The following is a 56117-nucleotide window of genomic DNA, read 5'->3' as shown; positions in this document are numbered from 1 at the left end:
ATTACAGCAAGACGGAAGTCACTAAAGTGCAGGCACCGCCATCGTTGAAAGGCTATGAAGACGTGTTGCTGTCGGAACGCGAACGCCTGTTTATCGAGCAGGGTGGTCCACGGATGAAAGCCACGCTGACGTTTGATTACGATCAGGGCCCATGGTCTGGCGAGTTCAAGATCATTCATTATGGTCCGCAGACTCTGGGTACGTTCTCCGGTACCGCCGCTGGCGTGCCAAATGCTTATTACGCGCCAAAAACGTCGGCCGATACCGCACTCACTTACGCGTTTAATGACAGCACGAAACTGACGTTGGGCGTCAATAATCTGTTTGATGTGAAGCCTAGCCGCCAGGATCCGAATGAAACCGATAACGGCTTTTACTACGACAGCGTACAGTTTGGTCTGGGCGGACGTTCGTATTTTGCCAAGTTGTGGAAAAAATTCTGATCTGAGCCATCAGCGCGCCTGAACAGCGCCTTTGTCGTCCAGCAACGCAGATACGAAATGATCCGTCGCCATATCAATGCATCAAGCATCAATGCATGAATATATCGACAAATCAACAAGTACCTGAGTTGTTGGCGGCGGGGAAATAATCCAGTTTCATGCTTCATCCATTCCAGTATCTATTGCTGGAATGGATGATTTTTTTTTGCGTCAGTTTTTTTGCATCAGTTGCTTGATAGCCGCCACATGTTTACTTTTATCAGTCAAAAAACGGGCTGAAGTGGCAACCAGAGCGGGTGTTTATATCGCTGTGAGGGGCTTCTGAGGCAGTACCTGATACGGGTCTGCATGTTCCCATGTTGCTTGCATTGCATAGGTAGCAGAGGGGATAGGCGTATCTGCGCATCTGACGAATTATCGGTTGGTCAGCGACACGCCCGCAATGACCAGCAGACCGCCGACCACCATCGACAGCAATACCGGTTCCCCAAGTATCAGCGCACCCAGACTGATACCAAAGACAGGCACCAGATTGTTAAACACCGCAGTGCGTGCCGGACCTATCGTTTTTACGCCTTCGTAATACCAGATGAAACCAATCACCGTGCCGAAGGCGCCCAGATAGCTGATGGCACCCAGTACCGGCCAGGTCAGGTGGCTGACATCCAGTTGCGGTAATTCTGTTATCGCGCCACATGCCAGTAATAACAGACCCCACAATGAGGCGTAGGTCGTGGCGGCAATCGGTGATAAGCCCTTCAGGGCATGTCTGCCGATAATCGTGTAGGCAGCCCAGCCGCTGATTGCCAGCAACATCAGCAATTCGCCTTTGCTCAGAGAGGCCGATAAATCACGTGCCGCACCCAGCAGATCGCCGCGTGTAATCACAACCGCAGCACCAACAAAGGCAAGTGCAATTCCCAGCCAGCGACGTGTTCCCAGGCGCTCACCGAACAACGCTGCCAGCGCCAGCGCAGTCACGATAGGATTGAGCGCCACAAACAGCGCCGTGCGCCCTGCAGGCATGATCGACAGTGCCGAAAAAAAACAGATGTTGTACAGGAAAATACCGGTCGCTCCCAGCGCGAAGGTCGCGTGCAGTTGCTGACGGTTGAGTTTTGGCAATCCGCCTTCAAGCTTCCAGGCCAGCGGCAGCAGCAAACTGCAGGCAACGGTAAAGCGCAAGGTGGCGGCGATCATGTGCGGAATTTCTTTCGCCACCAGACGTCCGGCGATAAACGTACCGCCCCAGAACAAGGCGACGGCAACCAGTTTCAGATACGTGGTGACAGGTGTTTTATGCATGCGGCACCATGTCCGCGTACTTGCATTGCCCTTGAAAGGAAGAGGAGGGTGTGAATAAAAAGTGGAGCAAGTGGATGCCTGTGATCATAAGCTTGTTGAAAGTGAGTTTGCTGACGGGAGTGATGCAATACCGTTCCAGCGGCGTGACGGCTCCTTATAGTACGCGCCGCATACCGCTCGTGCCAGCGCGTATTGCTCTCGTCGCCGGTGCAAGGCATGGTGCGTACGGCTGCGTACTCGCAAGATGCCTGTCACCCGTTGGGAAACGTGTCGCTGTTCTTCCATTTTTCTAAAAAAAGGGGGGTATATGCTATTTTCAAGCTATCGTCCATATAAAATAAGGTGGATTTTTATATACACCCCTCAGTATATTTTGAGCTTATGTACCGCTCAGGCAGCCGCCACGGTACTGAAGCGGAAAACGCCATCGCTGCCGAGTTCACGTCGCAGTACGCCGCTGAACCACAGTTGATGCAAATGTGCCAGCGCTTCACCGATGGCGAAGGTCAGCTGATGTGCATCCAGCGGGCGGCGAAACATGATCGGTACGATATCGCAGGCGGATTGCGGCGTGCTGCACACTGCCACGACTTCTGCCAGACGTTCGGCATGATGTTCCTTGAGCTGTGTGATACGGGTATGAATCCCGCGAAACGGTTTTCCATGCGATGGCAGAATCAGCACATCGTCTGGCAGAGCGTGGTATTTGTCGAGCGATTCCAGATATTGCTGCACCGGATTGGCTTCTGGCTCAATCGCAAACACCGACACATTGGTAGAAATGCGCGGCAGCAGCATATCGCCGGAAATCAGCAGATTTTTTTCGGCGCAATACAACGAGGCATGTTCCGGCGAATGACCAAAACCGGTGATGACCTGCCAGCGCTGACCGTTGATCTGCAGATCCACGCCTTCCTGTATCCGGCGATACGCCGTTGGCACCGTTGGCACCAGCCGGGTGTAATGCGATTTGCGTTCCTGCATCTGCTCCTGCATCGCCGGATCGGTCAGACCGTGGCGGCGGAAATGCGGGAACATCGCCGTACCATCAGCACCCGGTAATCCGGCCGACATCATGCGGGCAAACGCATATTCGCCCGCCGTCATCCAGAGCGGTGCATTCCACAACGTGCACAGCCAGTCCGCCAGTCCGATATGGTCGGGATGACAGTGCGTGGCAATCACGCGTACCACCGGCAAGCCGCGCAGATGGTTGCTGAGGTCGCCAAACAGCACTTCCCAGGCGTCGCGCGTGGCATCGCTGGCAATACCGCAATCGACTACCGTCCAGCCACGCAGCCGTCCCTGCGCTGTCTCGACTTCGTCTTCCAGCAGCCACAGATTGATATGGTTCAGGGCAAATGGCAGTCCCATCCTCACCCAGAGCACGCCGGGGGCGATTTCCATCGTTTTACCGCTGTCTGGCAAAGTCTCGCCAAAAGGATAGTCTAGTTGCTGTTCAAGAAGATTCATGGTGGTCTCAGTTTTTTTGGGTGAACGCGATGCGCGGAATAGCCTACAATGCGATCTCAGGCTATGTGACGTTAACGTCAATTCGTCAATTGCAAATTGTAATCAGAAAATCGTTTTTGTGTTTTTTTAAACTTATGGCCACTTATACCATCACCGAACTGGCGCGCGAATTCGACATCACTCCCCGCGCGATCCGTTTTTACGAAGATCAGGGTTTGCTGAGCCCTTCCCGTGAAGGCCCCGGCGGACGCAACCGCGTCTATACGCCGCGTGAACGCACGCACCTGAAACTGACCTTGCGTGGTAAACGTCTGGGACTGAGCCTGTCGGATATCAAGAGCCTGGTCGATATGTATCGTTCGCCCAAAGACACCGACGCGCAGTTGCAAAGCTTCCTCGTTGTGCTGGCGCGACACCGTGCTTCGCTCGAGCAGCAGCGCGAAGATATCGAAGTCATGTTGGCAGAAATCAGCGCACACGAAGAAGAAAGCCGCCGCTTGCTGAACCTGAAAGAAGAGTCGCAGGAAGCAGTTCGCGATGTTACTCAAGATCTTGCTCAGGACGTCACTCAGGACGTTATTCAGGATGCAGCTCATGATGCGCCGCAGGCAAGGTGAGCAACATGGCGGTGCTGTATTGGCAACATTGCAGAGTCAATGTTGTATCGATGATGCATCACTGGCGACAAAACTGGCTGAATCTCTTAAAAACTCGTGAGATGGCCGCTAATTGACGTTTACGTAAACGTCAATTAGACGTATTATTTTCATCTGCAATCGCTTTCCTCACTGACGGAGGTATTTATGAGCAATCAAACCAACCCATCTGATACTGCCAAGGCGGCAGAATCCCGCACTGCTGCACAGGCAGCGCTGGATCATAAGCTCGCCTTGACGTTGCTCGAAAGTTTTAATGCTCAGGGCGCATTGATGGCATGGGATGCCCGTCTCACCAGCATCACTCCCGGTGCTTGCGAGATCAGCCTGCCGTTCAGCGCTGTCGTCAGCCAGCAACATGGTTATTTTCATGGTGGTGTGATCGGCACGATTGCGGATGCAGCCGGAGGCTATGCCGCGAATACGTTATTGATGCCAGTCAGTGAGTGCTTAACTGCGGAATACAAAATCAACATCGTCGCACCCGGCATCGGCGATACGCTGATTGCGCGAGGGAAAGTATTAAAGACAGGAAAAACGCTGGTCGTTTCCAGCGCAGAAGTATTTGCGGTACAACATGGCAAGGAAAAACTCTGCGCCATCATGCAACAAACCTTATTTGTCATCGATAAAAAATAAACTATCCATCAGATAGTCATTCTGCAAACACCAGGCCATTTACTAATTCAGTGAGGACGACATGCTGCATCTCCCAGGTTTAACTTTCGATCATGGCGACGATATCGCCGCTTTGCGTGAAGCCGTTCAACAATTTGCCGCCGCCGAAATCGCGCCACGTGCGGCGGAAATCGACCGCAGCGACCAGTTCCCGATGGACCTGTGGCGCAAAATGGGCGATCTCGGCATTCTGGGCGTGACCGTCAGCGAAGAATACGGCGGCGCCAACATGGGCTATCTCGCCCACATCATCGCGATGGAAGAAATCTCGCGCGCCTCGGCATCGGTTGGTCTGTCCTACGGCGCCCACTCGAATCTGTGCGTGAACCAGATCAAACGCAACGGCACCGAAGAGCAAAAGCAAAAATACTTGCCGAAACTGATTTCCGGCGAACACATCGGTGCGCTCGCCATGTCCGAGCCGAATGCCGGTTCCGACGTCGTCAGTATGAAGCTGCGCGCTGATTTCAAAGGCGACCGCTGGGTGCTGAACGGCACCAAAATGTGGATCACTAACGGCCCTGATGCCGATGTGCTGGTGGTCTACGCGAAAAACGATCTGGAAGCTGGCCCACGTGGCATGACCGCTTTCCTGATCGAAAAGAATTTCAAAGGCTTCAGTATTGCGCAAAAACTCGACAAACTCGGTATGCGCGGTTCGCATACCGGCGAGCTGGTGTTTGAAGATTGCGAAGTACCTGCAGAAAACGTGCTTGGTGGCCTCGGCAAGGGCGTGAACGTGCTGATGTCCGGCCTCGATTTTGAGCGCACCGTCTTGTCCGGCGGCCCGCTCGGCATCATGCAAGCGTGTATGGATGCCGTTGTGCCTTACGTGCATGACCGTAAACAATTCGGTCAGCCGATTGGCGAATTCCAGCTGATGCAAGGCAAGCTGGCGGATATGTATTCCACCATGATGGCCTGCAAAGCATATGTTTACGCCGTCGGTCAGGCTTGCGACCGTGCTACCAATCCGGAACAAATCCGCGCCTTACGCAAAGATGCTGCTGGCGCTATTTTGTATTCAGCAGAAAAAGCCACCTGGATGGCAGGCGAAGCGATTCAGACGCTGGGCGGCAATGGTTATATCAACGAATACCCGGTCGGCCGTCTGTGGCGCGACGCCAAGCTGTACGAAATCGGCGCCGGCACCAGCGAAATCCGTCGCATGCTGATAGGCCGCGAGCTGTTTGCGGAAACCCGCTAATTCCGACAGCGGCTTGTCTGCACATCCGCTGATAGAAATCATCATGAACAATGGGGACCACAAGTCAAACTTCGCGTCCCCGCTGCCTGAAACTTTGTCTGCCTGCCCATGAACCGATTGCACATCACGACGCCATTACTCCAACATCGCGGACTTTCCGCCATGTTGCATCAGCAAGTCTGGCTGAAGATGGAGAATATGCAGCCATCAGGTTCATTCAAGCTGCGCGGCATTGGCCTGATGTGTCAGCGTGCGGCCGCACAAGGAGCGACGCACTTGATCTGCCCTTCAGGTGGCAATGCGGGTTTTGCTGCCGCAGTCGCCGGTGTTGCATTGGGTATTCCCACAACTATTCTTGTGCCGCAGACCACGCACGAGAGCGTTCGCGCGGCTATTCGTGCCATCGGTGCGACGGTGCTGGTGGAAGGCAATGTCTGGGATGAAACCAATCAGGTAGCGCTGCAACTGTGTGATCAACCGGGCGCTGTTTATATTCCACCATTCGATCATGCCGATATCTGGGATGGAAATGCCACACTGATCGACGAAGTGGTGGGCGTGTTCGATATGGATGTGGTGGTGTGTTCTGTCGGTGGTGGCGGATTGTTGAGCGGCATCGTTCAGGGGTTGCAGCGTAACGGACTGGGGCATATTCCTGTGATTGCCTGCGAAACTCAGGGCGCTGCATCGTTACAGGCATCGGTACAGGCCGGGGAACTGGTCAGTCTGCCAGCGATTACTTCCATCGCCAGTACGCTGGGCGCCAGGCGCGTTGCGCAGCACGCATTTGATCTGACACGCCAGCATGACATTCGCTGCGTGACGGTGAGTGATGCACAGGCCGTGGCAGCTTGTCTGGCCTTAGCTAATGACATGCGGGTCGTGGCAGAACCGGCATGTGGTGCCGCTTTGGCTGTTGCGTATCAGCAATTGCCTGAGCTGGCGCAATTTAAACGGCCTTTGATCATTGTTTGTGGGGGAATCGGCGCAGATTTGGATAAACTAGAGAGCTGGAAAATCCAGTTTAACCTGCCCTGAGTCCCTACTATGCCCCATATCACCTTCCCTAAGCTGCTGTCGTCCCAGATTGCTTTTGATATCGCCCGTACGATACTGGACGGTTTTGACAAACATTACCGCTTGTTCCGCGCCAGCAGTCAGGCTGCAAAAAAGTATTTTGAAACCGGCGACTGGAAAACAGCCCAGATCGCCGCGCGTGAGCGTATTGCCTATTACGATATCCGTGTCAGAGAATGTGTACAGACGCTGGAAGACGAATATGCGCAGGAAGATCTGACCGATGAAGTCTGGCGTGAAGTCAAGCTGCATTACATGGGTTTGCTGATTGATCATTTGCGCCCGGAGCTGGCAGAAACTTTTTTTAATACGGTCTGTACCAAATTGCTGCACAGAAATTATTTTCACAATGATTTCATTTTTGTGCGCCCCGCGACGTCAACTGAATATCTGGAAAACGAAGATACGCCGCCCAGTTATCGTGTGTATTACCCGGCGACTGACAGTTTTACCTTTTCCATCAAACGCATCATCACCAATTTTCAGTTAAACGCCCGGTTTGCCGATTTGAACCGCGATGTTGCATTGGTAGAAGAACGTCTGCGCGAGACTTTTGGCTACCAGCGTTTGGAGCCGAATTACCAGATCCAGGTTCTTGCCAGTTTGTTTTACCGGAATAAATCAGCCTACATCATCGGCAAGGGCATTAACGGCAGCGATGAATATCCGTTCGTGATCCCGATTACGCATAATCGCAAAGGCGAGCTGGTGATTGATACTGTCCTGCTTGATACCATGCAGATCACAGTGCTGTTCTCGTTCACGCGTGCCTACTTTCTGGTGGATATGGAAGTGCCGTCGACGTACGTTCAGTTCATTCGCAGCATCTTGCCCAAAAAGCCGCGCAGCGAAATTTACACCATGATTGGTTTGCAAAAACATGGCAAAAATCTGTTCTATCGTGATTTCTTAAACCATCTGCGTTATTCGTCAGACCGCATCGAAGCGGCACCGGGGATTCGCGGATTAGTGATGCTGGTATTTGCGCTGCCGTCTTTTCCGTATGTGTTCAAACTGATCAAAGACAGCTTCCCGCCGCCAAAAGAAACCACGAAGGCATTGATTAAAGAAAAATATCTGCTGGTCAAAAACCATGATCGCGTTGGTCGCATGGCTGATACGCTGGAATACTCCGATGTAGCCTTTCCACGTTCACGTTTTTCTGAAGAATTGCTGGCAGAGATTCAGCAATATGCGCCGTCCTTGCTTGAAGTGAATGACGAAGAAGTCGTCATCAAGCATTTGTATATCGAGCGTCGCATGACGCCACTCAATATCTGGCTGACGGAAGCCGAGCAACGTGGCGACGACGAAGCGATGGAGCATGGCGTGGTCGAATACGGTAATGCGATTAAAGACCTGGTAGGCGCGAATATTTTTCCGGGTGACATGCTGTATAAAAACTTCGGCGTCACCCGTCACGGGCGCGTGGTGTTTTACGACTACGACGAAATCGAATACATCTCTGATTGCAACTTCCGCAAGATACCAACGCCGCGCAATGAAGAGGATGAAATGTCTGCCGAGCCTTGGTATCCGATTGCCAAGAACGATGTCTTTCCAGAGCAGTTCGGGACATTCTTGCTCGGCAATGACAAAGTCAGAAAATATTTTATGCAACATCATGCCGATTTACTGACGCCAGAATATTGGCAGTTGCGCAAACAGCGGATTGTGGATGGCAAGGTTGACGATGTTTTCCCGTATCCGCAGGAAATCCGTTTTTGCAATCAGCCTAAGTCCAATACTTCCACCATTCCCAACACTCCCGCCACGCTGGCAGAAGGGCCGCATGAGTGAGTGCAGATACCGATTCGTTACCTGCCCTGAAGGGCAAACATTAACGTTGCTTTCATCAACCCAAGCAATCCATTCAACTTATTATTGATCAACATACTGATCCACACATCGGAGAAAAACATGACAGATCCTATCGTAATCGTTGGCGCAGCCCGTACCCCTATGGGTGCATTTCAGAGTGATTTCGCTTCCCTGACGGCGAGTCAGCTCGGCGCAGTGGCGATCAAGGCAGCGGTTGAGCGTGCCGGTGTGGCACCTGAACTGATCGAAGAAGTATTGTTCGGTAACTGCCTGATGGCAGGCCAGGGTCAGGCGCCTGCGCGTCAGGCCTTGCTGGCAGCGGGTTTGCCGACATCCACCGGTGCAGTGACTTTGTCCAAGATGTGCGGCTCCGCAATGAAGGCAACGATGATGGCATTCGATTCCATCAGCGCAGGCAGCAATGAAGTGATGGTGACCGGCGGTATGGAATCCATGACCAACGCGCCCTACATTATTCCAAAAGCACGCGGCGGCTATCGTATCGGCCACGGCATGATTTACGATCACATGATGCTCGACGGGCTGGAAGATGCCTATGACAAAGGCCGCTCCATGGGCACTTTTGCTGAAGATTGTTCTGCCAAATATCAGTTCAGCCGCGAAGATCAGGACGCATTTGCGATTGCTTCCGTCAAGCGCGCCCAAGCAGCGACAGCAGACGGCTCGTTCGCATGGGAAATCGCACCGGTTACCGTTTCCGGTCGTGGTGGTGACGTCGTGATCGATAAAGACGAAGGCCCTCTGAAAGCCAAGCTCGACAAAATCCCGGCTCTGAAACCAGCCTTCAAAAAAGACGGCACAATCACTGCCGCATCTTCTTCCTCCATCAACGATGGCGCTGCAGCGCTGGTGCTGATGCGCGAGTCCAAAGCCAAAGAACTCGGCCTGACACCGATCGCAAAAATCGTCGCTCACGCATCGCATGCACAGGAACCAGGTTGGTTCACGACAGCGCCGATCGGCGCGATAGAAAAGCTGTACAAAAAAACCGGCTGGACAACGGCCGATGTTGATCTGTTTGAAATCAACGAAGCATTCGCCGCTGTGCCGATGGCCGCGATGAAAGACCTTGGCATTTCACACGACAAGATCAACGTCCACGGCGGCGCCTGTGCACTCGGTCATCCTATCGGCGCTTCCGGTGCACGTATCATCATCACGTTGATCGGTGCGTTGAAAAAACAAGGTAAGAAACGCGGTGTGGCATCGTTGTGTATCGGTGGTGGTGAAGGCACAGCGATGGCCATCGAATTGTTTTAAATAGTGTGCGCTGCGTTCATCCAATATCTGGGCGCATAGCGGCGTTGCAAAGCCTCGCAATACCGACGTATTGCTGCGTTTTGCGCCTTGCTCTGCATCCCGGATATTGAATGAACTTGCGCACTTGAGCTGCAGACGTAGGGTGCGCTGCGCGCACCGTTATTCTCGGTAACGTGTCGATACAGATTTCAGTTACATCGTCGACATGCGATTGGAAACATAAAAAGGAAGCAAGATGCCCACAGCATTGATTATCGGCGCGTCACGCGGTATCGGTCACGAACTGGCCTTGCAATATAAGGCGGCTGGCTGGCGTGTGATTGCCACGGCGCGTAAGGCGGTTGATCTGACCACTCTGCAAGAGCAGGGTTGCGAGGCCTTGCCTTTGGATGTGACGAATATCAATGACTGCGGTGGACTTGGCTGGCGGCTGGATGATGAAAAAATCGATGTCGCAATTCTGAATGCCGGTGTGTATGGCCCGCGCACGACAGGGCTGCAAACGCCGCATGACACACAGTTTGATGAAGTGATGCACACCAATGTGTTAGCCGCGATGCGGATTCTTCCTATCGTGTTGCCGCTGGTCGAAAATGCCGGTGGTCGGCTTGCCGTCATTTCATCGATGATGGGCTCCATCAGTGAGCGTAACGGCAGTCATGGCTGGCTGTATCGCGCCAGTAAGGCGGCGTTGAATTCTGTACTCAAGGATGTCTCTTTGCAGACGCACCAGGCAATCTGCGTGGCGCTGCATCCGGGCTGGGTTAAAACAGAAATGGGCGGCGTCGGTGCTGAACTTCCGGTGGAGGACAGTGCACACGGCATACGCAAAACACTGGCTGGCCTGCGCGCTGACGACAACGGCCAGTTTTTTAATTACAACGGTACCAGCCTGAACTGGTGAACAGACAAAATCAAGACGAGACCAAGTATGTTACTCACAGCAGAACACGAAATGATCCGCGACGCGATCCGCGCATTTGCACAGGAAAAACTGGTGCCGAATGCGGCGCGCTGGGACAAGGAACACCATTTTCCGGCAGCAGAATTAAAAGAACTGGCGCAGATGGGCGCATATGGCGTTGCGGTGCCGGAAGAGCTCGGCGGCGCTGGAATGGATTACCTGTCGCTGGCGCTGGTGCTGGAAGAAATTGCGGCTGGTGATGGCGGCACCTCAACGGTTGTGTCCGTGAACAACTGCCCGGTCTGCAGTATCGCGATGATGTACGCGAATGACGCGCAGAAACAGCAATGGCTGCGCCCGCTCGCACAAGGTGAGATGCTCGGTGCATTCTGTCTGACCGAGCCGCATGCGGGCAGCGATGCATCGGACTTACGCACGACCGCAAAACGCGAAGGTGACACCTACGTGTTAAACGGCGTCAAGCAATTCATCACCAGCGGCAAGTATGCGGATGTCGCGATCGTCATGGCCGTGACGGATAAAGCAGCAGGAAAAAAAGGCATCAGCGCATTCTGGGTGCCGACCAAAACACCGGGTTACATCGTCGCCGGACTCGAAAATAAAATGGGTCAGCATTCTTCCGATACCGCGCAAATCTTATTTGAAAATTGCCGCATCCCGGCTGAAAACCTGATCGGTGAAGAAGGCATGGGCTACAAGATCGCGCTGTCGGGTCTGGAAGGCGGTCGCATCGGTATCGCCTCGCAATCGGTAGGCATGGCGCGCGCCGCATTTGAAGCAGCACTGGCGTATGCCAAAGACCGCAGCAGCTTCGGTAAATCAATTTATGAACATCAGGCAGTGCAATTCAAACTGGCTGACATGGCAACCCAGATCGAAGCTGCGCGTCAGTTGATCTGGCACGCAGCGAGCATGAAAGACGCTGGCAAGCCTTGCCTGAAAGAAGCGGCGATGGCGAAATTATTTGCCTCAGAAATGGCAGAAAAAGTCTGTTCCGATGCGATACAGATACACGGCGGTTACGGCTACGTCAGTGACTTTCCGGTAGAGCGGATTTATCGCGATGTGCGCGTATGCCAGATTTACGAAGGCACCTCAGAGATACAAAAAATTCTGATCAGCCGCGCACTGGCCTGAGCGTATACCTTATCAACAGCCTCCTGCATTTTCAAAAGGACACCGTGATGAAAGCACCTGTCGAATTCTGGTTTGATTTTGTCTCACCGTATGCGTATATCGCTGCGCAGTCTATCGAACAACTGGCTGCCCGGCATGGGCGTGAAGTGAGCTGGAAACCGATGTTGCTGGGTGCCGTATTTAAAGTCACCGGCTCCAGCCCGCTGACCATGCGGCCGCCAGTGATGGCGGATTATTTCAAACATGATTTTCTGCGTTCCGCGCGCTATGCCGGTGTGCCATTTGTGATGCCGGAACCGTTTCCTATCGCTACACAAAACACCGCGCGAGTGTGCCTGTGGCTGCAAGACGTCGCACCGCAGCGCGTCGGTGAATTCGTGCGTCAGGTCACACACGCGTATTTCTCCGGACCGGCAGCATTGAATGACACTGACTGGCTGGCATCGCAGATAGCCGCGATGGGGCTGGACGGTGCTGCCGCAGCGGCTGCCTGCGACGATACGCATTACAAGCAGGCACTGAAAGCGCAGTGTGAGCAGGCGATAGAAAAAGGTATCTTCGGTGCGCCGTGGATTATCGTCGATGGTGAATCGTTCTGGGGCAATGACCGTCTGCCGCAAGTCGAACATTGGCTGGCGCAGGGTGGCTTTTGATCAGCGCCGCATAGAAAAAATGTTGAATTCATCAAAAAATAATCGGGCAGCAAACGTGGAATTTTTCTGCATCAAGAGGAGAGCAGTATGTTGAAAAAAGGCTATAAGCAGTTAGTAGACGAAGCATTTGCACAAATCAAAACCTATAGCGTCGCGGAAGCCCTGACCAAACTCGATAATGACGATGTGCAGTTCATTGATGTGCGCGATGTCCGCGAACTGGAGCGCGAAGGTGTGATCGCAGGTGCATTCCACGCACCGCGCGGTATGATCGAATTCTGGGTTGATCCGGATTCGCCTTACTTCCGTCCTGTCTTCGGTGAGAACAAGGAATTCATTTTATTTTGTGCCGCAGGTTGGCGCAGCGCGCTGACCACCAAGACTTTACAAGACATGGGTCTGGAAAATGTCGCCCATATCGAAGGTGGTTTTGGGGCGTGGAAAGCAGCAGGTGCACCGACTGTTGCCAAGGAAAACAAAAAAATCGTATGAGTCATCAAGTACAACAATTAGTGAGCCTGTGCCCCTGCGGTTCAGGAAAAAAAATTGCACAATGCTGCGGTGCGTATCTCAGCGGTGCGGCCGCTGCGCCGACAGCGGAGGCGCTGATGCGCTCGCGTTACAGCGCCTACACCCTGAATGATGAAGCGTATCTACGCGCCACCTGGGACGAGCGTACTTGTCCGTCGGAGCGCATTACCCATGACGAGCCCACCAACTGGCTGGGGCTGGAAGTCAGGAAACATCAGCAGGACGGCGATCAGGCCATCGTGGAATTTGTCGCCCGCTACAAAATTGCAGGTAAAGCGCACCGCCTGCACGAAGTCAGTCGTTTTGTGAAATATGACGGCAAATGGTTGTATGTCGATGGCAGCTTTCCTCAAAAATAAATCAATACCGGAATCCAAATAATGACAATCCTAGAATCCAAACTGAACCCACGTTCCGATGATTTCAAAACCAATGCCGCTGCGATGCAGGCAGTGGTGGATGATCTGAAAGCAAAAATAGAAAAAATCGCGCTGGGTGGCGGAGACGAAGCACGCAACAAACATCTGGCACGCGGCAAACTACTGCCGCGCGATCGTGTGCAAATGCTGCTGGATGCCGGTACGCCATTCCTGGAATTTTCCCAGCTTGCGGCCTACGACATGTACAAAGAAAAAAGCGGCAACGATGCGGCGCCGTCGGCGGGTGTGATCACCGGTATAGGCCGCGTGGCAGGGCATGAATGCGTGATTGTCTGTAACGACGCGACCGTCAAGGGCGGCACCTATTATCCGCTGACCGTCAAAAAACATTTGCGTGCACAAGAGATTGCCGAGCAAAATAATCTGCCATGCATTTATCTGGTCGATAGTGGCGGCGCGAATCTGCCGAATCAGGATGATGTGTTCCCGGATCGCGATCACTTCGGTCGCATCTTCTACAATCAGGCAACGATGTCGGCCAAAGGCATACCGCAAATCGCAGTGGTGATGGGTTCCTGCACCGCTGGTGGCGCGTATGTACCGGCGATGAGTGATGAATCCATTATCGTCAAAAATCAGGGCACGATTTTTCTCGGTGGCCCACCTTTGGTCAAAGCCGCAACGGGTGAAGTGGTTAGCGCCGAAGACCTCGGTGGTGGTGATGTGCATACGCGTTTGTCGGGCGTGGTCGATCATCTGGCACAAAACGATACCCATGCGCTGTCGCTGGCGCGTACCATCGTCTCGAATCTGAACCGCCAGAAGCCACAAACCGTGGTGCTGAAAGAAGTGGAAGAACCGAAGTATCCGGCCAGCGAATTGTATGGTGTGATTCCGGTTGATACGCGCAAGCCTTTCGATGTGCGTGAAGTGATTGCGCGGATTGTCGATGGCAGCCATTTTGACGAATTCAAGGCGCGCTATGGCACGACCTTAGTCTGCGGTTTTGCGCATATTCACGGCATGCCGGTCGGTATCATTGCGAATAACGGTATTTTGTTTTCTGAGTCCGCATTAAAAGGCACGCATTTCATTGAGTTGTGCTGCCAGCGCAAAATCCCGCTGGTGTTTTTGCAGAACATCACCGGTTTCATGGTCGGACGCAAATACGAAAATGAAGGCATTGCACGTAACGGCGCGAAGATGGTGACGGCCGTAGCGACAGCAAATGTACCGAAGTTCACTGTGATTATCGGTGGCAGTTTCGGTGCCGGTAATTACGGTATGTGCGGCCGCGCTTTCTCGCCACGCTTCATGTGGATGTGGCCGAATGCACGTATCAGCGTCATGGGTGGCGAACAGGCCGCCAGCGTATTGGCGACCGTCAAGCGCGATGGCATAGAAGGCAAAGGCGGTAGCTGGAGCGCGGAAGAAGAAGCCGCGTTCAAGCAACCGATTAAAGAGCAATACGAACATCAGGGACATCCGTATTACGCCTCCGCCCGTTTGTGGGATGACGGTGTGATTGACCCGGCCGATACCCGCATGGTGCTTGCTCTGGGTCTGAGTGCCGCGTTGAATGCGCCGATTCCGGATGCGAAATTCGGTATTTTCAGGATGTAAGATGATGAAGCTCTCCCCGTTTGTCGTCTGCCTGGGCTTGTTATCGTCTGCTGTGTTTTGTTCTTCTGTATTGTCCGCAGAGCCGATATTTCTTGCCGCCCCTACACTCCCTGCCCCCCCTGTTGCACCAGGTTATGCAACGGACATACATGAATCAGTCACCAGCATTGATGTCAGCGTGAATGATTTTTTTGGCCGCAAGGTGACAGGCAAGGTCGTGATCACGCAATTCAAGCCGGACGGCGATGGGCCTTTTCCTATCCTGATTCTGAATCATGGCCGCAGTGCTACTAACCGGGCAGAGCCGCCGCGTTTTCGATATACCCAGCAGGCACGATATTTCGTCCAGCGTGGATTTGCGGTGTTTGAACCGACCCGTATTGGTTATGGTGAAATGGGGACGGATCCTGATCCTGAAGACAGCGGCGCTTGTAACCGCAAAAATTATGCGCCGATGGCAGAAGCTGCCAGTACAGAAATTCTGGCGGTACTCGACTATGCCCGTCAGCAAAAATTTGTTGACGCCAGTCGTCTTGTGATCGTTGGTCAGTCTGTTGGTGGCTACAGTACGGTGGCAACCACAGCGAAAAATCCTCCCGGTCTGATGGCGGCGATTAATTTTGCTGGTGGCTCGGGTGGTGATCCGGCTGGACATCCGGGGGAGCCATGTGAGGGTTATAAGCTGGAAAAAATGTACGCCACGTTTGGCGAAACAAGCAAAGCGCCGATGCTCTGGATTTATACCGAAAACGATCAGTATTTTTCACCAAGGTACAGTCAGGCATGGCATGCCGCTTTTGTGAAGGCGGGTGGTAAAGCCGACTACAAATTGTTACCTCCATTCGCCAAAGATGGTCACAGTCTGTTTGCGTCGGGGATGAAAATCTGGCAGCCGCTGGTCAGTGAATTTTTAGATGCCAATGGATTCCGTCATTAGAATCCCGGCATAAGGATGCCACCATCCGTTACAGACTATGAATAGCAGAATAATGACAGAGCACTGGAGGCAGTAAGAATGACAATCAATAATGAATCCTTGCAGACGCTGACCATCGCTGTTGATCAGCGTGTCGCCACGGTGACACTGAATCGTCCCGATGTGCGCAATGCGTTCAATGAAACCACGATTGCCGAAATCACCGAGGTGTTTCAGGCGCTCGATGCGGACGCGGCTGTGCGCGCCATTGTGCTGGCAGCGAACGGTCTGGCGTTTTGTGCCGGTGCTGATCTGAACTGGATGAAGAAGATGGCGGATTACACGCATGCCGAAAATCTTGCCGATGCCGGGCAATTGGCAGCCATGCTGGCGGCGATTTATCGTTGCAGCAAGCCGGTGGTGGCCAAAGTACAGGGCGATTGCTATGCCGGTGGCATGGGGCTGGTGGCCGCATGCGATATTGCGGTCAGTGTGGATAGCGCGAATTACTGCCTCAGTGAAGTGAAGCTCGGTCTGATTCCGGCAACGATTTCACCGTATGTGATCAAGGCCATGGGCGAGAGTGCAGCGCGGCGCTATTTCATCACAGCCGAGCGTTTCAGCGCGACAGAGGCGCAGCGTATCGGCTTTGTGCATGAAGTGGCAACGGCAGAGGCGCTGAATGACACTGTGGCGGGAATCGTCAAAGCGCTGGTATCGAACAGCCCGAATGCCGTGCGTCAGGCAAAGCTGTTGGTACAGGACGTCGCCAGCCGTGAGCTGACGCCGGAACTGATCGCCGCCACCGTGGAAGGTATTGCGCAGATACGCGCTTCTGATGAAGGGCGCGAGGGCGTGCGTTCTTTCCTGGAAAAACGTAAGCCAGCATGGTTAAGCTGAACCGCGTCTGGTACAGATTCGCTGATGGCATCATCTTCTGCCAGCGGCGCTCTGTGGCTCCGAAACCGGGAGCCTGTGAAAAGTCGCATAAAATAGGCGCCTTCGTCAGCCGTCTGGAGTTAATTTGAATACAAGAAATGACTGGGTCGCACGCAGCCTGCAACATGTCTGGCATCCGTGTACCCAGATGCAGCACCATGAAACGGTTCCTCTGATTCCGGTCAGTCACGGGCGCGGTGCATGGTTATACGATATGGAAGGCAAGCGGTATCTGGATGCCATCAGCTCATGGTGGGTGAATCTGTTTGGTCACGCCAATCCACGCATCAATGCCGCACTCAAGGATCAGCTCGATCAGCTGGAACATGCGATGCTGGCGGGCTTTACGCATACGCCGGTGATCGAATTATCGGAAAAATTAGCCGCATTGACCAGCCACCAGCTTGGTCATTGCTTTTACGCCTCCGATGGCGCATCGGCTGTCGAGATTGCGTTGAAGATGAGTTTTCATTCGTGGCGTAATCGTGGGCAGACCGACAAACAGGAATTCATCTGCATCCAAGGCAGCTATCACGGTGAAACCGTCGGTGCGCTGGCTGTTACCGATGTCAGCCTGTTCCGCGAAGCGTATGGCCCTATGTTACAACGGGCACATGTGGTCGCTTCGCCGGATGCGCGTCTGGCGCAGGAAGGCGAAAGCGCTGCTGATGTGGCATTGCGTGCCGCCGCCGATCTGGAACGCGTGTTGCAGCAGCGCGAAGGCAAGATTGCTGCAGTGATTATCGAGCCGCTGGTGCAATGTGCTACTGGCATGGCGATGCATGACCCTGTGTATCTGCGCCGTCTGCGCGAATTGTGCGACCAATACCATGTGCATCTGATCGCCGATGAAATTGCCGTTGGCTGTGGCCGCACCGGCACTTTCTTTGCCTGTGAATCGGCACAGATCTGGCCCGATTTTTTATGTCTGTCGAAAGGCATCAGCGGCGGTTATCTGCCTTTGAGTCTGGTGATGACGACCGATGCTGTTTATCAGTCGTTTTACGATGCGGATGTACGGCGCGGCTTTTTGCACTCGCATTCGTATACAGGCAATCCGCTGGCCTGCCGTGCGGCACTAGCGACGCTGGCGATTTTTGCAGAGGACGATGTGCTGGCGCAGAACCGCCGCAAAGCACAGATGTTTGCTGATGCGTTTGCACCGTTGCACGATGACCCGCGCGTGCGGCATGTGCGCCAGCAAGGGATGATTTTTGCGTTTGATGCGATTGTTGATGACGCTGAAAAAGCAGCGACATTTTCACGTCGTTTTTTCAGCGCTGCATTACAGCAAGAATTATTGATGCGTCCGATAGGACGCAGTGTCTATCTGATGCCGCCATATATTTTGAACGATGATGAAATCGCGTTACTGGCACAGAAAACCATGAACGTATTTGAAGAGGTCATGGCATGAGTGACACCAAAAAACAGAGCAATACCCGCAGCAATAACCACAGCAATAACCACAGCAATAACGACGCACAGACTGCACAGGCAGTGGCAAAAAAAATGCCTTTGTTACAGGCCTTGCAGGACGAGCTGGCAGAACTCGACAGCCAGCATCTGATCCGCCGTCGCCGCACGGTGGAAAGCGTACACGGTGCCAATTTACGTGCCGATGGCAAAGACCTCATCGCTTTTTGCAGCAACGATTATCTGGGACTGGCGACGCATCCGCAGGTGGTACAGGCCTTGCAAAAAGGTGCCAGTCTGTATGGCGCAGGTAGCGGTGCTTCGCATCTGATCAGTGGTCACAGTCGCGCTCATGCTGCGCTGGAACAACGTCTGGCTGAATTCATGGCACCGGATATTGCCGATGCCCGTGCGCTGTATTTTTGCACAGGCTACATGGCGAATCAGGCAGTGATCACCGCGCTTGCAGGTAAGGATGCAGCGGTGTTTTCAGAAGCACTGAACCATGCGTCGATTATCGATGGCGTGCGTCTTGCACGCGGCACTGCTCAAGTATTTCCGCACAAGGATTACGCCGCACTGGAAAAAATGCTACAGGAATGTACTGCGCAAAAACGTGTGGTGGTGACCGACAGCGTATTCAGCATGGATGGCAATATCGCCGATTTGCCGCCCTTGCTGGCGCTGTGTGAACAATACGATGCATGGCTGATCGTTGACGACGCGCATGGCTTCGGTGTGCTCGGTGAAAACGGTCGCGGCGTGCTCGAACACTTTGGTTTGCAATCGCCAAATCTGGTCTACATGGGCACGCTGGGCAAGGCGGCGGGCGTGGGTGGCGCCTTTGTTGCTGCGCATGAAACCGTGATCGAATGGTTGATTCAGAAAGCGCGTGCCTACATTTACACCACCGCTGCCGCACCGGCACTGGCACACGCGCTGCTGACCAGCATCGACATCATCAGCGGTGATGAAGGCCGCGAACGCCGTGCACATCTGAATAAACTGATCAAGATGTTCAGCCACGGCCTGAATCTGCAAATGTGGGAACTGATGCCATCAGTTACTGCCGTGCAGCCGGTGGTCATCGGTGAGAATGCGGCGATGCTCAATATCGCTGGTAACTTGTTGAATCAAGGTTACTGGGTCGGCGCGATCCGCCCACCGACCGTCGCACCTGGCACGGCACGTTTGCGTGTGACATTGTCTGCAGCGCATAGCGACATTCAGGTACATCAACTCACGCAAGCGATTAATCGTCTGGATCAGATGAGCCATGTCGCGCAATGTTTTGCGGAGGTGGCCTGATGAACCCGGCAACATCATTTACAACATCAACACGCCCGCTTGATTTCTTTGTCACCGGTACCGATACCGAAATCGGCAAGACGCTGTGCAGCAGCGCCTTGCTGTACGCACTGGCACAGCAGGGTTTGCGCAGTCTTGGCATGAAGCCGATTGCCTCCGGTGCTGAATTACATGACGGTATCTGGCATAACGAAGATGTGGACAGCCTGATCGCTGCCTCCAGCGTGCAGGCAGACCGCACTCTGGTGTGTCCGTATCTGATGCAGACACCCGCTGCACCACATATTGTCGCCCGTAATGAACACATCACGATGTCGCTGCCGCAGATTGTGGCGACCTATCAGCAGGCGACCGCACTGAGCGATGCCGTGATCGTGGAAGGCGTAGGTGGCTTTTGCGTACCGCTCGATGATGAACACGATACCGCCGACATGGCGCAACAACTGGCATTACCAGTGATACTGGTGGTGGGTTTGCGGCTCGGCTGCATCAGCCACGCGCTGCTGACTGCTGAAGCCATCCGTGCCCGAGGCCTGCGCATTGCTGGCTGGATTGCCAATACCGTCAATCCTGACATGCTGTATTTGCAGGACAACGTCGCTGCGCTGGAACAGCGACTCGGCGCACCGCTGCTGGGCCAGATACCTCGCCTGACAGGCAACGCCATAGAGCAGGTTGCTGCCGCAGCCGCCTGTCTTGATCTGACAATTTTGAAGTAAAGGAAGATTTATGCACGCTAATGACACTCCGCAACAAGCTGTACAGTTTCAAGCTCCCGTCAAAAAAATCGAAGCCGATACCTGGCCGGTCGATGATGTGCTGGCGCTGTTCGACTTGCCGTTCAACGATCTGATGTTCAAAGCACAGACCGCCCATCGCGCTAATTTTCCGGATGGCGATGTGGAGCTGGCGACGCTGCTGTCGATCAAGACCGGCGGCTGCGAAGAAGATTGCGGTTACTGCCCGCAGGCAGCGCGTTACGACACCGGCGTAGAAGCGAAGAAAATGCTGGATGTGCGCGAAGTGCTGGATGCCGCCAAAGCCGCGCGTGAAAACGGCGCGACCCGTTTCTGCATGGGCGCGGCATGGCGTTCACCAAAAGACCGCGACATGGAAAAAGTCGAAACCATGGTGCGCGAAGTCAAAGCCATGGGTCTGGAAACCTGCGCCACGCTGGGCATGTTGAAAGAAGAACAGGCACAACGTCTGGCGGATGCCGGTCTCGATTACTACAACCACAATCTCGATACCGCGCCGGAGTTTTACAGCAATGTGATTTCCACCCGCGACTATCAGGATCGCCTCGATACGCTCGGTCATGTGCGTACCGCTGGTCTGAAAGTCTGCTGTGGCGGCATCGTCGGCATGGGCGAATCACGCCGTCAACGCGCTGGTCTGATCGCGCAACTGGCGAATCTGAATCCGTATCCGGAATCGGTGCCGGTCAATCATCTGGTGCAGGTTGAAGGCACGCCTTTGCATGGCCTCGATCCGCTCGATCCGCTGGAATTTGTGCGCACGATCGCGGTTGCCCGCATCACCATGCCGAAAGCGCGTGTGCGCTTGTCCGCAGGCCGCCGTCAGATGGGCGAAGCGGTGCAGGCGATGTGTTTCCTCGCTGGTGCAAATTCGATTTTCTACGGCGATAAATTGCTGACGACAGAAAATCCGGAAGCCGCTGATGATCGCGTCTTGCTGGACAAATTAGGTTTGAAAACCCGTGGCAAAGTCGAAGCAAAAGCGGGTAGCTGCAATTAAAAAACGGATGGTTACAACGCGATGCCAACTGATCACAAGTCATGCGGGTCGCGTCCATCCTGTCTGTGCAAAGACGATATTTCCGATTCACTATAACTAAGAGCGAAGAGACATGTTCACTAAAATCCTGATCGCCAATCGCGGCGAAATCGCCTGCCGTGTCGCTGCTACTGCACGCCGCATGGGTATCAAAACCGTCGCCGTCTATTCGGAAGCCGACGCCAATGCCAAGCATGTGGCTGTTTGCGATGAAGCGGTGCTGATTGGTCCTGCTGCCGCCAAAGAAAGTTATCTGCGCGCCGATAAAATCATTGAAGTCGCGCTGGCAACTGGTGCGCAAGCGGTTCACCCGGGCTATGGATTTTTGTCAGAGAACAGTGAATTCGCCGAAGCCTGCGCCAAAAATGGCATCGCCTTCATTGGCCCGCCAGCATCTGCAATTCAAGCGATGGGCAGCAAATCTGCCGCCAAATCGCTGATGGAAAAAGCCAATGTGCCGCTGGTGCCTGGCTATCATGGCGATAATCAGGATGCCGATTTCTTGCAGAACGAAGCCGATCGCATCGGTTATCCGGTCTTGCTGAAAGCCAGCGCCGGTGGCGGTGGCAAGGGCATGCGCGTGATCGAACACAGCAAGGATTTCAAAGAGGCGCTGGCATCGTGCAAACGCGAAGCGATCAATTCTTTTGGTGACGATAAAGTGCTGGCAGAAAAATATCTGCAACGTCCGCGCCATATCGAGATTCAGGTATTCGCCGATACGCATGGCAATTGCGTGTATTTGTTTGAACGCGATTGTTCGGTGCAACGTCGCCATCAAAAAGTATTGGAAGAAGCCCCGGCACCCGGCATGACGCCAGAGCGCCGCGCCGCAATGGGTGAGGCGGCAGTTGCTGCCGCGAAAGCGGTTAGTTATGTCGGCGCGGGCACGGTCGAGTTCATTGCGAATCAGGATGGTTCTTTCTATTTCATGGAAATGAATACCCGCTTGCAGGTCGAACATCCGGTCACAGAAATGATCACCGGCACCGATCTGGTGGAGTGGCAATTGCGCGTGGCAGCAGGTGAAGCCTTGCCGCTGCAACAGGAACAATTACAGATACACGGCCATGCGATTGAAGCCCGCGTGTATGCAGAAAATCCGGAAAAAGGTTTCCTGCCATCGATAGGAACTTTGCGCCATGCGCGCACCCCGGCGGCGGTGAATTTTGAACTCGGCGGCAGCGCAGAACCAGCGGGCTTCCGCATCGACAGCGGCGTGCGCGAGGGCGATACGATTTCGCCGTTTTACGATCCTATGATCGCCAAAATGATCGTCTGGGGCAAAGACCGTAACGAAGCATTGGCACGTATGGCACAGGCTTTATCGCAATATCAGATCGTTGGTTTGTCATCGAATATCGCCTTCCTGTCGCGCCTGATACACAGCGATGCTTTTGCCAACGCCGATCTGGATACGGGTCTGATTGCGCGTAACGAAGCACAACTGTTCCCGCCAGCGAAGCCAGCATCTGTGGATGTGGTCGCACTGGCGGTGGCGTCTTTGCTGGTATCAGAAAAGTCTGGCGGCAGCGACCCGTGGCAGAGCAGCCACGGCTGGCGCATGAACAGCCTGATGCAGCGCGCCTTGCAGTTCGCGGAAGAACATCACCAGCATAAAGTGCAGGTCACGTATCTGGCCGATGGCTGGAAATTACACACGGATGGTGGAGTGGTGGAGATCAAACTCGCATCGGCGAGTGGTAGCGGCGGCAACGATCTGGTATTGAGAATCGCCGACCGCACCATCAGCGGCACCGTCGTGCGCGATGGCGAACATTTCCACGTCTTCAGCCAGGGTGTGCATACCGATCTGCATTACAGCGACGCGCTTGCTCATGCCGGTGAAACCGAAGCCGAAGGCGGCCGCCTGACCGCACCGATGCCGGGCAAGATCGTCGCGGTGTTGGTTGCCAAAGCACAGGAAGTCAAAAAAGGCGACGCGCTGTTGATCATGGAGGCCATGAAAATGGAACACACCATCTCCGCCCCGCACGATGGCGTGATCGACGATGTGCTGTATGCGATTGGCGATCAGGTGACTGAAGGCGCGCAATTGCTGGCGTTTGCACAGTCTTAATCAGCGTGATGGCGATGATGGTTTCAAGACGGTATTGAATCCATCTCGCCATCGATATTGATAGACACAATGAGATGCGCAATGAGATACGTGTTGCAATCAATAACGTGATAATCATCATCGTTGATCAACAGCATCGTAATGTGAACGCCATCTGTCTCTGTCATTTGCCCACCGCTACTGATCGTACATGACCGTCATGTGTTGACGATGCTCAAGGAGTCATAATGGAAATTTTGTTTTATGCCGCTGGTGCCAATCCCGATGCCTGGCTGACATCAATACAGCAAGCCATTCCCGATGCCAGCATCCGTGTCTGGCAGGAGGGCGATCATGCTCCTGCCGATGTTGCATTGGTATGGAAACCGCCTGCCGCCATGTTGCGTGGACGCACAGAATTGAAAGCGATTTTTAATCTGGGCGCAGGCGTTGATGCGATCTTGCAATTAGGAGAAGCACTCCCCGCTGGCGTGCCGGTGGTGCGTCTGGATGATGCCGGAATGGGCATACAGATGGCAGAATTTGTTGCGCATGCTGTATTGCGATATTTTCGCCGTCTCGATGCCTATGCTGTGCAACATCAGGCGCAGCAATGGCGGTTTTTAAAGCCCTTTGACAAGCAGACATTTTCTGTTGGCGTGCTAGGCATGGGCGTGTTGGGCAGCCGTATCGCCGCAGCGTTACAGCATTTTGATTTTCCTGTATTGGGCTGGAGCCGCACGCAGAAAAATATTCCCGGCATGACGTGTTTTTCTGGTGCAGACGGACTCAATACTTTCCTGAGTCAGACACGCGTTCTGGTCTGTATTTTGCCGTTGACCACAGAAACAGAAAACATCCTGAACCACGCAACGCTGTCGGCATTGCCGCGTGGCGCCTACGTGATCAACGTGGCGCGTGGTGCGCATCTGGTCGAAGCAGATTTGCTGACGCTGATACAGCAGGAACACATCGCCGGTGCCACGCTGGATGTCTTCCGCGAAGAACCTCTGCCCGTCACGCATCCATTCTGGCAAGAGCCGCGCATCAATATCACGCCGCATATTTCGGCATTGACGCTGCGCGATGACAGCGCGCGTCAGATCGCTGCAAAAATAAAAGCACTACAGGCCGGTCAGCCCATCACTGGTCTGGTCGATCCACAACGAGGATACTGAAATGAATACATCATTACCGCAACAAGTCAACATCGTTGAAGTCGGCCCACGTGACGGCTTGCAAAACGAAAAAGAAAGCATCCCCGCCGACATTAAAATCGAACTCGTCAATCGCCTCACCGCCGCCGGTTTCGCGAACATCGAAGCCGCCTCATTCGTGTCGCCCAAATGGGTGCCGCAGATGGCCACGTCTGCCGAAGTCATGGCAGGTATCAGCCGCAAACCCGGCGTGATTTATTCGGTGCTGACGCCGAACATGACAGGCTTCGACGCCGCGCTCGCTGCCGGTGCTGATGAAGTCGTGATTTTCAGTTCTGCCTCCGAAGCCTTTGCGCAAAAAAATATCAACTGCTCGATAGAAGAATCGATAGAACGTTTCCGCGACGTCGCGCTGGCGGCCAAGCAAAATAATATCCGTTTGCGCGGCTCCATCAGCTGCGCTTTCGGCTGCCCATATCAGGGCGAAGTCGCGCCAGCCAGCGTGGCCGATGTCGTCCGCCGCTTGCGCGATCTGGGCTGCGATGAAATCGACATCGCCGACACCATCGGCGTTGGTACTGCAAGACAGGTGCAACACGTGATGCAACTCGTCGCGCAGGAATTCCCGTTGCACAGTTTATCCGGCCATTTTCATGACACCTACGGTCAGGCGCTGGCGAATATCTACGCCAGTCTGGAAGTCGGCATCAGCATCTTCCATTCCAGCGTCGCTGGCCTCGGCGGCTGCCCTTACGCCAAAGGCGCCACCGGCAATGTCGCCACCGAAGACGTGCTGTTCCTGATGCAGGGATTAGGCATACACACCGGCATTGATCTGAATGCCGTAGTCGACGCCGGACAATTCATCTCCACCCACCTCGGCCGCAAAGCCGTCAGCCGCGCAGGCAATGCGATTGCGGCGAAACGAGCGGGGTGAGACAGAGCGGGTGCTGCTGATGAATGAGGAAATCAGCGGTGTTCAAACCGCTGGAACGTGGCGTAATTGTGCTGCTATTTTCCCAGTGCTGACTGCTTGTGTGCAGTTTCAACTGGAAAATGCCGAACTAAGCGGCAGTTTTTAAGTTGCGGTTTTGTGGAATACTTTTGCGCAGCAAAACCACAAAACTGCGACTTAAAAACTGTGCCAACGGAGGCACGAAGTGCCGGAGTGGTGCTTGAGCGACTTGTTAAAGTATTTCTTCAACTGCTTTATTAGCATGAATTTGCGTAGTGTCGTAAAGAGTAATCGTTGTGTCAGATTGCGAGACCAACATACTGATTTCAGTACAGCCTAAAATTACTGCCTCAGCGCCACTTTTGGCAAGTTCGGCAATAATTCTAAGATATTCAATTTTTGAGGTTGGTAAGATTTTACCAACGCATAATTCATTGTATATAACCGCATGCACAATTTTTCGATCTGTTGCATTTGGAATAATTACTTCAAGACCATAATTTTCTAAAAGCCTGCCCTTATAGAATTCTTGTTCCATTGTAAAAGCCGTACCAAGAAGACCTACCGTTTTAATTCCATTCTTTACAAGCACCTCAGCAGTAGCGTCAGCTATGTGAAGAATGGGAATTCTTATTGCTTCTTGAATTTGTGGTGCAACCTTATGCATTGTATTGGTACAAATTAACAGAAAGTCAGCGCCAGCAGCTTCAATTTTTCTAGCCGCGTCTGACAGGATAAGTGCAGTGCCTGCCCAGTCACCTTGATGTTGTAATTTTTCAATAGGTTCAAAATCAACGCTAAACATTGCGATTTGTGCGGAATGCAAACCGCCTAGTTTATTTTTGACACCTTCATTTATAGCTTTGTAATACCCCGCGGTGCTCTCCCAGCTCATGCCACCTAATAGTCCCACAGTTTTCATTCGACACTCTCTATTTCTACTTGCGAAATTTAACGTTGAAGGTAAGGGGCTGCGGCGCAAGGGCGCTTGAGGAAACCAGCTACGCCAGTTCCGCAGTCCCACTCGATCGAAGGGTTAGAGCACACGTTATCGAAGCAAAGAGCCATTGGGATTAATAGCCTCTTCATCTTTGCGTGTCGGGTAATACTGCTTTTTGTGCTCAAGCTCATAAAACAAAATCCCATGTATTCCCATCACTTCTGCTTTTGGAAGCCGGCGGTTCCAAATTTCCGAAAAAGCTGCATCAAGACTTTCCCTCGGACCACGAGCTAAAACCTCATCAATGAAAGCGATATCTTGGCCTTCGGGGAAGATAAGAGAGAACTCGTCTTCCGTTGCAGCGAAGATGTCGTACACGGAGTTCATAGCACCGTCGATGACTTGGATGTTCTTCATGTGCTCTAACGTTGTAGGTAAAGGGCGCTGCGCGGCGGGAGCGGCTTTGACCGCAGTGTTAGGCAATCGAAAATCCTTTTAGAGAGTTGCTTCAACCATTAACCTAATCTTTTTTGCTTTTTCAAAATGATCTAGCTTGTTTTCCACAATCCACCATCTTGCTGCCTCCATAAGAAGTTCGGGGTCATCGTTTTTATTTGCAAAGAAGGCATAAAAAGACAGGCCAACATTTTCGCCTTTACTATCCATTTTCTTATCACAGACTTCGATAATCTTTCTTTTCAATGCTTCTCTCATAACGTGAATATTCCTCAAGTCGATATCTATTCGTGTATTTGCCTAACCGTAGAAGTGAGCGGCCTGCGCGGCTTTTCGCGCAGGTCCGCTCGACTGCCGGGTTGGGCCACGGGCTAGGGTTCATGATGACCGCTCTTAGCCTTCTTCGGCCAAGGGGCCGACTGCTTCCAGCGTCTCACCGTCGCGGAACCGACGAAGCCATATATCACCAAACTCTTCGCCAAGGCCGCGTGCTAAGAAAGTGACATTGGGGAGTAGCTTTGAAATGTGTTGGAGCATGTCAATAAGCGCAAAACCCGGAATGCCGTTGAAGCCTGGCACCGACGAACCGAAGCCTCGAGTTGCGGACTCAATGTCTTTCAAGACGTCGGAGTGCCAGCCACTGGCTTCCAAATAGGGCGTAGCCGCATCCGTGATGTCTTTGGCGGAGATGCTTCCCTTTGGGTAGTCCGAGTCGTCCCATGCAAGGTCAAGAATGGTGTAGTAGCTCATGAGATTTCCTTCATGGATAAGCCGGTCGCGGTAAGGAATGAACAGGGGCCCAACGCTTAGGTGTCGGGATCGCCGCCACCATAAAATTAATAAAGAGAGAAATCGTCAATGGCGATTCCCCGACGACCATCCTGTTATGTGTTAGCACGGTACTCGGCCAATAAATCTGACACTCGCTGTCCAAGTTCGAGCCCTTCTAGTTTAATAAAATCATCCCAATCGCTAGTAGGAAGAAACCAAAGATACAGGTCTTCAACAACAACGTTGTTACCATTTTCAAGTTCACTGACTGCTATGTCTAATGCTTTTGCAAATTCCTCTGCCCCAAAGAACCTCTCGGAATAACCGCCAGAAAACTGACTGGCGAGTTCGTGAGCCTTTTTTAGTTCGGCTAAAAGTTCATTCATTATCGAGACACATAACGTGATTTAATTTTCATTTTTGAAAGATAACTGACTGCCAAAATAAATGCAATTTGTTTCAATCCTTTTGAAACCCGCATGGTGCTTGATTGTTTTTAGTTATACCTGATCAATAGCAGGTATAACTGAATCGACAAAAAGTGCAGATCGGATCAACTCAAAACGCATCGTGTCAGCACCGGGCAGGCAGCAAAGAGGGCAGCCAAAGCTACCCTTTTTCGTCAAACCAGAAAATCAGAATCTGACATTGCCCGGCGTAGGCGGAAACAGAATTACATCACTCTTTAAATCATGCCATTTTTGGCAAAAAAAAAGGGGGTATGTGCCAAAAACGTCTTCATCTCTCAATAAAAAAAGGGGTTTTAAATATACTCCACCCAGTATATATTTGGCCTCAGCAGGCAAAAAACGGTATGGATGGGCGATGCTGGTCTCAGTATTCCAGTGATGTCAGCAATTTAGAAGAGGTGCGGGCCTAGGCTAGACTTTTGTCTCCGGGCCATCTGCGCGAATCGATGCCATTAACGTCTGTGGTTCCTCAATGGACACTTTGCCAGGGAGTGCGCGGACTAAGAAATCAGACACTTTGCCGTGCAGAGTTTCGTTCCAATCTGGCTTCACTTCTTGGCATGTTCCACCGACGTTGATAAGGCGATAGATGCGTCCCGATCTGGGGCCGTAAACGATCACATGGCGCAACTGTTCAAGCGGGATGGCGACGCCGCTGCGACTGTCGTTTGGTCTGTCAATGTACAGCGTTTGGTTTGACACTGAGACGGCAGGTTTTCCATTCGCGCCGTAGCGTTTGTAGTCCCGATACCGTCGCCATGCAAAGGACAGTATCAAGGGAAAAAAAATAATCAAAGCGAATTGGGGGCGATAAACTGCCATCGTCAGCAACGTAGCGAGCGCGATGCCAAACCCGAAAAGCTCAAGCTGAACGTTGATGGGTTGGGTGTGAAGGCTGGTGGGCGTTTCGATCATTTTCATCTTAATCGGTGCCTGTTCCACGACGCCTGAAGTTTGACATGAGAAGATCAAACAGCGTGCTATTCATTGCGACGATCTGTGTGATTCTGCGTGAGCGACTTGAGTGTTTGTGCCGCAGTGAGTTGAATCGGCAGCGCAGCGAACACGAGCATGGGTGAGAGCCATGCGTCCCAGAATAGCGCGCTTGCAATCGCCAGCCCTTGAATCATTCCAACGAAGACCAATGCCGTCACGCACTGAATCAGCCTAGCTCCCTTACGAATAAGCACCAGACCCGCAGACAGAACGACAATCAGGCTCCAACTGATGAAAGGATTGTTGACCAAGCGATACGGCGTCGTTTTGGGTCGCCACTCTATCGTGATGCCTGCAACCGGCAACAGAAGAAGCACAGTCAGCAGCAGCGTCGCAGCCAACAAGGCGGCAGAACCGAGGTGATTGATGTGTTTCATTGTGGGCATGGTCAACATTGTTTGTGGCTTTTAACGTTTGAGATGAGAGGCGTGACCCGGCTTGCCGGGGCACGTCCTCTCGATTGAAGGGTTAGGCGGCGCTCTGCGTAGGAGCATGGATTGTCTTTTGCCCCAGCGAGAACGATGCCTTCTGAATGCGACCTTCTACTACTTCGTAGATGCAGAGCATTTCGAGTGTGCCAAGGCCTTCTGGGAAATCTCGTGTGATTAGCTCTGCATCGGTGACGACGTTACCCACGACGATACGGGACACGAGCTTGGCATAAAGGCTTGTCTCCTTAAACCTTGCGAGAAAGCGCGAGCGGAGTTGTTCGTGACCTTTCGCCAGCAACTCGCCGTGCAAGGTGTACTGCTCGGCATCTGGCGCGTAGGTTTCAAGCAGTGCTTCGATGTCCTTGGCGTTGTAGGCATCAAGTTGTGCTTGTACGACTGAGAGGGATGTTCTTGACGGCATGGACTTTCTCAATGCGCTCGCGGCTGAAGATTGCGACGCCTAACGTGATTTAATTTTCATTTTGCAACATTAATCGTCAATGATCAAACTGTCAATATGTTGCAATCCCCTTGAAACCCGCATGGTGCTTGATTGTTTTTAGTTATACCTGATCAATAGCAGGTATAACTGAATCGACAAAAAGTGCAGATCGGATCAACTCAAAACGCATTATGTCAGCACCGGGCAAGCAGCAAAGAGGGCAGCCAAAGCTACCCAAAGCTACCCTTTTTCGTCAAACCAGAAAATCAGAATCTGACATTGCCCGGCGTAGGCGGAAACAGAATTACATCACTCTTTAAATCATGCCATTTTTGGCAAAAAAAGGGGGGTATGCGCCAAAAACGCCTTCATCTCTCAATAAAAAAAGGGGTTTTAAATATACTCCACCCAGTATATTTTTAGCCTCAGCAGGCAAAAAACGGTATGGATGGGTGATGCTGGTCTCAGTGTTCCAGTGATGTCAGCAATTCAGAAGAGGTGCAGGCCTGGGCTAGACTTCTGTCCCCGGACCATCTGCGCGAATCGATGCCATTAACGTCTGCGGCTCCTCAATGTACACCTTGCCAGAGAGTGTGCGGACTAAGAAATCAGACACTTTGCCGTGCAGAGTTTCGTTCCAATCTGGCTTCACTTCTTCGCATGTTCCATCGACGTTAACAAGTCGATAGATGCGTCCGGCTCTGGGGCCGTAAACGATTACATGGCGTAACTGTTCAAGCGGAATCCTTTGGCGGTTCATTATTTTCACGGTCGTAGTACTCGACTGTGGCATCGGCGTGGAACATCTTCCATAGGCCCGGTTTTCCTCGTTGTCCCGAACCGATCATGATCTTGTTCGAGTCGGGGTACTCGCAGGTTTCAATGTCCACCACGTTTGACAGCGCGAGGTAGCGCATCGTCGTAGTCCCCGTGTTGATGATCTGGTGCGCGACTTCCTGCCCACCTGTCGGGCAGGCGATGACATCGTGCTTTCGGATCGGGTAGCGCTCGTTTCCAAACCGAAGCTCACCTTCACCCTCCAGTATGAGGAACATTTCTTCTTCACCGTGATGGTTGTGGAACGGACATTGAGCCTTGCCGGGCGGTAGTAATGTCAGGTTGTAGCCCAGCTTTCGCGCGCCGATCGCATCGCTGAACTGGGCTCGCTTTGACGTGTAGTAACCGTTCTCTTCGATGTCGGTGAATTCGAGTTCATTCAGGTTGGCAATAGGTTTCACGAGGTGTTCTCCTTTGAAGGTAACAGGCAGGTATCGGGATATCAGAAGGATTTGTGCTGTCTGACGTGATGTAATGTGACGTCATTTTCGTGAGAGTTATCTTAACTCAGCCTTCAACAATCAACCTGATTCTTACTCTGGAATTGGCACGTATCGGTACGCATTGGCACGCACCATACTCACTGAAGTGATTCGTTGAAGTGATGTTGTTGACACGACGTGGGCAACTTGTCCGGCGCATCTTGCTGGTGGCCGGACGATGTTTTCTGAGATGTCATTAAACCGGTGCATCAACGAGGTGTTTCATTGACGCTTGGTTGTGGTGTTATTTCTCTGCCGGAACACGGGTAAAGATGGAGGTGACAATGACGTCAGCAGGGCGCTTCACACCGGACTTGGACGGTGGTTGAAATTTGGCAGCTTCGGCAGCGGTTTGAATCGTGATGAGGTTGAGTCGTTCATGATCGACCCGCACTTGTTTTCGTGAAACGCTTCCCACTTGTATGGCCAGCCCGGATTCCAGCGTGGTTGTTTCGAGTTCTCCGGATTCAAGCCAGCGGTAAGTGCCTGCCGAGGTGTTGTTGGGGGAAGTTAATTGCCAGGTCGATTTGTCGGTGAATTGCAATAGTGAGCTACCGTCAAACTGCTGCGGTGCCAGCGTGGTTCCATCCAGAATCCGAATGAGGGTCGTATGTCGCCATTGGCCAACGAGCAATGATTGTGGCGAGGGATTGTCCTGCGCAACGGCGAACGGGGCACTCGCCAGCAAGGCCATGCAGATGAGAAAGTGTCGTTTCGATGTCATGTGAGTGCCTGATCTGAATGCGGTTAATGGAAATAACGTGGAAGTAAAGCGGAAGTAAAGCTTAACGTTGAATGTTAAAAAAGACAATTTTTTGTTATCTTCATCTCCGCACTATCTACCTGATTCACACTATCTACCGGAGGTATCGTTGTTGACCACGACGCTGCATCGGCATGCGATCAGGCGAGTGGACAAAGTCGGGCCTCGCAGACTTTTTCAACACCGCCACAATCCAACTTGCCCGGCATGCCAGCGAGTATGGAGGCGGAATGGACATCACCGCTTCACGTATTCACGCATACGCCATCTTCACAGCACGCGTCTTGCCTGCTGCGTTTTTGATGGCGGTCACATCGGTTGATGAGGGTGATAATTGGGATAAAAATAGGGGGTATATGCCAAAAATGACCTGTCGTCTATAAGAAATAAGGCATGTTTTAATATACTGCACCCAGTATATTTCTGGTAAAAAAGAGAGAAATGGATGTCTGGCAGACGCGCGTTTGCTGTGATCGTTGCGTGGCGGAAGGGGCTTATTCCAGCGTTTGCTGTATCACCCACGCTGCATCATCAAGCGGCAGATCGTGGCCGGCGTCGGGATGAACGCGTAATTCGGTCTGCCAGCGGCGGGCGAGGGTGGTGGAACATTGCGGGTTGACCAGTGCATCTTTGGCACCGGCCAGCATCAGCAGCGGTACTTGCGGTGCCTGTGCCGGAGCGCGGTAGCGCATCGCGGCGAACAGCTGGCGCAGGATGTTGCGGCGGCGGATGGGGTATTGCTGCGCGTAATGAACCCAGTCGTCGAGCAGGCGTTCTGCGTGTGCGGTGTCGCTCTGGTGGCTGGTCAGGCGCAGGATCAGTTGTTCGCGCTGGCGCTGTGAGCCGGATAGCATCGTCGCGATGATGGCGGGATAGTTGGCGGGGCGCAGGCGCTGATAAAACGGGTTGTGCGGCGCGAGGCTGGTGTTGATCAGGATCATGCGTTGCAGTTCGTCTGGGTAGCGTTCTGCCCATGCCACCGCGACCATGGCGCCGAGCGAGATGGCGAGCAGGTTGATGTTGCCTTCGACTTGCAGTTGTCGCATTTGCTCGCGCGCCTGTTCAACCATCGCGCCTATGCTGGTGGCGCTGGCTTGCTGATATAAAGCGCCATTACCGGCAAAATCGAGGGTGATGACGCGTTCGTGCGGATGGGCTTGTATAAACTGCGATGTGAAGCTACCCCAATGCCGTTGCTCGCGCATCAGGCCGCGCAGCAGCACCCAGGTCATGGGCGATACCAGCGTTGCACGGCGCGTTCTTGCAGACGCAGGCGGGTCGGGCCTTGCGCCAGCCATTCCTGATGACCGCAGGTGGCACGCATCAGAAAATCCAGCCAGGAAGTATGCCGCCGCAAAACGCGGTGCAGACGATGTTCTGCCACTGGATTGAACATGCCGTGCCGCGAAAATAATTGACGCGGATTTTTTTTGACCCACAGCCAGGAACCCATTTCCAGCGTCAGCGGCAGAAAAGTTTTGCCGGGTTGCTCTTGTGATTGCAGGTACAGATAATCCCAGATGTCGCCATGTGTGCGGTATTGCAGGCTTTGCGGTTCAAACAAATAGCGATGATTCGGATGAGTTTGCTGGAACAATTCTTCGAGCGACAAAATATCAGCCAGATGCGGAATCGGATGCACGCTGTGGGCATGCGGAAACCAGACGCGGTCGCGCAGGCCAAAGCCGGAATGGCAGTCGATCGCGATACTGAATTGCCGTGATAATAATTCGTGCTGCACCGTGCGCACCAGCGCGATATTTTCGGCCTCCATGTCAGCGTCTGCTGGCCCTCTGTACCACGGCAGGTGTTTGCTGATGCGGTGCCCGCCGAGCAGGAACGGTACTTTTTCTGTTGCTTCGATGGGCGCGTTGCGCATCAGATCAACGCCATGCGGATTGCTGCGGGTGGCTTGCCACATACCGCCGGGGTTGATCAGCGGCATAAAGACGAGGCGCACTTCCTGCAACAGATGATGCAGGCTTTTGTCCCATTTCAGACGGGTCAGCAGTCCGCGCAGAAACGATAACAGGACTTGCGAACCTATCCTTTCCAGCCCGTGGATACCGCCAAAAAAACCAATCGCCGGCAAGGATGGATCGGGATTGCCCAGAGCCAGTTTGTACACCGGAAAGCGCTTGTGCTGGACATCGATTTCGCACAGGACTTCGACCTCCAGATGATCGTGTCCGAGCTGGATGATGCGTTCAAGTTCGCGTAATTCAGGCAATGCAGGCATGTGGCGGTATGCTGAAAAATGAATCCAGCCATGCTAGGGGAGGCCAGCGCGGAAAGCAAGAAGATCATGGCATGGTGTGCAAGACACCGGTATTCTGATGAAAATTTTACCGGCTGATTTGCTCCCCGATCCCGGTTTGCTCTGGCTACAATGCCGCTCGTGGCACAGCAAGTGCATGCCGCTGGCAATGGCTTCGCGGGCTGCCGCGCAGCAGTATTCTGGATGGCTACATCATTTTTATCGGGAGCAGCATGATGGCAATGGACGTGATTGATTATCAGATTTTTGGCGACGACATGCAGTTTGTCGAAATTGAGCTTGATCCGCAGGAAGCGGCGGTGGGCGAAGCGGGTGCCATGTTCTATATGGAAGATGATGTCCAGATGGAGACTATTTTTGGTGATGGCTCTGCGGCGCAAAGCGGTATTTTTGGTAAATTGCTGGGCGCCGGCAAGCGTCTGGTCACGGGTGAATCCATGTTTACCACCGTGTTTATGAACGCTGGTGCGATGAAGAGAAAAGTCGCCTTCGGCGCTGCCTATCCTGGCAAAATTATTCCTATGCATCTGGGGCAGATGGGCGGCATGTTGTTATGCCAGAAGGATGCATTTTTGTGCGCGGCCAAAGGGGTGTCGCTCGGCATTGCGTTCCAGAAGCGCCTGGGTGCCGGGTTTTTTGGTGGCGAAGGTTTTGTGTTGCAAAAATTAGAGGGCGACGGTCTGGCCTTTATTCATGCCGGTGGTGCCATCATCGAAAAAACCTTACAGCCGGGACAGTCTCTGCGCGTGGATAGCGGCTGTGTGGTGGCATTTACGCAGGACGTTGATTTTGATATTCAGTTTGTCGGCGGTGTCAAGACAGCCTTGTTCGGTGGCGAGGGCATGTTCTTCGCGACTTTGCGCGGCCCTGGCAAAGTCTGGTTGCAATCATTACCGCTGTCACGTCTGGCAAACCGCATTGTCGGTGCCTCCAAAATCGGCGGCAGCAAAGGTGCTGAACAGGGTTCAGTGTTGGGCGGTCTGGGTAATTTGTTTGAGGACGAATAATCTGCGCTGGTGACAATCGTGACCGCATTGATCGTCGCGATAGCACGGCGACGGTGCTGATGGCGCAGTATTTTGTGGTTACATGCATTCTGGTCAGGTATGTTACGTGCTTCGCTTGAACATCAATGAACAACCAAAGGAGAAAACATGCGCATCATATTGTTGCTGGGAATGAGCCTGTTACTGAATGCCTGCGCGGTAGTGTATGACTCAGCGCAGGGAGCTGCAAAAAAAGAGTGCGACAAAATCATGGACTGGAATGACAGAACGATGTGCATGCAGCAAAACAAGAAATCGTATGATCAATACGAAAAAGATCGCCAGAATCTGATTCGTCACGGCACCGAAAAATAAACTGTTGATATTTATCCGGTGACGATAAGGTCAACAGATGGCAGCAAGAATGTTGGTTCTTGCTGCCATCTGGTTCTGGCGTCAACGACTGTCAGCGCATGGCGCGTGACGAACGTGCTCAGTTTTCGCAGCACAATTGGCTGGAGGTGCGGGAACGGTAATCAGTAATGAACTCATCAAAAGTACCGCTCTGCGTTGTTTCCATGTCGGTCTGTTCTGCAATCGACTGACGTGCCAGTGCATCAAAATACTGGCTTTCTTCTGCGCTTGGCGGACGTGCGCGGAATTCTTCTGCGAGTTTGCTGCTTTGCTTGAGGGCAAACTGAATGAACGAGCCCTGTTCAGCACGTATCGCTTCCAGCACTTTGGCGGAAGGCGTCAGCGAGGAGTCATGCAATTTTGCCGTTTGTATCTTGAGCGAATCCGCATGGGCTGTGCCGCCATGTTCTGCGTCCAGCAGGTCGGCAGTCGCTGCAATTTTTTGCAATAATTCCAGTCCCCAGTCTTGCAGCGAGATGGCTGTTCCGGCGCGATTCAGCATCAGGCCGGGGCGACGTCCTTCTTTGACGGTCAGGGCAAAATTCTGGGTGTTTTCGTGGCCTTCTGCGTCGTTGGTGAGCGGGCTCTCGTCAAGTGCGCAGAACAGCAGGAAAGCGTCCAGGAAACGGGAGGTTTCCAGATTAATGCCCAGCGGATCGAAGGGATTAACGTCCATGCAGCGTACTTCCACATATTGCACACCACGAGCACAAAGCGCTTCGATCGGGCGTTCGCCAGTACGTATCACGCGTTTGGGGCGTATCGTTGCGTAAAATTCGTTTTCGATTTGCAACACATTGGTGTTGATCTGTACCCATTCACCATCGACCTGCGTGCCCAGCTGCTCATACGGCGCATACGGTTTGCGTACCGCGATGGACAGGCTGCGCATGTATTCCATCAGATTGTTATACGGCGGCACCAGGCCATCCTGCGCGTTGTTTTGATATCCCAGATCACTCATACGCAGGCTGGTGGCGTAGGGCAGATACAGGGTATCGGCCGACAGGGTATCGAGCTGATGTGAGCGCCCGCGTAAAAATGCCGTTGCCAGCGCAGGCGAGGCACCGAACAGGTACATCAGCAGCCAGCTGTAACGGTGAAAATTGCGGATCATGGCGATGTAATTTTCTGATTGCACATGCATGGCGTCGCCACGTGTCTGTTCTGCCTGTTGCAACACTTTCCACAGCTGCTCCGACAGGGAGTAGTTGTAATGAATGCCAGCGATGCATTGCATGCTTTTTCCATAGCGCAATGCCAGGCCACGTCGGTAGACATGCTTGATCATGCCGATATGGGATGTGCCATACCAGGCGATAGGGATGTCTTTTTCTTCGGGCAAGATGCAGGGCATGGATTGGCTCCATAGCATTTCGTTACCGAGTTTGGTGTAGGCAAAACGATGGATGACGTCGAGTTGATCGAGTGCCGTCGCAATGTCGTGTTCTGCCGGCGTGATGAATTCGAGTAAGGATTCTGAATAATCCGTTGTAATCTGAGGATGGGTCAGCGTGGAGCCCAGCGCCGCCGGATGCGGCGTGACTGCCAGCGTTGCGTCTGCGTGTACGCGGAGTGTCTCACGCTCTATCCCGCGCAGGCCCTGGGACAGCAGCGGACGATGGGCGGGCTGGTTCAGTAATGCAAGGCGTTGGCTTAACAAGTTGCTCACAGGAATGATCCTCATAAATCGGGTGTCGCCGCGTGCTGAAAATGCGTCGATTTTCTGCTTACGGAAAAATGTTGAGCAAGGATAGCCGAAATTTACATATCAGATATTTTCTGGTGCATTTGCGCTGTTGATCTGAAATAAACAAACATCAACAAACCTCAAGCAGTTTTGTTTTTACCGATGTTATGCTGTTGGCGGCTATCAAATGCCTGTGCCGGATTATCTATTCGGGGAATGTCAGGCGAATGACCAAAGGCTGCTGTCCGATCTGTCTGATGCTCTCTGATGCAGTCTGAGATCATCAAAATAGCAGAAAGGCTCTTGGTGAGCTTGTGCAGCAGGGAGTCAGCACGCCGCTGTGGCGGTGTTACGTCAATTGTGTTGGATTGTTAATGTGAGGAGCATGATGAAATTCGGATACACCATACTGTATGTGCCTGATGTTGCTGCATCGTTGCAGTTTTATGAACAGGCATTCGGGCTGACGCGGCGTTTTTTGCATGAGTCCGGGACTTACGGCGAGCTGGATACAGGTGCTACGACACTGGCATTTGCGGCCCACCTGCTGGGCGAGATGCATTTTCCGCAAGGGTATGTCAAAGCACATGCTTCTGAGACACCGTTGGGCATGGAGATCGCGCTGGTGACCGAAGATGTGCCCGCGGCACATGCCAGAGCCTTGCAGGCAGGTGCTGACGAGCTGGTCGCGCCGGACATCAAGCCCTGGGGACAGACGGTTTCTTATGTACGATGTCCTGATGGCAGTCTGGTGGAGTTGTGTACGCCGGTAGGCGCCTGAACGATCGACTGAATACCTTGTACTTCGGTGGATAAATACCTTGCAAGTCGCCTTGATCCGTACAAAAATGAACATCTGGCGACATCAGGTTTGGCATGTTCGTTGTCGCCATGGCATTGCATCACATTGATTGCATGTCCTGCCTGATGTTGCTGTCCTGTTGCTGTTCTGTTGGAGTAATGATCCACGTACGTTCAACGCCGGTGCAGGACACTTGGGTATTTTGTTATGCAGCCATGTGTATTCTGTTTTTCCATACTCCTTCAGCGCTTGTTGTGATGGTTGCAGCGAGTGTCTTCCGGGGCTTGCCAGCAGGCGAATCAGCAAAATCGGAGATCTTGTCATGATGACTGTACCTGTTGTGATTGACTTTGAAGCATCCGGTTTTGGTAAGGGAAGTTATCCCATCGAAGTGGGGTTTTCTTGCCGGCACGGGGATGGCTGGTGCACCCTGATCCGTCCGGAAGACGACTGGCAGCACTGGGATTGCGATGCTGCGCAGATTCACAATATCCGCCGTGAAACCCTGATCGAACGCGGTAAGACGCCGCAAATGGTGGCAGAAAGTCTCAATACCTACCTTGGCGGGCAGACGGTATATACCGATGGCTGGACTCAGGATTATGTCTGGATGGCGCGTTTGTATGATGCTGCCGGACTGACGCCGCGCTTCCGGCTGGCTGATTTCAGGGAAATCATTTCACCACCGCAGGAAAAAATCTGGCACGCCACCAGAATACAAGTGCAGGAGGAACTCAATATCACGCGCCATCGTGCCAGCAATGATGCCCGGATATTGCAGATGACCTGGCTGCGCAGCTATGACGCCACGCGTCTGGTGCACTAGCGACACGTCTTGCCCCAAGGTCCAGCCTGTTGATTGTTGCAGCTGTTTTTCCTGTCTTTCTGATGCCCGAAGCTTGCACAGGATGGCGGGCATTGCCTTGCTAGTATCCCGCCCTTCCTCGTAACAACCTGACATCAGCCAGCGTTGTTCGCCATCGCACGCGCACCATCAGACTGGTAGCTCATAAGCAGTTATGCATAACTCATACATAACTCATGCATAACTTAAGTAGCTTAGCGTAACTGAACTGATGACGTTCGTTGATCCCTTTCTTGAGATGGTTGCCAGGTGTAAAAAGTCCTGTTGCTGCGAATAATGTGGCAAAAACGGTAAAAATAATTTGCACTATTTTGGCGCAATCATCTATACCAGTTTCACTTTTACCCCTGACACAGCAAAAAAACGGTGTGACCAGTTTGGTGAGACTTCAAGTTCAGACGAAAAGATGCAGAAAATATATCTACTTGTTGATATTTTCTGCAATAATCGTTTTGAAAATGTAAAAATAGTTTCAATAAAAAATATCGGCAGCGTTGTTTTGTAGGAAGAAATGCGTCAGATGAATTTATATTTTTTACCTGTTTGTTATTGGTGTCGTCGCTTGGAAAATCTTGTGCTTTGTTGTTTGCTTCAGTTCTGATGGCGTTATTTGATTCGTTACCACCATTTTGCTCAGCTTTACCATCATTCACCTCCTAACCTCACCCAACCAGAACCATGACTGCTTTTCACAGTAAGTGCCACAGTAAGTGTATGACCGTGTTGTTTGTTGTGTTTAGTTTTATCGGTAATGCCGTTGCGCAGGAAAATCCTATGCAATTCATGAGCCGCGCCAATGCCAAAGTAGCTCGTGCCGCTGCACTGAAAAACCGCTGGGACGGTCCGGTGGATAGTCCCCGGTTTCAAAAGAAAAAGAAAATCATCTTTATCGCTGCTGATATGAGTGATTCTGCTATCGCGACCTTGTTCAATGGTGTGCGGGAAGCCAGCAGTCAGGGGAGCTGGGAGACGCTGTCGATTGATTGTCGTGGCCGTTGTAATCAGGGCGCTGCCATTATCAATCAGGCGCTCGATATGAAAGCCGACGGCATTATTCTTGCCGGTGTGGATGCGACCAGCCAGTCCAAGGGGCTGGTTGCGGCGGCAAAAGCCAAAGTGCCGGTGGTGGGCTGGCATGCTGCGGTCAAGAGTGGCGCAACGGATGGCTTGTTTGCCAATGTCACTTCCAACCCCAAAGAAGTCGCGCAGATTGCTGCCCTGTACGGTGTCGTCGAGTCGAATAACAAGGCGGGGATCGTCGTGTTCACCGATGCCAGCAATCCTTATCTGCTGGCAAAATCTTCTGCCATCATCGATACCCTCAGACAATGCGAAGGATGCCGCGTATTGTCGGTGGAGGATGTGCCGCTGGCGGAAGCCTACATGCGCATGAAACCAGTCACGGAGGCTTTGATCAAGCGTCATGGCAGCAAATGGACGCATGCGATCAGCGTGCATGATGGGTATTTTGATTTACTCGACAGTGCCAGCATTGCGCCGGTGATTGCAGCAAATAAGCTGATCGGGATTTCTGCTGGTGATGGTTCTCCGGCTGCGTATAAACGTATCCGCAACAATGAACTGCAAACCGGTACCGTGCCAGAGCCGCTGATGTTGCACGCGTGGCAACTGGTGGATGAGATGAATCGTGCATTTTCTGGTGCGCAGCCCAGTGGCTATGTCACACCCGTGCATCTGGTCACTGCACAGAATATTGCCTACGACGGCGGAGCGAAAAATACGTTTGATCCCGGCAATGATTACCGGCTGCATTATCAGCAAAGCTGGGCGAAATAATTTCTGACGATGTGCCAGCTATCACGGTAATTAGTCGTTATTAGCACCATTGATCACCATTGATCACCATTGATCGTCAATTAGTCATCAATTAGTGGACGAAGGCGTTAATGCCAGAAGTAGATTTTTTTTAGATAAAACCAGTTCAGAGCAGTGCCTTCCGGCCAGCGTTGCAGACCACAGCGCTGGCCGTTTTTTTGAAAAGCGGATGGCTGAGCTGCTGAACAAGTTGGTACCCGCATACCAGACGATCCGACGGTAGTGCAAATCCTGCCGGAGCGCGTATCATAGCGCCGCTGCTGCCCGTTGCTTTTGACTGTTTGCTATTCCATCATGAGCCGGGCCACCATCCTGATTAATTTGCTGCTACGTCTGACGCCATGCCCACTGCAACTACCCATTTGCCATTACCGATCGCTGCTGATGCTGCTGATGTTGCTCATTCCCGCCGTGTGGCGGTGATCGGTGGCGGCCCTGCCGGGCTGATGGCGGCGGAGACGCTGGCGCAGCAAGGCTTGCGGGTCGATGTGTATGACGCCATGCCATCGGTGGGGCGCAAATTTTTGCTGGCAGGTAAGGGCGGTATGAATCTCACACATTCTGAGGAGTGGACGCGATTCATCAGCCGTTACCGCGAGCGTAGTCACACGTTAAGCCCCATCTTGCAAGCGTTTGATGCGCCACAATTACGCGCATGGGCGGCAGGTCTGGGCGTGGAGACGTTTGTCGGTAGCTCAGGTCGGGTGTTTCCGGTCGATATGAAAGCCGCACCTTTACTGCGTGCCTGGCTGCATCGCTTGCGGCAGCAGGGCGTGCAGTTTCATATGCGGCATCGTTGGCTGGACTGGGTGGATCAGCAGGGTCTGGTGAAGCAGGAGGATCAGTTTGCACTGCGGTTTGCCACGCCCGAAGGGGAAGTCCGGCACACGGCAGATGCGATATTACTGGCCTTGGGTGGTGCCAGCTGGGCGCGTCTGGGTTCGGATGGCGCCTGGGTTGCGCCCTTGCAGGCAAAAGGCGTGGAGATTACGCCTTTACAGCCGGCGAATTGCGGCTTTGATGTTCCCTGGTCAGCCTATTTTTCTGGCAAATTTGCCGGTCAGCCTTTATTGACTGTCGCTGCCAGAGTGCAAAGGGATCCGGCTGACATGCCTCATCCCGAAATGCATCAGGCCGAAATGCGCCAGGGACAATTTGTGGTGACTGCTGGCGGTGTCGAAGGCAGCCTGATTTACGCCTTGTCTGCGCCGTTGCGCGAGCAACTGCTCAGCAAGGGGACTGCCACGCTGGAACTGGATCTGGTGCCCGGTAAATCTGCCGACAGAGTCATGGCCGATGTGATGCATCCCAGAGGCTCGCGCTCGTTGTCCAGCCATTTGCAAGGACGGTTGGGACTGGACGCGCTGAAGATCGCCTTGCTGCACGAATGTCTGCCTAAAGAACTGATCCAGCAGCCATCGGCATTGGCTGCCGCTATCAAGGCATTACCGCTGACGCTGGTGGCTGCGCGACCGATTGATGAGGCCATTAGCAGCGCTGGCGGAATCCGGTTTGAAGGACTGACACCGCAATTGATGCTCGCTACGATGCCAGGCGTATTCTGTGCCGGCGAAATGCTGGACTGGGAAGCCCCGACCGGCGGCTATCTGCTGACAGCCTGTTTTGCTACCGGCAAGTGGGCAGCGCGTGGCGTGATGGACTGGCTGGCGTAGTCATCATCATCGCCGTTCTCAGCATCCTCACCTGCTTACAGTACCAATTCCTGACGCGCTGCCGGGGTATTGTTGCCGTGTCGCCGCGATATCAGACAGATGGTTATAATGGCTGTCTTTGCGGCAATCTGTTGCCAGAAGGCCAAAAACCCAGAATGACTGATGCAATGGTGTCAGAGGGATGTTCTGTTTTCCGATATTTCATTGTTGAATTTACCTGATTTTTTATGCGTGAATCCCGTTCTTTTCCACGTTTGAATGCTAACTGGCGTGGCGCCATCATGATTGCACCCGGTAATATTGTTCCGCTGAAGGTAGTGAATTACTCGCCATCTGGTTTGCAACTGCAGTGCAACGTGGTACTCAAGGAGCAGCAGCGTTATCAGATGATGATGGAGGTGCCGGGTAAACATGATGCGTCCGAACGGACGCAGGTTGTTTGCAAGGCGACCTGTGTTTACACGATTCTGAGCGGCGGAGAATATCGTGCGGGCATGCAGCAACTGGAGATTCCAGCGGAACACCAAGCCTTGCTGGATTCCTGGCAGCAATGATGCAGGTGTCGGGCTGCTGATGTCGTTGATGGATATCGTTCGGGATGCAGACTGGTGAATTGACTGGTTATTTTTTGTCATGCTTTGCGATGGTGTGTCGTCGCGTGTGCTCGTGTCTTTGAGTGTCTTTGAGTCTCTTTGTTTGTTTTGATTGATTTGTCAGATGGTGTCGATAGGTGTCATGAATACAGAACAGGATTTACCAGAAACCGCGCGGCGGGTAGCCGATTTATTGCTGTCGATCGGACACGATCAACCGGTTGTGATGTTGCCCGCTACCGGAAAAACCTCCGCTGAGGCCGCCGCTGGCTTGGGATGCAGTGTGGCAGAGATTGCCAAATCGATTGTCTTCCGGCGTTTGCAGGATGATGCAGCGGTGATGGTGGTTGCCAGTGGCGTGAATCGCGTGGATGAAAGCAAAGTCGCCGCGCTGGTCGGGCCGCTGGGTAAAGCCGATGCCAAATTTGTGAAAGCCCGGATTGGCTACGCGATCGGTGGCGTTTGCCCTGTCGGCCATGTCGAAAAAACGGTCATGCTGATCGACGAGGATTTGCTGCAATACGCTCACGTCTGGGCCGCAGCAGGCCATCCGCATGCAGTGTTCCGGCTGACACCAGATCAGCTGCAACAGATGACCGGCGCACCTGTCGCCGATATTGCCCTGCGCGCCTGAGTCAGCTCAGTGCCTGAATACCTGCATACCTGAACAGCCGATGACTATCCTGTACGAATTTAATCCCGACGATTACGTCGAACAACAAGGCGAGACAGTGCCTTCGCCCTGCATCAACATTTGCCGCATGGACGAGCAAAAGCGCTTTTGCCTCGGCTGTTTTCGCAGTATTGACGAGATCATTTGCTGGAGTAAGGCGGATAATGCCACCAAGCTGACTATCTGGCGTGAAGTGCAACAACGCATGCTGGACTGATTTTTCCTGAAAATATACCCGGGGGAGTATATTGCAGGCCGCCTTATTTTATAACGGCGACAGGCTGATTTTTCCCTATACTGCCCATAAAATTGAAAAAATGGCGAGCTGTTGCAGGCGCTGACAGCGCGACCATGATAATCGCCGCACACACCGGCGGAGCGAGGAGACAACATGGATTTACCCGCAGGGATGCATGTGCTGGAACGTGGCTGGCTGTCGTCGAACAATATTCTGTTTGTTGATGCGCAGCAGACCGCGCTTGTCGATAGCGGCTATCTGAGCCACGCACCACAAACTCTGGCACTGGTTCAGCACACCTTGCAAGGACGTGCGCTGGATTTGCTGATCAACACGCATCTGCATTCAGACCATTGTGGCGGCAATGCCTTGCTGCAACGCACTTATGCCTGCCGTACCCTGATTCCGCATGCCGATACGCATGCCGTAGCGGCCTGGGATCATGCGCGTTTGCCGTATGAATCCACAGGGCAGGCATGCGAACAATTTACCTTTGATGGCAGCATCAATGACGGTGATGAACTCGTGCTCGCTGGCTTGCGCTGGCAGGTACTGGCCGCGCCCGGCCATGATCCGCACTCGATGGTGTTGTATTGTCCGCAGGAAGGCATATTGATCTCAGCAGATGCATTATGGGAACACGGCTTTGGGGTGATTTTTCCAGAGCTGGAAGGCGAGTCCGGGTTTGCCGAGCAGGCAGCGATTTTGCAGCGCATTCAGGAGCTGGATGTGCGTCTGGTGATTCCCGGTCATGGTGCGCCGTTTAGCGATGTCAGCGGCGCTCTGGATCGCGCCCGCAGCCGCCTTGATTATCTGTCTGCCGATACCCGGCGCAATGCCCGTAATGCCTTAAAAGTCATGCTGGCGTTTTTGCTGCTCGACAAGCAGGAGTTATATCTGCCTGCGATCGCGCAGGAGCTGACACGTAACCGTATCATGCGTGCCTCCGCCGCGCAGCTGGAGATGCCGGCAGAGGCATTGATCCCGCAACTGGCGCAGGAGCTGGTACGCGCCGGCGTTGCCCGCCTTGAAGGTGAGAGGCTGATCAATACCGGTTGATGAATATCGCTGGTGGAACGTGGCATGCCGGACAGCATGCTTGCTTACTCTCCGGCGCTTGCGTTTATTTCAGCGTATAACTGGCGTCGGCAAACGCGCTCAGTGGAGCCAGATCGGCATATTGCGTGGGGCGATTCTGTTGCTTGGCCATAAACGCTTCCATCAGATTACTGCTTTGCCAGATGCCGGATTGCAACCAGCCCATCTGTTGTAAGGCGTCATGCGTGGAATGATCGCGCGCATAGTGTATCGCCTGCTTGCTGCCCCAGATGGCGACCGGGGGTTTTTCTGCGATTTCTTTTGCCATTTGCAGCGCAGCCGCCAGCATTTCGTCCTGCGTCGCAAACACTTCATTGACCAGACCCACCGCCAGCGCCCGTTGTGCAGGCAGGCGACGGCCGGTGTATGCCATTTCGTGCACGATGCCTTCTGGAATCAGTTTTGGCAAACGTTGCAAGGTACCCAGATCGGCGGTCATGCCGATGTTGATTTCCTGTATGCAGAAAAATGCATCTGCGCTCGCCAGACGGATATCACTGGCGCAGATCAGATCAACGCCACCGCCAATGCAGCCGCCCTGAATAGCCGTAATCACCGGCAGCCGCAATTGTTCGAGCAGGTTAAAGGACTGGTGCATATCCTGTAACACCAGCGCCATATTGGCGCGACCTGTTGCCGTCGCATCATCCAGCAGATTGCCGCCGGCAAAGACATCCAGCGCCATGCCCGCCGTAAAATGTTTGCCTGTGGACGAGATCACCAATGCCCTTGCCGGAGCTTCGCGCTGCAAGGTTTGCAGTATCTGTACCAGTTCCCGAAAAAACACCGGTTGCATCGTATTCAGGCTATCCGGGCGGTTAAAGCGCAGATGGGCAATGTGCTGTTCTATGTGCAAATCAAAGCATTGGTAAGTCATGTCGTGTCCCTTTATTCTGGTGTTTGTAATGAGAGTAAAACGGCGCGGACGGCAGCGCGATACAGTTCATCCGGATGTTCTTTTTTGAAATAAAAGCCTTTGAGTTCCAGACTGATGACGCCGTGCATGGCTGACCATAACAGCCTGGCAGCCGCGCTGGCGCTGGAGGGGGGCAGTAAGCCCTGCTGCATGCAATGCTCAAATTCGGCCATCAGCGGAGTGAATGATTCCCAGGCCGCGACTCTGGATTCCAGTGGTGGCACAAAGCCAGCAATGGCGTCGCCGAACATCACCATGTAATAACTGGGATAGCGTCGCGCATAGGCATGATAGTTGTTGGCATACAGCCAGATACGGTCAATTCCGCGTACCCGTTGCTCTTCCGGCAGGCTGGCCTCGTACTGGATAAACTCTTCCTTGAAGCGGGTAAAGCCTTCCAGATACAAGGCATTCGCCAGTCCATCCTTGCCGCCAAAAATAGAATACAGCAGCGTTGTTGAACAATTGACTGCATCAGCGACCTTGCGCACGGTCAGCGCAGCAGGGCCTTCGTCGAGTAATAGCCGGCTGGCGGCGTCCAGCATGCCCTGACGCAGGGAATCACGCAACGCTTCCTGCCCTTGCCGGAAATCGATGATATTGGCGGCGGTTTTTGGTTTGATGCTCATGTGAATGTACTGATTTGTCGCATCGCTGCGAAGCAGATGTGTTGGTAATGAAAAACAACGTTTTTTCTGATAACATCATATCAGTCACATTCAAAAAACACCAAATAAACCTGAGAGAGACATTATGGCCAATACGTCACATCTGCCAGTCGCATTGCAGCACCTCGCCTTACCTGTTATTGCTTCCCCGATGTTTATCGCCAGCGGCCCGCAGTTGGTGGCAGCGCAATGCAAAGCGGGTATCGTCGGCTCGTTTCCCGCGCTCAATGCGCGTCCGGCGGAATTGCTCGATACCTGGCTGACGGATTTGCAGGCAGAACTGGCTGAGTACAAAGCCGCCAATCCGGAGGCGATTATCGGGCCGATCGCCGTCAACCAGATCGTGCACCAGTCCAATGACCGTCTGGCGCATGACGTAGAAGTCTGTGTCAAGCATCGAATTCCTATCATCATCTCGTCATTGCGTGCGCCACCGAAAGAAATGCTGGATGCCATTCACAGCTATGGCGGCATTGTTCTGCATGATGTGATTTCTATCCGTCATGCACAAAAAGCGCTGGAAGCCGGTGTGGACGGCCTGATTCTGGTCGCTGCCGGCGCTGGTGGCCATGCTGGCGGGTTATCGCCATTCGCGCTGGTTGGTGAGGTGCGCAAATTCTTTAAGGGCCCGATTGCCCTGTCAGGTTCGATTGCGACAGGTGATGCGATTCTGGCTGCGCAGGCAATGGGGGCGGATTTTGCCTACATAGGCTCACGCTGGCTGGCATCGAAGGAATCGAATGTAGAAGATGGCTATCGCCAGACGATTATTGAATCGACCGCTGCCGATATCGTCTACACCAATTTGTTTACGGGCGTTCATGGCAATTACCTCAAAAAATCCATCGTCGCTGCCGGACTTGATCCTGACAATCTGCCTGTTGCCGATAAATCACAGATGAACTTCGGCTCCGGCAGCTCCAGCAAAGCCAAAGCCTGGCGTGATATCTGGGGCGCAGGTCAGGGCGTTGGACTGATGGAAGATGCACCAGCAGTGGCAGAGATCGTTGCCCGCCTGACCGCTGAATATGAGGCGGCCAAAGCACGTGTACTGGGCTGATCCGCACGGGGTCATCATTTTCTGGTGTCGGCGGGCAGTCAGCCTCAGTCATTCACCTGAATAAGCAAACTCAGTAAGCGGTCTACCTCTACAATAAGGGTATCTGATTGATGAATCGGGTACCCTTATTTTTTTATCGCTATCCAGCGCAATTCAGCAGACAAGAGAACATCATGCCAAAAGCCTACGTTGTTGCAGAAATTCAAATCACAAATGCGGAAGGATACGCAGATTACCGCCCCTTATCGACAGCGAGTGTCGAGCAGTATGGTGGCCAGTTCCTGGCACGTGGTGGGTTGCGTTTGCAGAAGGAAGGGGGGGACGCATCGCATCATGATGCCTGGCGCACAGTGATCGTCGAATTTCCAACGCTGGCACAGGCACAACACTGGTATGACTCGGTGGAATACAGCAAAGCTAAAGCGATACGTCAGCAACATTCCATCGGTCGCTTGTTTATTCTGGAGGGCGTTCCGCCGTTGGTGTAAGAACGTGTTCACGATCTTACTGCAAGGGCGTGATTGGGCACTCAACAGTGCTCAACATCCTCATGTACTGAAGTACACTCCGGTGTTTCCGCGCTGTTGAGCACCCACTGACTCCCTCTCGCTACAGATCGTGAACACGTTCTAAGCGAAAATTGCCACAGAGATTCAAGTTTAAAGGCAGAACGCCGTAACCGGACTATCCACCTCCTTCTCATATCCGATTATGCGCCGCTATCCTGCCTTATTATTGTCTCTGCTGTTGGCCATGTCTGCCCAGGCAAATGATGGACCGTCCTCGAAGCCGATTAAGCCTGCCAAAGAGAGCTCCGCATCCGTATCGTCTTCCAAGGAAGAGCGAAAATCAGGTAAGGAATCCAAGGACGCTGCGAAAGAATCCGCCAAAGAGGCGCTGGCTGCCGATGAACTGGCGGCTCGTATTGCTGATCGTCTGGCAGTTATTCGCAAGGAAAAAGAAGATGCCGCAGCCAAGAGTGCGCCACGTCCCGTGGTGCGCAGTCAGCTGTATGTGCCACCTGCCAAAAAAGTGGAGACCTCCAAAGCCAAGGCAGAAGCAGCAGAACACGGCGCCGCTTCAGCGGCCAGCCTGACTGCTGCAATGGGCGGACACGGCGCTGTACACTGGAGTTACCAGGGGGAAGGCGGACCTTTGAACTGGGGTAAGCTTAATACAGCGAATGCCAAATGCGATATGGGCGAACGCCAGTCACCGATTGATATCCGTGATGGCATCCGCGTCGATCTTGATCCGATTACGTTTGATTACAGTCCCTCTCGTTTTACGGTGGTCGATAACGGTCATACGATACAGGTCAATATCGGTTCGGGTAACTACATCAATGTGTTGGGACACAACTACGAGCTGGTGCAATTTCATTTCCATAAACCCTCGGAAGAGCGTGTGAATGGTAAGAGTTTTGAAATGGTGGCGCATCTGGTGCACAAAGATGCTGATGGCAAATTGGCGGTGGTCGCCGTATTGATTGAGCGTGGCAAAGCACATAGTCTGGTGCAGCATGTCTGGAACAACCTGCCATTAGAAAAAAACGAACCCGTGCAGCCGCTGACAACCATGGATATGAACCAGATTCTGCCCGTCAAACGTGACTACTACACTTACATGGGTTCGCTGACTACACCGCCATGTACCGAGGGCGTTTTGTGGTTGGTCATGAAAGAGCCAATAGAAATTTCACCTGATCAGTTAGCCATTTTCAGCCGCTTGTATCCAATGAATGCACGTCCGATACAAAAAAATTCCGGTCGCCTGATCAAGGAATCAAACTAAGTGCATCTGAAGTGAGTAGCGTGCGCTGATGTTGTTGAGTGATGTTGTATCGTCGACAGTAAAGCGCTGACGGTAAAAAGATGAAAGTGGTTGTCAGGTATTGCTGATCTGCCTGTCATTCCGAGAAAGGCTGGCAGATACGCACTACACACATGCAGGAAAGCAGCTTACACGGAAGCAGTTTATGTCTCACCATAAAAAAAACCTGCCGGTATGACACCAGCAGGTTTTTTTATTGAGCAGTTAATTTATTTGTAGATACCGCAAGCAATGATCAGCTCGCCGGATTTTTCAAAATACGTCGATTTGTGTTCGATCGCTTTTGTAGTTGGATTTGGCCATTTGTAGTCTACCCAGCCCTTACCTTTGCTATTGGCGACATTAATGATGTCTTCAATGAATGCTTTGTTATCGACATCGCGCAAGGTGCGCAGATCTTTACCAACCAAACGCTGATTTGCACCATGAGCAATCGCTTTGCCATTAGCTTCAGCGACCCAGATATACAAGTCACGATCGATAAACGCTCCTTTGGGATTATTGAATTCAGCGATAGCTTTTTCCTGGCCATTTGCTTTGATATAGGCGGCAGCTTTTTTAACCATCGCTTCAGCTTCCTGCGCTGTGCCACGCTCAGCAGCGATGGCGGATTGGCCTAGAAAAAAAGAGAACAGTGCAAGGGAAAATAATTTAAATAGTTGACGCATGTGATTTGTCTCCAAAGTGATGTGATTTATATCGTTATCAGAACCTACGCAAAATGTCTCAGCAAGGCGAAACAAGCTTCCTGTTCTTTGGGAAACATCACTTGTCAGCGATGTTCGGTTCGCCAGCAGGCAACATGTTGCCTGAAACCCTGACATCATGGCGACAAAGACAGTAGACTGTACGACAAGAAGCCATAACGCTGCTGGGGCGATTTTGCGTTAGTTCTTATTATATTTTTGAGTTATGTCTGGTATCTGATCCGTGTCAAATACGGATTCGCTACAAGACAAAACTCACCAAGGCACAATATCCTAAGTAGGAACGACATTACTCTATGTCAATTTAAATGGCAACAGCAGGAGTAAGGGTTTCTGCAACGAGTAACAAGTGTTTGCATTTATATTTGCAAAACATCTAAAAAATAATGGATCAAAGAATGTAACAAGCATGTCACTAATGCTTACAAGATTGTGGTCAACTATTTTCCATGTCAGGGGTTAACACATCAACGACATCATTCACGATGTCTTGTTGACTGGAGTTGATCATGCGTATTTTTCGAGGTGTATTAATGGCATTGTCCGCTGTCGCCATTCTCGGCAGCACTGGCTGTGCCGTGTATGAACAGCCATATGGCCCAAGGGTTGTCGTACCCGCCGTACCCGTTATCGTTGCGCCGTCCTGGGGTTACTATGGCTATGGCCCACGTCACTGGCGTCGCTGGTAATCTGAGGTTTAAAACGACAAAAATTGATAGAAGTAACTTGAAATAAGTTGACGCAGTTTGACGCAACTGAGAACACGTTGAACCCGTGATACATAGTTACGCGGGAGAGACTATTGTTGAGTGATAAAAAAGCGCGAAGCTGTTAGCTCCGCGCTTAAAGGTACAACATGAAAATGTCTGCTTTGGACAGTTCTATAGTGATTTTTTTTTGTAGCGCCACTTCATATTTCGATTGAAACCAGTTTCAACGATGTGTCCATGAATGACTAATCAGTAATCAGTAATGAATAAGTGATGCGTCATCCATGATGAACCGTGGCAAAAAAGTAACGGGTCACATTATTCATATTTACGTGCATCATCAATCACTTTTCCATCATTGGGCAAGCTGCCCGTTGCAACAAACACTGCGTCGCCGCGCAGCTTGGTGATATCGCGCAGGCTGGTGATGATCAGTGCTTTCAGCGTGTCATCGGGTGCATCCGTTTCGCAATGCAGACACATCGTATCGTTGGCCATTTCACCAGTCACGACCAGTCTGGCTTTTTGAATCTGCGGGTGGCGTTTTACCACTTCTGCCACTTGCGAAGGATGTACAAACATACCCTTGACCTTCGTGGTTTGATCAGCACGTCCCATCCATCCTTTGATGCGTTGATTGGTGCGCCCGCAAGGTGAAATTCCTGGCAAGACTGCTGACATATCGCCTGTACCGAAACGTATCAAGGGATAGTCCTGATTGAATGAGGTAATCACGACTTCGCCGACTTCGCCTTCACTGACCAGATCTCCGGTACCGGGTCGTACAATTTCCAGAATCAATTCTTCATCCAGCACCATACCGGGGTTGAGCTGGCCATCCGTACTGGTTTCATAGGCGATATTGCCGATGTCAGCCGTCGCATAAATTTGTAATACGGTTGCCACACCATGATCTTGCAGCCATTTGCGCAGCGAAGGTGGTAGCGCTTCTGCACCGACAATCGCCTTTTGTACACTGGAAATATCGGCACCCATTTCCAGTGCTTTTTCGATGATGATTTTTAAAAAGCTCGGTGTCCCGATATACGCATCCGGACGCAGTTCAGCCATTGCCTGCACTTGCATTTCCGTTTGTCCTATTCCTGCCGGAATGACGGCGCAACCCAAACGCGCGGCGGCACTTTCCACCATGAAGGCCGCCGGTGTGAAGTGGTAGGAAAAACAGTTTTGTATCAGATCACCATGTCGCAAGCCGATCGCATGCATGGGGCGCGCAAAACGCCACCAGTCAGGACTACGCCCTTCGGGATCAAAAATGGGGCCGGGCGACATAAAGATGCGGCCCAATTTGCGCGTATCCGTTGCCGTTAACCCACCAAAAGGCAGATGGCCTCTCTGTAAATCTTTCAGATCCGATTTACGTGTGACGGGTAGTTGTGCCAGCGCACTGCGACGACAGATGTCACCAGCAGTCACACCTTGCAAAATCGTCGCCCATCCGGGTGCTGTTTGCGCCAATGCGATCAGTGCTGGCAAGCGCTCCATCAGTGCTGATTCACGGCTTTGCGGACTACGGGTTTCCAGTGCGTCCAGATAGTCAGTCATGGCTCTGTTCTCTTCAAATAATGTTGGTCAGTGTCATTACAAAAAATACTGCGACAGGCAGGCTTTACGCCAGCCAGCGTTTGCGGCGACGATAAAATTTCATGTCACGGAAACTCTTGCGTCCGGTTCCGGAAACGCCCAGATAAAATTCCTTGACGTCTTCATTGCTACTGAGATCTTTTGCATCTCCTTCCATCACAACGCGCCCGTTCTCCAGAATGTAGCCAAAGTCTGCATATCGCAAAGCCGTGTTGGTATTTTGTTCTGCCAGCAGGAACGAGACGTTTTCCTGTGTATTGAGGCTTTTGACAATTTCAAAAATCTCTTCCACCAATTGCGGTGCGATACCCATCGATGGCTCGTCCAGCAGGATCATTGAAGGCTTTGCCATCAGGGCGCGGCCGATAGCACACATTTGCTGCTCACCGCCTGAGGTGTAACCAGCCTGGGAGTTGCGACGCTCGCGCAGACGTGGAAAATAGTGATAGACCTTTTCCAGTGCTTCCTTGAGTTCACTGCGTGACAATTTGCGGGTATAAGCACCGGTCAGCAGATTTTCTTCAACCGTCAGATGGCCAAAGCAATGGCGACCTTCCATGACTTGTGACAAACCGCGTTTGACAAGTTCATTCGGTGTAAGGTGATCCACGCGTTGCCCTTGAAACGTGATGTCGCCTTTGGTGATATCACCGCGCTCATTTTTCAACAAGGTTGAAATAGCTTTGAGTGTCGTGGATTTACCGGCACCGTTGGCACCCAGCAGGGCGACGATTTTCCCTTGCGGTACTTGCAGTGAAATCCCTTTCAATACCAGAATGACATGGTCGTAAATCACTTCGATATTATTGACGCTGAGATAAGCGGGGTTGCTGATGGCGTTATCCGGCGTGAGTAATTGATTGCTCATGATGGCGTATGCTTTATAGGGCAGGTAGCTGTTGCAACAGAAGCCTGAAACCAGTGATGGAGATCATGATTACAGCGCTTCTGTTTCGTTCGGAAGATGTCAGTGACTTCCGGGTTTTACTTCAGGCAGGCAGGCGTGATTTTTTTCTCAGCTGCGTACTTGTTGGAAGATTCTTCCAACATGGTGCGCGTCAATGCCTTGTCGCCGGTAATCCAGTTCGGTGTAATGGCTTTCCATTTATCGCCTGTCCATTGCTGAACTTTGACGGCACCGGAACCTTCATGATCTTCGCAACTGGTTTTGACTGGCGGGAACATGCCAAGCGCACCGAGTGCTTTCTGACGAGCTTCGTCGACATTCAGATTTTCAAAACCCCAGCGAATCTGTTCAGCCGTCATCAGCTTGCCTTTGCCGTATTTTTCCTGCGCTTTCAAGACCGCTTCTGTCCACAGGATCGCGGCAGTCACACCACGCATGTGATACACAGAACCGATGCGTGATTTGTCGCTCAGATTGCCTTTGCCAGCGCTATAGACTTTGCTGCGAATTTCATCGAGCACAGGATAGTTACCTGGTGTATTAAACGTCATCGTGGTGTAGCCTTTGGCTGCATCACCAGCCGGGATCACGTCCTCTTCTGAACCCGCCCACCAGACGCCCAGCATTTTTTCCCTTGGAAAGCCATTACGCTGCGCTGTCTTGATCGCTACCGCATTCATGACACCCCAGCCCCAGAGAATGACGTAATCAGGATTGGCCTGACGGATTTGCAACCATTGTGATTGCTGTTCATTGCCCGGATGAGCGACAGGAATTTTGATCAGTTCAAAGCCATATTGTTTCGCCTGCGCATCCAGCACCGGAATAGGTTCTTTACCGAAAGCGGAATCGTGATACAGGTGCACGATTTTTTTGCCTTTCAGCTTGTCCATGCCGCCGACTTTATCACCGAGATATTTGGTCATTGCTGCCGCCTGATTCCAGTAACTGGTGATCAGCGGAAAAATGTAGGGAAACACTTTGCCATTCGCCGCATCCGAGCGTCCATAGCCGAGCGTTGTCATCGGTATTTTGTCTTCAGCAACGCGATCCAGAATGCCATAGGCAATACCCGTCGAGAGTGGCTCTACCAACGATGCACCGCCCTTGGATTTTTTCAGACGTTCATAGCATTCAACGCCGCGTGATGCATTGTATTCAGTTTCGCATTCTTCCCACGCGATCTTGACACCGTTCAGCCCGCCCTTGGCATTGACCAGATTGAAGTAATCGATCGATCCGCCAAAAAAGCCGGAGCCGCCAGCGGCATAAGGGCCAACGCGGTAAGACAGGACCGGGATAAATTGATCTTCTGCTTGTGCAGCACTGACTGCGCCAAGAATCGCGGTTCCTAACAATATAGATTTAAGCAATTTCATGTTGTCTCCTGTTGATTGGATAGGTACTACGAACGCTTTCTGACCGGAACTTCTGAAATGATGTCGAAGCGTCTTTATTATGGTTTTCGATCATATTGTGGTGATCAATGCGGGAACGGCCACAAACGTAATTTTTCCTTAGCGATTTGCCATAAACGTGCCAGACCATGTGGCTCTACGATCAGGAAAAAGATAATCAGCGCACCGAATACCATCAGCTCCAGATTGGATGCAATGTTGGTAGGCAGTGACAAGCCATGTGCGATCAGATTCAGTACGACCGGCAACAGAATAATGAATGCCGAACCCAGAAAAGAACCCAGTACCGATCCCACACCGCCGATGATAATCATGAACAGAATACGGAAAGACAGATCCAGGTTATACGCTTCCGGCTCTACCGTTCCGAGATACGCATAGGCATACAAGGCACCTGCAATCCCGCAATAGAATGAGGACACCGCAAATGCCAGTAATTTGGTCCGCATCAGACGGAATCCGATCACTTCAGCCGCCACGTCCATATCGCGCACTGCCATCCAGGAGCGGCCCACATTGGAGCGGATCATATTTTTTGCCAGTACCGACAGCACGCAGACAACGATCAGCGTCAGCAGGTATTTCTTCACTGGTGTGTTAAAGCTCATGCCGAGAATGACCATTTCTTGCGCAGTAATGACACCGGAAGAACTGTAATTGGTAAACCACTGGATTTTTGTCAGGCACCAGACGACAAAAAACTGTGTCGCGAGTGTCGCCGCTGCCAGATAAAAACCGCGGATTCTGAGCGATGGCAAACCAAAAGCAATGCCGACTGCAGCAGCAGATAATCCGCCCAGAACAAATGCCAGTAACAGTGGC

63 protein-coding genes (2 of these 63 cut by a window edge) are annotated in these 56117 nt (G+C 52.5%); 39 read left to right on the top strand and 24 right to left on the bottom strand.

Features of this window, described 5'->3' with window-relative positions:
- On the top strand, positions 1-443 hold the 3' portion of the coding sequence (locus tag ACO0LB_RS15205; protein ID WP_423050525.1) for a TonB-dependent receptor plug domain-containing protein. It extends 1963 nt beyond the left edge of the window; the window shows 443 of its 2406 coding nt (coding positions 1964-2406); its start codon lies off the left edge, out of view; it ends in the stop codon at positions 441-443.
- A gap of 414 nt (positions 444-857) precedes the next feature.
- Here ACO0LB_RS15205 and ACO0LB_RS15200 read toward each other — a convergent pair whose 3' ends face one another.
- The gene (locus tag ACO0LB_RS15200; RefSeq protein WP_423050523.1) at positions 858-1748 is read right to left on the bottom strand and encodes a DMT family transporter; all 891 of its coding nucleotides are present in this window, start codon (positions 1746-1748) and stop codon (positions 858-860) included.
- 74 nt (positions 1749-1822) lie between these two features.
- Between ACO0LB_RS15200 and ACO0LB_RS15195 the strand changes: the two genes are divergently transcribed.
- Positions 1823-2041 (top strand): hypothetical protein, encoded by a 219-nt coding sequence (locus ACO0LB_RS15195; protein WP_423050521.1) that lies wholly within the window; start codon positions 1823-1825, stop codon positions 2039-2041.
- A 97-nt stretch (positions 2042-2138) separates the two neighbouring features.
- On the opposite strand, the gene ACO0LB_RS15190 is transcribed toward ACO0LB_RS15195, so the two are convergent.
- Positions 2139-3221 carry an MBL fold metallo-hydrolase gene (locus ACO0LB_RS15190; protein ID WP_423050519.1) on the bottom strand — a complete coding sequence of 361 codons (1083 nt, stop codon included), beginning with the start codon at positions 3219-3221 and terminating at the stop codon, positions 2139-2141.
- Between the two features lie 134 nt (positions 3222-3355).
- Between ACO0LB_RS15190 and ACO0LB_RS15185 the strand changes: the two genes are divergently transcribed.
- From ACO0LB_RS15185 to ACO0LB_RS15080, 22 genes are all read left to right on the top strand, one after another.
- Positions 3356-3838, top strand: a complete 483-nt coding sequence (locus tag ACO0LB_RS15185) for a MerR family transcriptional regulator (RefSeq protein ID WP_423050517.1) — start codon at positions 3356-3358, stop codon at positions 3836-3838.
- Positions 3816-3938, top strand: a complete 123-nt coding sequence (locus ACO0LB_RS15180) for a hypothetical protein (RefSeq protein ID WP_423050515.1) — start codon at positions 3816-3818, stop codon at positions 3936-3938. The genes ACO0LB_RS15185 and ACO0LB_RS15180 overlap by 23 nt, the downstream gene beginning before the upstream one ends.
- A gap of 86 nt (positions 3939-4024) precedes the next feature.
- Positions 4025-4516: a PaaI family thioesterase gene (locus tag ACO0LB_RS15175; RefSeq protein WP_423050513.1), complete on the top strand. Its 492-nt coding sequence runs from the start codon at positions 4025-4027 to the stop codon at positions 4514-4516.
- 61 nt (positions 4517-4577) lie between these two features.
- On the top strand, positions 4578-5762 hold the full coding sequence (locus ACO0LB_RS15170; protein ID WP_423050511.1) for an isovaleryl-CoA dehydrogenase: 1185 nt from the start codon (positions 4578-4580) through the stop codon (positions 5760-5762).
- A gap of 108 nt (positions 5763-5870) precedes the next feature.
- Positions 5871-6800, top strand: a complete 930-nt coding sequence (locus ACO0LB_RS15165) for a pyridoxal-phosphate dependent enzyme (RefSeq protein ID WP_423050509.1) — start codon at positions 5871-5873, stop codon at positions 6798-6800.
- A 9-nt stretch (positions 6801-6809) separates the two neighbouring features.
- Complete coding sequence (gene aceK / locus ACO0LB_RS15160) at positions 6810-8639, top strand: bifunctional isocitrate dehydrogenase kinase/phosphatase (RefSeq protein ID WP_423050507.1); 1830 nt, start codon at positions 6810-6812, stop codon at positions 8637-8639.
- A 120-nt stretch (positions 8640-8759) separates the two neighbouring features.
- Positions 8760-9941: an acetyl-CoA C-acetyltransferase gene (locus ACO0LB_RS15155; protein ID WP_423050505.1), complete on the top strand. Its 1182-nt coding sequence runs from the start codon at positions 8760-8762 to the stop codon at positions 9939-9941.
- Between the two features lie 235 nt (positions 9942-10176).
- Positions 10177-10845: an SDR family oxidoreductase gene (locus ACO0LB_RS15150; protein WP_423050503.1), complete on the top strand. Its 669-nt coding sequence runs from the start codon at positions 10177-10179 to the stop codon at positions 10843-10845.
- A gap of 27 nt (positions 10846-10872) precedes the next feature.
- Entirely contained in the window at positions 10873-12003 is a 1131-nt protein-coding gene (locus ACO0LB_RS15145) for an acyl-CoA dehydrogenase family protein (RefSeq protein WP_423050501.1), read from the top strand.
- 47 nt (positions 12004-12050) lie between these two features.
- The gene (locus tag ACO0LB_RS15140) at positions 12051-12656 is read left to right on the top strand and encodes a 2-hydroxychromene-2-carboxylate isomerase (RefSeq protein ID WP_423050499.1); all 606 of its coding nucleotides are present in this window, start codon (positions 12051-12053) and stop codon (positions 12654-12656) included.
- 87 nt (positions 12657-12743) lie between these two features.
- Positions 12744-13148, top strand: coding sequence for a rhodanese-like domain-containing protein (locus tag ACO0LB_RS15135; protein WP_423050497.1), 405 nt, complete (start codon positions 12744-12746; stop codon positions 13146-13148).
- Positions 13145-13546, top strand: coding sequence for a YchJ family protein (locus tag ACO0LB_RS15130; protein ID WP_423050495.1), 402 nt, complete (start codon positions 13145-13147; stop codon positions 13544-13546). The genes ACO0LB_RS15135 and ACO0LB_RS15130 overlap by 4 nt, the downstream gene beginning before the upstream one ends.
- Positions 13547-13567: 21 nt before the next feature.
- Complete coding sequence (locus ACO0LB_RS15125; RefSeq protein WP_423050493.1) at positions 13568-15190, top strand: carboxyl transferase domain-containing protein; 1623 nt, start codon at positions 13568-13570, stop codon at positions 15188-15190.
- Position 15191: 1 nt separating this feature from the next.
- Complete coding sequence (locus ACO0LB_RS15120; protein WP_423050491.1) at positions 15192-16127, top strand: alpha/beta hydrolase family protein; 936 nt, start codon at positions 15192-15194, stop codon at positions 16125-16127.
- 78 nt (positions 16128-16205) lie between these two features.
- Positions 16206-17006: an enoyl-CoA hydratase/isomerase family protein gene (locus ACO0LB_RS15115; RefSeq protein ID WP_423050489.1), complete on the top strand. Its 801-nt coding sequence runs from the start codon at positions 16206-16208 to the stop codon at positions 17004-17006.
- A 124-nt stretch (positions 17007-17130) separates the two neighbouring features.
- Positions 17131-18462 carry an adenosylmethionine--8-amino-7-oxononanoate transaminase gene (gene bioA / locus ACO0LB_RS15110; protein ID WP_423050487.1) on the top strand — a complete coding sequence of 444 codons (1332 nt, stop codon included), beginning with the start codon at positions 17131-17133 and terminating at the stop codon, positions 18460-18462.
- Between the two features lie 95 nt (positions 18463-18557).
- Positions 18558-19769 (top strand): 8-amino-7-oxononanoate synthase, encoded by a 1212-nt coding sequence (gene bioF, locus ACO0LB_RS15105; protein ID WP_423050547.1) that lies wholly within the window; start codon positions 18558-18560, stop codon positions 19767-19769.
- Positions 19769-20488 carry a dethiobiotin synthase gene (bioD, locus tag ACO0LB_RS15100; RefSeq protein WP_423050485.1) on the top strand — a complete coding sequence of 240 codons (720 nt, stop codon included), beginning with the start codon at positions 19769-19771 and terminating at the stop codon, positions 20486-20488. The genes bioF and bioD overlap by 1 nt, the downstream gene beginning before the upstream one ends.
- 10 nt (positions 20489-20498) lie before the next feature.
- Complete coding sequence (bioB, locus tag ACO0LB_RS15095; RefSeq protein WP_423050483.1) at positions 20499-21527, top strand: biotin synthase BioB; 1029 nt, start codon at positions 20499-20501, stop codon at positions 21525-21527.
- 112 nt (positions 21528-21639) lie between these two features.
- Entirely contained in the window at positions 21640-23646 is a 2007-nt protein-coding gene (locus tag ACO0LB_RS15090) for an acetyl/propionyl/methylcrotonyl-CoA carboxylase subunit alpha (protein ID WP_423050481.1), read from the top strand.
- Between the two features lie 227 nt (positions 23647-23873).
- On the top strand, positions 23874-24803 hold the full coding sequence (locus ACO0LB_RS15085; protein ID WP_423050479.1) for a 2-hydroxyacid dehydrogenase: 930 nt from the start codon (positions 23874-23876) through the stop codon (positions 24801-24803).
- A 1-nt stretch (position 24804) separates the two neighbouring features.
- A complete protein-coding gene (locus ACO0LB_RS15080) occupies positions 24805-25719 on the top strand; it encodes a hydroxymethylglutaryl-CoA lyase (protein WP_423050477.1) in 915 nt (304 codons plus the stop codon).
- Positions 25720-25969: 250 nt separating this feature from the next.
- Here the strand turns inward: ACO0LB_RS15080 and ACO0LB_RS15075 are convergent, their stop codons facing one another.
- The 13 genes from ACO0LB_RS15075 to ACO0LB_RS15015 all read right to left on the bottom strand — a co-directional run bounded on the left by ACO0LB_RS15075 (position 25970) and on the right by ACO0LB_RS15015 (position 34564).
- Positions 25970-26659 carry an aspartate/glutamate racemase family protein gene (locus ACO0LB_RS15075; protein ID WP_423050475.1) on the bottom strand — a complete coding sequence of 230 codons (690 nt, stop codon included), beginning with the start codon at positions 26657-26659 and terminating at the stop codon, positions 25970-25972.
- A gap of 126 nt (positions 26660-26785) precedes the next feature.
- Positions 26786-27160: a hypothetical protein gene (locus ACO0LB_RS15070; protein WP_423050473.1), complete on the bottom strand. Its 375-nt coding sequence runs from the start codon at positions 27158-27160 to the stop codon at positions 26786-26788.
- A 12-nt stretch (positions 27161-27172) separates the two neighbouring features.
- Positions 27173-27391, bottom strand: coding sequence for a DUF6500 family protein (locus tag ACO0LB_RS15065; protein WP_423050471.1), 219 nt, complete (start codon positions 27389-27391; stop codon positions 27173-27175).
- A gap of 135 nt (positions 27392-27526) precedes the next feature.
- On the bottom strand, positions 27527-27883 hold the full coding sequence (locus tag ACO0LB_RS15060; RefSeq protein WP_423050469.1) for a hypothetical protein: 357 nt from the start codon (positions 27881-27883) through the stop codon (positions 27527-27529).
- A gap of 134 nt (positions 27884-28017) precedes the next feature.
- The gene (locus tag ACO0LB_RS15055; protein WP_423050467.1) at positions 28018-28290 is read right to left on the bottom strand and encodes a hypothetical protein; all 273 of its coding nucleotides are present in this window, start codon (positions 28288-28290) and stop codon (positions 28018-28020) included.
- Positions 28291-28785: 495 nt separating this feature from the next.
- Entirely contained in the window at positions 28786-29295 is a 510-nt protein-coding gene (locus tag ACO0LB_RS15050) for a hypothetical protein (RefSeq protein WP_423050465.1), read from the bottom strand.
- A 59-nt stretch (positions 29296-29354) separates the two neighbouring features.
- Entirely contained in the window at positions 29355-29756 is a 402-nt protein-coding gene (locus tag ACO0LB_RS15045; RefSeq protein ID WP_423050463.1) for a hypothetical protein, read from the bottom strand.
- A gap of 82 nt (positions 29757-29838) precedes the next feature.
- Positions 29839-30222: a nuclear transport factor 2 family protein gene (locus tag ACO0LB_RS15040; RefSeq protein ID WP_423050461.1), complete on the bottom strand. Its 384-nt coding sequence runs from the start codon at positions 30220-30222 to the stop codon at positions 29839-29841.
- A 532-nt stretch (positions 30223-30754) separates the two neighbouring features.
- The gene (locus tag ACO0LB_RS15035; RefSeq protein ID WP_423050459.1) at positions 30755-31003 is read right to left on the bottom strand and encodes a hypothetical protein; all 249 of its coding nucleotides are present in this window, start codon (positions 31001-31003) and stop codon (positions 30755-30757) included.
- Positions 30978-31481 carry a cupin domain-containing protein gene (locus ACO0LB_RS15030; RefSeq protein ID WP_423050457.1) on the bottom strand — a complete coding sequence of 168 codons (504 nt, stop codon included), beginning with the start codon at positions 31479-31481 and terminating at the stop codon, positions 30978-30980. Before ACO0LB_RS15030 ends, ACO0LB_RS15035 begins: the two co-directional genes overlap by 26 nt.
- Positions 31482-31806: 325 nt before the next feature.
- Positions 31807-32286 carry a hypothetical protein gene (locus tag ACO0LB_RS15025; protein WP_423050455.1) on the bottom strand — a complete coding sequence of 160 codons (480 nt, stop codon included), beginning with the start codon at positions 32284-32286 and terminating at the stop codon, positions 31807-31809.
- A gap of 533 nt (positions 32287-32819) precedes the next feature.
- Positions 32820-33557, bottom strand: a complete 738-nt coding sequence (locus tag ACO0LB_RS15020; RefSeq protein WP_423050453.1) for an alpha/beta fold hydrolase — start codon at positions 33555-33557, stop codon at positions 32820-32822.
- Complete coding sequence (locus ACO0LB_RS15015; protein ID WP_423050451.1) at positions 33554-34564, bottom strand: M14 family zinc carboxypeptidase; 1011 nt, start codon at positions 34562-34564, stop codon at positions 33554-33556. Before ACO0LB_RS15015 ends, ACO0LB_RS15020 begins: the two co-directional genes overlap by 4 nt.
- A gap of 97 nt (positions 34565-34661) precedes the next feature.
- Between ACO0LB_RS15015 and ACO0LB_RS15010 the strand changes: the two genes are divergently transcribed.
- The 3 genes from ACO0LB_RS15010 (at position 34662) to ACO0LB_RS15000 (ending at position 35964) form a co-directional block, all read left to right on the top strand.
- A complete protein-coding gene (locus ACO0LB_RS15010; RefSeq protein ID WP_423050449.1) occupies positions 34662-34838 on the top strand; it encodes a hypothetical protein in 177 nt (58 codons plus the stop codon).
- Positions 34819-35610 (top strand): TIGR00266 family protein, encoded by a 792-nt coding sequence (locus ACO0LB_RS15005; protein ID WP_423050545.1) that lies wholly within the window; start codon positions 34819-34821, stop codon positions 35608-35610. The genes ACO0LB_RS15010 and ACO0LB_RS15005 overlap by 20 nt, the downstream gene beginning before the upstream one ends.
- Positions 35611-35757: 147 nt before the next feature.
- Entirely contained in the window at positions 35758-35964 is a 207-nt protein-coding gene (locus ACO0LB_RS15000) for a hypothetical protein (RefSeq protein WP_423050448.1), read from the top strand.
- A gap of 118 nt (positions 35965-36082) precedes the next feature.
- On the opposite strand, the gene gshA is transcribed toward ACO0LB_RS15000, so the two are convergent.
- Positions 36083-37675: a glutamate--cysteine ligase gene (gene gshA / locus ACO0LB_RS14995; RefSeq protein ID WP_423050447.1), complete on the bottom strand. Its 1593-nt coding sequence runs from the start codon at positions 37673-37675 to the stop codon at positions 36083-36085.
- Positions 37676-38081: 406 nt separating this feature from the next.
- On the opposite strand from gshA, the gene ACO0LB_RS14990 reads away from it, so the two are divergent.
- Positions 38082-38474, top strand: a complete 393-nt coding sequence (locus ACO0LB_RS14990; protein ID WP_423050543.1) for a VOC family protein — start codon at positions 38082-38084, stop codon at positions 38472-38474.
- 343 nt (positions 38475-38817) lie between these two features.
- On the top strand, positions 38818-39321 hold the full coding sequence (locus tag ACO0LB_RS14985; RefSeq protein ID WP_423050445.1) for a hypothetical protein: 504 nt from the start codon (positions 38818-38820) through the stop codon (positions 39319-39321).
- Between the two features lie 380 nt (positions 39322-39701).
- Here ACO0LB_RS14985 and ACO0LB_RS14980 read toward each other — a convergent pair whose 3' ends face one another.
- Positions 39702-40013 carry a hypothetical protein gene (locus ACO0LB_RS14980; RefSeq protein ID WP_423050443.1) on the bottom strand — a complete coding sequence of 104 codons (312 nt, stop codon included), beginning with the start codon at positions 40011-40013 and terminating at the stop codon, positions 39702-39704.
- A gap of 61 nt (positions 40014-40074) precedes the next feature.
- Between ACO0LB_RS14980 and ACO0LB_RS14975 the strand changes: the two genes are divergently transcribed.
- The 6 genes from ACO0LB_RS14975 (at position 40075) to ACO0LB_RS14950 (ending at position 45432) form a co-directional block, all read left to right on the top strand.
- Positions 40075-41157 (top strand): substrate-binding domain-containing protein, encoded by a 1083-nt coding sequence (locus tag ACO0LB_RS14975; RefSeq protein ID WP_423050441.1) that lies wholly within the window; start codon positions 40075-40077, stop codon positions 41155-41157.
- A 380-nt stretch (positions 41158-41537) separates the two neighbouring features.
- Positions 41538-42869, top strand: coding sequence for a TIGR03862 family flavoprotein (locus ACO0LB_RS14970; protein WP_423050439.1), 1332 nt, complete (start codon positions 41538-41540; stop codon positions 42867-42869).
- Positions 42870-43096: 227 nt separating this feature from the next.
- Positions 43097-43423 (top strand): hypothetical protein, encoded by a 327-nt coding sequence (locus tag ACO0LB_RS14965; protein ID WP_423050437.1) that lies wholly within the window; start codon positions 43097-43099, stop codon positions 43421-43423.
- Between the two features lie 181 nt (positions 43424-43604).
- Positions 43605-44096 (top strand): YbaK/EbsC family protein, encoded by a 492-nt coding sequence (locus ACO0LB_RS14960; RefSeq protein ID WP_423050435.1) that lies wholly within the window; start codon positions 43605-43607, stop codon positions 44094-44096.
- A gap of 40 nt (positions 44097-44136) precedes the next feature.
- The gene (locus tag ACO0LB_RS14955; RefSeq protein WP_423050433.1) at positions 44137-44352 is read left to right on the top strand and encodes a DUF1289 domain-containing protein; all 216 of its coding nucleotides are present in this window, start codon (positions 44137-44139) and stop codon (positions 44350-44352) included.
- A 174-nt stretch (positions 44353-44526) separates the two neighbouring features.
- Positions 44527-45432 (top strand): MBL fold metallo-hydrolase, encoded by a 906-nt coding sequence (locus tag ACO0LB_RS14950; RefSeq protein WP_423050431.1) that lies wholly within the window; start codon positions 44527-44529, stop codon positions 45430-45432.
- Between the two features lie 64 nt (positions 45433-45496).
- On the opposite strand, the gene ACO0LB_RS14945 is transcribed toward ACO0LB_RS14950, so the two are convergent.
- Together ACO0LB_RS14945 and ACO0LB_RS14940 are read right to left on the bottom strand one after the other, a co-directional pair.
- Positions 45497-46348, bottom strand: coding sequence for an enoyl-CoA hydratase-related protein (locus ACO0LB_RS14945; RefSeq protein WP_423050429.1), 852 nt, complete (start codon positions 46346-46348; stop codon positions 45497-45499).
- 11 nt (positions 46349-46359) lie between these two features.
- The gene (locus tag ACO0LB_RS14940; RefSeq protein WP_423050427.1) at positions 46360-47016 is read right to left on the bottom strand and encodes a TetR/AcrR family transcriptional regulator; all 657 of its coding nucleotides are present in this window, start codon (positions 47014-47016) and stop codon (positions 46360-46362) included.
- Positions 47017-47140: 124 nt separating this feature from the next.
- Here ACO0LB_RS14940 and ACO0LB_RS14935 point away from each other — a divergent pair, with 124 nt between their 5' ends.
- From ACO0LB_RS14935 to ACO0LB_RS14925, 3 genes are all read left to right on the top strand, one after another.
- A complete protein-coding gene (locus ACO0LB_RS14935) occupies positions 47141-48115 on the top strand; it encodes an NAD(P)H-dependent flavin oxidoreductase (protein WP_423050425.1) in 975 nt (324 codons plus the stop codon).
- 173 nt (positions 48116-48288) lie between these two features.
- Positions 48289-48603, top strand: coding sequence for a DUF1330 domain-containing protein (locus ACO0LB_RS14930; RefSeq protein WP_423050423.1), 315 nt, complete (start codon positions 48289-48291; stop codon positions 48601-48603).
- 223 nt (positions 48604-48826) lie between these two features.
- Entirely contained in the window at positions 48827-49909 is a 1083-nt protein-coding gene (locus tag ACO0LB_RS14925) for a carbonic anhydrase (RefSeq protein ID WP_423050421.1), read from the top strand.
- 248 nt (positions 49910-50157) lie between these two features.
- Here ACO0LB_RS14925 and ACO0LB_RS14920 read toward each other — a convergent pair whose 3' ends face one another.
- A complete protein-coding gene (locus ACO0LB_RS14920) occupies positions 50158-50616 on the bottom strand; it encodes a cache domain-containing protein (RefSeq protein ID WP_423050419.1) in 459 nt (152 codons plus the stop codon).
- Between the two features lie 548 nt (positions 50617-51164).
- Here ACO0LB_RS14920 and ACO0LB_RS14915 point away from each other — a divergent pair.
- The gene (locus ACO0LB_RS14915; RefSeq protein WP_423050417.1) at positions 51165-51344 is read left to right on the top strand and encodes a hypothetical protein; all 180 of its coding nucleotides are present in this window, start codon (positions 51165-51167) and stop codon (positions 51342-51344) included.
- 339 nt (positions 51345-51683) lie between these two features.
- Here the strand turns inward: ACO0LB_RS14915 and ACO0LB_RS14910 are convergent, their stop codons facing one another.
- The 4 genes from ACO0LB_RS14910 to ACO0LB_RS14895 form a co-directional block, all read right to left on the bottom strand.
- Positions 51684-52931: a phenylacetate--CoA ligase family protein gene (locus ACO0LB_RS14910; protein WP_423050415.1), complete on the bottom strand. Its 1248-nt coding sequence runs from the start codon at positions 52929-52931 to the stop codon at positions 51684-51686.
- 64 nt (positions 52932-52995) lie between these two features.
- Positions 52996-53838: an ABC transporter ATP-binding protein gene (locus ACO0LB_RS14905; RefSeq protein WP_423050413.1), complete on the bottom strand. Its 843-nt coding sequence runs from the start codon at positions 53836-53838 to the stop codon at positions 52996-52998.
- Positions 53839-53954: 116 nt separating this feature from the next.
- Positions 53955-55256, bottom strand: coding sequence for an ABC transporter substrate-binding protein (locus ACO0LB_RS14900; RefSeq protein ID WP_423050411.1), 1302 nt, complete (start codon positions 55254-55256; stop codon positions 53955-53957).
- A gap of 104 nt (positions 55257-55360) precedes the next feature.
- On the bottom strand, positions 55361-56117 hold the 3' portion of the coding sequence (locus ACO0LB_RS14895; protein ID WP_423050409.1) for a branched-chain amino acid ABC transporter permease. It continues 302 nt past the right edge of the window; the window shows 757 of its 1059 coding nt (coding positions 303-1059); its start codon lies beyond the right edge, outside the window; the stop codon is at positions 55361-55363.

The organism is Undibacterium sp. SXout7W (assembly GCF_049339385.1).
Lineage (GTDB): Bacteria > Pseudomonadota > Gammaproteobacteria > Burkholderiales > Burkholderiaceae_D > Undibacterium.
This window is presented reverse-complemented; position numbering and strand designations above follow the sequence as displayed.

Bases quoted from the DNA above. Each gene is read 5' to 3' on its own strand.
- ACO0LB_RS15005 (WP_423050545.1), top strand. From the start codon at position 34,819: ATGGCAATGGACGTGATTGATTATCAGATTTTTGGCGACGACATGCAG.
- ACO0LB_RS15150 (WP_423050503.1), top strand. From the start codon at position 10,177: ATGCCCACAGCATTGATTATCGGCGCGTCACGCGGTATCGGTCACGAA.
- ACO0LB_RS15180 (WP_423050515.1), top strand. From the start codon at position 3,816: ATGATGCGCCGCAGGCAAGGTGAGCAACATGGCGGTGCTGTATTGGCA.
- ACO0LB_RS14920 (WP_423050419.1), bottom strand. From the start codon at position 50,616: ATGCGTCAACTATTTAAATTATTTTCCCTTGCACTGTTCTCTTTTTTT.
- ACO0LB_RS15200 (WP_423050523.1), bottom strand. From the start codon at position 1,748: ATGCATAAAACACCTGTCACCACGTATCTGAAACTGGTTGCCGTCGCC.
- ACO0LB_RS14970 (WP_423050439.1), top strand. From the start codon at position 41,538: ATGCCCACTGCAACTACCCATTTGCCATTACCGATCGCTGCTGATGCT.
- ACO0LB_RS15035 (WP_423050459.1), bottom strand. From the start codon at position 31,003: ATGAACCGCCAAAGGATTCCGCTTGAACAGTTACGCCATGTAATCGTT.
- bioF (WP_423050547.1), top strand. From the start codon at position 18,558: ATGCCTTTGTTACAGGCCTTGCAGGACGAGCTGGCAGAACTCGACAGC.
- ACO0LB_RS15125 (WP_423050493.1), top strand. From the start codon at position 13,568: ATGACAATCCTAGAATCCAAACTGAACCCACGTTCCGATGATTTCAAA.
- ACO0LB_RS14930 (WP_423050423.1), top strand. From the start codon at position 48,289: ATGCCAAAAGCCTACGTTGTTGCAGAAATTCAAATCACAAATGCGGAA.
- ACO0LB_RS14925 (WP_423050421.1), top strand. From the start codon at position 48,827: ATGCGCCGCTATCCTGCCTTATTATTGTCTCTGCTGTTGGCCATGTCT.
- ACO0LB_RS15060 (WP_423050469.1), bottom strand. From the start codon at position 27,883: ATGAGCTACTACACCATTCTTGACCTTGCATGGGACGACTCGGACTAC.
- ACO0LB_RS15040 (WP_423050461.1), bottom strand. From the start codon at position 30,222: ATGCCGTCAAGAACATCCCTCTCAGTCGTACAAGCACAACTTGATGCC.
- ACO0LB_RS14950 (WP_423050431.1), top strand. From the start codon at position 44,527: ATGGATTTACCCGCAGGGATGCATGTGCTGGAACGTGGCTGGCTGTCG.
- bioD (WP_423050485.1), top strand. From the start codon at position 19,769: ATGAACCCGGCAACATCATTTACAACATCAACACGCCCGCTTGATTTC.
- ACO0LB_RS14910 (WP_423050415.1), bottom strand. From the start codon at position 52,931: ATGACTGACTATCTGGACGCACTGGAAACCCGTAGTCCGCAAAGCCGT.
- ACO0LB_RS15155 (WP_423050505.1), top strand. From the start codon at position 8,760: ATGACAGATCCTATCGTAATCGTTGGCGCAGCCCGTACCCCTATGGGT.
- ACO0LB_RS14975 (WP_423050441.1), top strand. From the start codon at position 40,075: ATGACCGTGTTGTTTGTTGTGTTTAGTTTTATCGGTAATGCCGTTGCG.
- ACO0LB_RS15175 (WP_423050513.1), top strand. From the start codon at position 4,025: ATGAGCAATCAAACCAACCCATCTGATACTGCCAAGGCGGCAGAATCC.
- ACO0LB_RS15140 (WP_423050499.1), top strand. From the start codon at position 12,051: ATGAAAGCACCTGTCGAATTCTGGTTTGATTTTGTCTCACCGTATGCG.
- ACO0LB_RS15025 (WP_423050455.1), bottom strand. From the start codon at position 32,286: ATGACATCGAAACGACACTTTCTCATCTGCATGGCCTTGCTGGCGAGT.
- ACO0LB_RS15135 (WP_423050497.1), top strand. From the start codon at position 12,744: ATGTTGAAAAAAGGCTATAAGCAGTTAGTAGACGAAGCATTTGCACAA.
- ACO0LB_RS14955 (WP_423050433.1), top strand. From the start codon at position 44,137: ATGACTATCCTGTACGAATTTAATCCCGACGATTACGTCGAACAACAA.
- ACO0LB_RS15000 (WP_423050448.1), top strand. From the start codon at position 35,758: ATGCGCATCATATTGTTGCTGGGAATGAGCCTGTTACTGAATGCCTGC.
- ACO0LB_RS15195 (WP_423050521.1), top strand. From the start codon at position 1,823: ATGCCTGTGATCATAAGCTTGTTGAAAGTGAGTTTGCTGACGGGAGTG.
- ACO0LB_RS15145 (WP_423050501.1), top strand. From the start codon at position 10,873: ATGTTACTCACAGCAGAACACGAAATGATCCGCGACGCGATCCGCGCA.
- ACO0LB_RS14915 (WP_423050417.1), top strand. From the start codon at position 51,165: ATGCGTATTTTTCGAGGTGTATTAATGGCATTGTCCGCTGTCGCCATT.
- ACO0LB_RS15170 (WP_423050511.1), top strand. From the start codon at position 4,578: ATGCTGCATCTCCCAGGTTTAACTTTCGATCATGGCGACGATATCGCC.
- aceK (WP_423050507.1), top strand. From the start codon at position 6,810: ATGCCCCATATCACCTTCCCTAAGCTGCTGTCGTCCCAGATTGCTTTT.
- ACO0LB_RS15075 (WP_423050475.1), bottom strand. From the start codon at position 26,659: ATGAAAACTGTGGGACTATTAGGTGGCATGAGCTGGGAGAGCACCGCG.
- ACO0LB_RS14940 (WP_423050427.1), bottom strand. From the start codon at position 47,016: ATGAGCATCAAACCAAAAACCGCCGCCAATATCATCGATTTCCGGCAA.
- bioB (WP_423050483.1), top strand. From the start codon at position 20,499: ATGCACGCTAATGACACTCCGCAACAAGCTGTACAGTTTCAAGCTCCC.
- ACO0LB_RS15015 (WP_423050451.1), bottom strand. From the start codon at position 34,564: ATGCCTGCATTGCCTGAATTACGCGAACTTGAACGCATCATCCAGCTC.
- ACO0LB_RS15080 (WP_423050477.1), top strand. From the start codon at position 24,805: ATGAATACATCATTACCGCAACAAGTCAACATCGTTGAAGTCGGCCCA.
- ACO0LB_RS15120 (WP_423050491.1), top strand. From the start codon at position 15,192: ATGATGAAGCTCTCCCCGTTTGTCGTCTGCCTGGGCTTGTTATCGTCT.
- ACO0LB_RS15045 (WP_423050463.1), bottom strand. From the start codon at position 29,756: ATGCCCACAATGAAACACATCAATCACCTCGGTTCTGCCGCCTTGTTG.
- ACO0LB_RS15185 (WP_423050517.1), top strand. From the start codon at position 3,356: ATGGCCACTTATACCATCACCGAACTGGCGCGCGAATTCGACATCACT.
- ACO0LB_RS15055 (WP_423050467.1), bottom strand. From the start codon at position 28,290: ATGAATGAACTTTTAGCCGAACTAAAAAAGGCTCACGAACTCGCCAGT.
- ACO0LB_RS15190 (WP_423050519.1), bottom strand. From the start codon at position 3,221: ATGAATCTTCTTGAACAGCAACTAGACTATCCTTTTGGCGAGACTTTG.
- ACO0LB_RS14985 (WP_423050445.1), top strand. From the start codon at position 38,818: ATGATGACTGTACCTGTTGTGATTGACTTTGAAGCATCCGGTTTTGGT.
- ACO0LB_RS14990 (WP_423050543.1), top strand. From the start codon at position 38,082: ATGAAATTCGGATACACCATACTGTATGTGCCTGATGTTGCTGCATCG.
- ACO0LB_RS15130 (WP_423050495.1), top strand. From the start codon at position 13,145: ATGAGTCATCAAGTACAACAATTAGTGAGCCTGTGCCCCTGCGGTTCA.
- ACO0LB_RS15065 (WP_423050471.1), bottom strand. From the start codon at position 27,391: ATGAGAGAAGCATTGAAAAGAAAGATTATCGAAGTCTGTGATAAGAAA.
- ACO0LB_RS15115 (WP_423050489.1), top strand. From the start codon at position 16,206: ATGACAATCAATAATGAATCCTTGCAGACGCTGACCATCGCTGTTGAT.
- ACO0LB_RS15085 (WP_423050479.1), top strand. From the start codon at position 23,874: ATGGAAATTTTGTTTTATGCCGCTGGTGCCAATCCCGATGCCTGGCTG.
- ACO0LB_RS15010 (WP_423050449.1), top strand. From the start codon at position 34,662: ATGAAAATTTTACCGGCTGATTTGCTCCCCGATCCCGGTTTGCTCTGG.
- ACO0LB_RS15050 (WP_423050465.1), bottom strand. From the start codon at position 29,295: ATGAAAATGATCGAAACGCCCACCAGCCTTCACACCCAACCCATCAAC.
- ACO0LB_RS14900 (WP_423050411.1), bottom strand. From the start codon at position 55,256: ATGAAATTGCTTAAATCTATATTGTTAGGAACCGCGATTCTTGGCGCA.
- ACO0LB_RS15090 (WP_423050481.1), top strand. From the start codon at position 21,640: ATGTTCACTAAAATCCTGATCGCCAATCGCGGCGAAATCGCCTGCCGT.
- ACO0LB_RS14960 (WP_423050435.1), top strand. From the start codon at position 43,605: ATGAATACAGAACAGGATTTACCAGAAACCGCGCGGCGGGTAGCCGAT.
- ACO0LB_RS15165 (WP_423050509.1), top strand. From the start codon at position 5,871: ATGAACCGATTGCACATCACGACGCCATTACTCCAACATCGCGGACTT.
- ACO0LB_RS14905 (WP_423050413.1), bottom strand. From the start codon at position 53,838: ATGAGCAATCAATTACTCACGCCGGATAACGCCATCAGCAACCCCGCT.
- ACO0LB_RS14945 (WP_423050429.1), bottom strand. From the start codon at position 46,348: ATGACTTACCAATGCTTTGATTTGCACATAGAACAGCACATTGCCCAT.
- ACO0LB_RS14935 (WP_423050425.1), top strand. From the start codon at position 47,141: ATGGCCAATACGTCACATCTGCCAGTCGCATTGCAGCACCTCGCCTTA.
- ACO0LB_RS14965 (WP_423050437.1), top strand. From the start codon at position 43,097: ATGCGTGAATCCCGTTCTTTTCCACGTTTGAATGCTAACTGGCGTGGC.
- ACO0LB_RS15020 (WP_423050453.1), bottom strand. From the start codon at position 33,557: ATGACCTGGGTGCTGCTGCGCGGCCTGATGCGCGAGCAACGGCATTGG.